This is a genomic window from Dictyobacter formicarum (assembly GCF_016587435.1).
This window is the reverse complement of sequence record NZ_BNJJ01000012.1, coordinates 115,343-173,013: the sequence shown is the minus strand read 5'-3', so window position 1 is coordinate 173,013 and position 57,671 is coordinate 115,343. Positions and strand designations below refer to the sequence as shown.

Below are 57,671 nucleotides of genomic sequence, written 5' to 3'. Positions count from 1 at the left end.
TTCTGGCAAGCGGGGATGCAAGGGGCGGCCAGCCCTTGACTGGGGGACCGGGCGAGCATGCCGGGGGCATGACGAGCATGACGAGCATGCCGGGGGCATGATCTCCTCGCTGTGCCCCCGGCTTTCTTTCCCTCCAGTGCCGCCGTCAGGCGGCACTGGAAAATCTGGCTTTTGTTCTGTAGGATACGGTGAGGTGGAAGGAGTATTGCTAAATGTGATAGCTCTATATACGTCCTTTTATCAGAAGGAAAAAATATGGCGCTGGTGAGCAATTCTTAGGTGTACTGATGCTTTTTATTATATGGAGCGGCCTTTTTATGGCTGCTGAAGCGAGCAGTATAGGCAGAGAATAGATACATAAGTATCCTGAAATGCTGGCTATAGTTCTGATTACGAACGACATGGGTGTATACTGAGTGTGTTGTAATATGAAGGATGAAATATGTTGTGCATAGGGTGCCAGATTAGCGAGAATTTGTGATGGCGTACAGAGAAGAGATGACAGCACGCTACAAGGGGATCACCATCTGGGTGGAAAAAATATCTGAGGCTGAATACGATGGTGTCTTCAAATGGAATGAGCGTATTATCAAAACTGATCCTGCCTACGAATATTCTGCAACGCCTTTAGAGGCCATCGAGAGTGCCAAAGGGGTGATCGATATTCTGATAGAGTTGCGCCGGGGGGGCATCAATGTGGCTGAGGAGGATGAAGCAGAAGAGTAGTTTGTTGTATAGATGTGTGTCGATTTATGACGGGCGCATGCGCGCCCGAACTGCTTTTGTTTTAAGATGTGGTGCTGAAAATTTTTCTGGCAAATTTTCAGCACCACATCTTAAAACTTTTTTGAGCATCGCAGGTGCGAAAACACATACGCAGAGATTACGTGGAGACGAGGGGTTCCAGGGGTAAAGTGAACCAGAAGGTCGAACCCTGTCCCGGTGCGCTTTTGACCCCCACCTCTCCATGATGGCGCTGAATGATCGTCTGGCAAATATAGAGTCCCAGGCCCAGTCCCTGTTTGCTTTCGGAAGATGTTGACGACTCTTTTAGCTGATAGAAGCGGCGCCAGATGTGTTTCTGTGCCTCTGGCGTTAATCCTTTCCCTTCATCCTGCACCCAGACATATACCTGCTGTTCAGTATGCTCCAGGCCAACACGAATAGGATGACCCGGCTCCGAATATTTAATTGCATTCGTCACATAATTATTAATGACCTGTCCGATGCGATCTGGATCTATCTGTACATAGATCTCTTCGTCTGGCGGTATCAACACCTGCAAAGAGTGTCCGGGAGTGGTCGCCTGTAGATCCTCAATAGTCTCCTGAAGGATCTTGATTAAATTGCAGCGCTGCAAATTTAACTCTAATTTATCCACAGCGATGCGAGACACATCGAGCAGATCATTGACCAGACGCGCCTGCACGTCGATCTGGCGGAGCGCATTGTCCAGGTCCTCCTCAATTTTGCGCTGTATCGTCTCTAATTCAGCAGTAGAGGCGTTCGGAGAGGACGCCATGCGTTTCATGCGGCGCTGAATAAGTTGGAGTGTGCCTTTGAGGATGGTGAGAGGGGTGCGCAATTCATGACTGGCAATACTTAAGAAAACATCTTTTTGCTTTTCTACTTCTTTGCGAGCGCTGATATCCAGCACAATGGCCACTCCAAGTGTAGAGGAACTCTTTAGTTGGGCAATGGCCATCATAATCGGGACCTGATAGCCATTTTTGTTGCGAATGGCTATCTCAAAGGGTTTGCTGATGCCGGTAGAAAGAAACTCCTCGATTGCCTGGGCCTGGCGTGGTAAATATTCCTGGGTGGTCATCGTGGTCCATTGTAGATTCCGCTCATGTATCTCTTCTTCGCTATAACCAGTGATGGCCAGATATGCTTGATTGGTTTCATAAATATTGCCATAAATATCGGCGACCAGCACACCAATAATATTGGATTCCACAAAGCGGCGGAACTTGAGCTCGCTTTCACGTAGCGCGCGCTCGATGCGCTTACGCTCAGTGATGTCCTGGTAATAAACTGATAGACCCTCGGGCGTAGGATAGGCATGCACCTCAAACCACTTTTTCTGTGGTAGCGAAAAAGCTTCAAAGTGGTTGGCCTGCTGGGTCGCAACGGCCTGCCGGAACTTGCGTGTAAAGAAAGGATCGGCAAAAGCAGGGGTTACATCTGCAATCGGCTGGCCTAGCAGATCGGCTAATTTTTTGCCCAGTAGTTTTTCGGCATGAGGATTTACATACGTATAGCGCCACTCGCTATCGATGGTAAAGAAAGCGTCGCTGATACTTTCAAGGATGGAGGTCATCTTGTTGGCGGCCGCTATCTGTTGCTCTTCAACATGTTTCAGTGTTGTGATATCCATTACTGCCGCAATCATGCGCAGTGGTACGCCTTGCTCATCGTACAGCCAGCGCCCCCTGAGCGTCAGCCAGCGGACCGAGTGATCTGGACAGATATGGCGAAACTCTACGCTATACTCTGTTTTCGCGGTCAGGGCCTCCTGGATTGCGTGATCGCGTTGATCCAGATCGTCAGGATGGATCGCGGCCATTAATTGTTCATAGCTCACGGTGAGCCAGGCAGGAAAACCAAAGAGAGCCTTACACTGATCGTTCAGTGTCAAATGATTGGTGCGTGTATCCCAATCCCACAAACCAATCTTAGCGGCACTCACCGCCAGACGCATCTGTTCCTCGCTCATTTGCTGATAATACTTCTGCTCGGTAATATCTTTACCATAAGCAATGATCTGATAGAGTTGACCGCTAACATCCTGAACGGGCACAAAGTGAAGCCGGATTAAGCGGTAAAGCCCATCGCTTCTACGCATTCGACATTCAGTTTCAGTCGCTTGCTGAGACTGAACCGCTTGCATAAAGGTAAACTGTGCACAGTCATTATCTAAAGGATGCACACAACTCAGCCAGTTTTGATTCTGCGCCTCCTGGCTGGCGCCAGCAAAAACCTTCCAGTTAGAGGAATCCAGGGAGTCAAAATCGCCATATGGGGTCATCAACCAGAAAACGTCCGCACTATCCCGGGCTAAAGCCAGAAAGAGGTTGGCATTAGCCTGTTGAATATACGTCGATTGCTCCGGTGGCGTAGACTCCTGTGTCTTAGACGCACGTTGGTCAGATTCCATTGACTGAACCTCCACACAAAAAACGTTTCCTCTTTGTATATACTATATATACCTCGTTATAGATGCTTTAGAGGGAAACCGCGGGCGGGTTGTATCAGTATAGATTGGCTTTTGAAGCGGTGTCAATCAAATATTTGTCGATAAAGAATTTCCAGCCAGGGAGCCCTGGCTGGAAATTCTTTATCGACGTGCGTGAGCTTCAGGATTTGACCTTGTAGATGGTAACATCCTGGGTATGGTAGACGATTTGCATGAATGATGCAAAGCGTGCCAGATTGGCGCTGCTATAGGTGCTGCGCTCTAACGCGCCAACATAGATATATTGGGCGTGGTAGCGCGCCATGATAGTCAATACATTTTTAGGATTGGGATCGGAATAGATCTGACTAACCTCATCTTTGCGGCTGTTAAAATCAGCGGCATTGGCATCGCTGCGATTAAACCATTGCACGCGCCACTGATATTCATGGCCTACCCAACCCATGATTGTTGGCAGGCCAGTTAACGCCGAGATACGGGCGTAGCCAGTATAATCGTCGCCTACCGCTTCTACAATCACTGGTGAGCCGCTGATGTTGGCGTTCAGCCAGCGAATCGCATTGTAGTCCCCGGCGGAGGCGGGATCGTTTTGCAGGTAGTTCAACCCATCCAGACTGTTGGTGCGGAACACGCCGGTCTGGCGCGTGACTGGATCAAAGCGTACAAAGCGATAGTATGGTGCGACAATGGGATAGATGGAACTGGCCAGTACCAGTACCAGCAAGATTGCACTCCAAAGAATTTTGCCGCCTACCATAACGTAGCGCAGCGAGCTTTGTATGCGTTCTTTGACCTGGAAATTTTCCAGGATGTAGTAGAAGCCAGCTCCGCATGCAATCGAGAGCAAGATCCAGGCCTGGAAGTAGAATTTAAAGACGCTATTCATGCGTGGATTGTTATCGACAAAGACATCGCGCAGGAAAAAGATTTCACAACCAGCAATCAAGGCAAACGCCACTGCTCCCAACAACAGTGCAAAAGCATGGGCTCGATCATCTATCTTTTGCAGGATTGCTACAATGGCTGTAATTGTGATGCCTAGTGTGATGAACAGCGTCACATTGGGTGGATTGATGAACTGGCAGGCTAACCCGATGATAATGAAGCCCAGCCCCGTCATTGTGCCGATAAAGGGCCAGGAGAGATAGCCTTCCTGCTGATCAGTGGCGGCTGCGCTAACCTCATCTGCTTTTGAGGAGATGGCGTCCTCTGGAGTAGGGCTAGCCGCCGGCCTGAAGGTGCGCGTGATAATATCGCTAAAGAGCAGAGAGAGGAAGACAAAGGCCAGCAGCGTATAGATTAATAGTTCATTACGTAAAGATGTGCGTTCTTGTAGTGAAGCGATACCGATGCCCTGTGAAGGAGAAATGAAGGTGAGGTGGAAAGGTAGGAACAGCAGAAGCGCCAGTACTACCAATATCAGCGAGGCTGCAGCAATATCAATTACCAGTTTCCAGCTCCAACGGCGTTTATTCAGGAGCCATTGCTGGAGTCCGATACACACAATAGCCAGGCCCATATACGTTGGCAGATCCCAGCCGTTCATCACAAAGAGTCCACCCAGAGATAAGGCAGTAGCACCCAGCGTCAACAGCAGACGCCAACCACGACCAAAGAGGAAGATACCCTTGCCTTCCTGTTCCAGCAGCAGGTTGAATGCCATGCCGATGGCCATGATGGTAAATGCCAGTGAGAGCACATGGGCATGGAAATCCGAGAGCAGGAAGCTAAAAGCCGGAAACTCGTTAATGGTACGCGGAATAATGCGTGTCGGATTAAACCAGTCATAGCCAGTCGCGCTGCCCCGATCATGGAACCACTGAAATGCCGAAGCTATATTGCCGAGCATCAGGGCCATAATTACGGTGATCAAACCAAATGGAATCCCAATTTTGAGTGCACCAGGGGTGGCATGCGGAGGCTTACCTTGTACCTCCTGGACTACCTGTTGCCGTTGCCGGCGCAGATGATGAGACCAGGAGATCACATTGCTGGTTACGCCAAACAAGCTAACCGCCGTCAGACCGTATAACATACTGATGCCGGTGTTGAAGGCCACCGAAGGAATCTGGCCTAGCAGTTTGGCCAGGAAGCCAACGATAAAGTGGGCGTAGTAGTAATAATTGATCGCATAGCCCGCATACCACATGTCAGGAGGCGGAAAATGCTGACTACGCATAATTGAGGCGAGAAAGCCTTCATCCATGAACATTTCAAAGGAATGGATATCAGGACCAAAAGAACGTAACCAGCCTAGCAGGAAGACCATAACCAGGAAGACCGCTTCAGTAGCAACGATATACAGACCATTAGAACGCACTATGTGTAAGATGGTCTGGCGTGTACGCAAGAAGCCAACAATATTCAATGCCAGGAGCACCAGGACCACCGCGAGGATAAAGATCCTGCTGAATGGTAGCGCTTGAATGACCATCAATGGCCACCAGACACAAAAGGAGGTCACAAAGACCGCCAGCGCCTTGCTCCAGGCCCAGCCTCGATCGGGAATATTGTGGAAAACTGTTACGGTGAGTGGTAGAAAGATGATCCCAAGAACCTCTACCAGTGCCCACATCTGCAATAACTCAAACATATATACTCATCTCTACAAAGAATATCTGTCCTGATTACGGACATTGCTGTTCTATGACCTGTAAACCTTATTATATTTTGCTTCAGGATGTTCTCTGCTTTGTTGTAAACTTTATCATATTCTACAGTTATTTGGATGAGGTGGGACCTGTAATAGGGCTTTTGGTTAGCGTACTACAGGCAGCCAAAAAAGTCTACTGTATTCTTCACCTCTTCTTTTCCAGGGTTACTATTGAGGGCCTTACTGCGTGAGGTATTTAGAAAAGACGTCGTCAACCGCTCTGGTTGCCAGCCTTAAGATCCACATTGATATGTATCAGGTCAACTTTATGGAAAATATACTGCGACGAAAGGAGCAATGCAATGAAAGCGGTTCGTATTCATGGTCGTGGTGGTCCAGAGCATCTTGTTTATGAAGATATCCCCCAACCACAGCCGGGACCGGGTGAAGTATTGGTACGGGTTTATGCGGCAGGAGTTATCGCGCCAGAATTAACATGGGATGAGACCTATGTAACCAGCAAAGGTGTCAGCCGTCCGTTGCCGATCCCGGGACACGACGTGACGGGTGTGGTGGAGGCAGTTGGTGCTGGGGTCAGTGAACCCAACGTAGGGACTGCAGTCTATGGCCTTACGGCCTTTGATCGCGACGGTTCCGCGGCGGAATATATGCTCGCTTTACCTGATGAGCTGACTCAAAAGCCGCTTTTGCTGGATTATGTTCAGGCGGCGGCAGTGCCCCTGACGGCATTGACGGTCTGGCAGGCCCTATTTGAACACGGATCTCTGATGGCGGGCCAGAAGTTGTTGATCCATGGAGCCGCTGGTGGCGTCGGCGTGTTTGCGGTGCAGCTGGCGCATTGGACAGGAGCATATGTGATCGGGACAAGTTCGGAGCGCAATGAGAACTTTTTATACGACCTGGGCGTTAATGAGGTTATCGACTATACCCGCATACGCTTTGAAGATGCTATACAGGAGGTAGATATGGTGCTCGATATGGTCGGTGGCGATACGCTGGATCGTTCCTGGCAGGTCCTTAAAAAAGGCGGTGTGCTTATTTCTGTGGCCAATCCTCCCTCGGTTGAAGAAGCGAAGGCGCATGGTGTGCGCTCCGTCTGGTTTATCGTTGAGCCCAATCGCCTGCAATTACATCAGATTGGTGAATTGATCGACGCAGGAAAGATCAGGCCGGTTATAGATACGGTATTTCCTCTCTCCCAGGCTCGCCAGGCTTATGAGCAAGGAGCAAAAGGACACACACGTGGTAAAATTGTCCTGCGCGTAAAAGATTAATGTTGTGATTATGATGTGCAGAAAATGTGTGATATATCACACATTTTCTGCACATCATAATCACAACGCATCTTTGTTTAAACCCGTGCCAGCTTTTCCGGGTTGGCAATAATGCGGACGGCTCGAATGTGTCTATCCTCCACCTCAATGGTTAAAACGGAGAATACACGGTCTCCAGAGTATATTAGCAGCGCTGGCTGCCCGTTGATTTCAGCCTTCTCGGTATAGTAGTTTTGCGGCCGGAAGCGCCTCGTGCCTATGCTAAAACGTGCGACTGCATCTCGTCCATTAATCGGACGAAACGCGGCTGTCTTGAGTTTTCCACCACTATCCGTCCACAGGACCACGTCCTCTGAGAGTAAGCTCATCAGGGTATCCATCTCCCCGGTCTCAACCGCCTGGACATAGCTATCCAGCAGTTGTTGCTGCGTCTGACGCGAGGCGGTGAAGCGTGGCCGATGCTTACGCAGATGGGGCTTTGCCCGGCTGAACGAGCGGCGACAGGCTGCTTCGCTCTTCCCGAGCATGGTGGCAATTTCGGCAAACTCGTAATCGAAGACTTCGCGCAAGAGGAAAACTGCCCGCTCGAATGGCTGGAGCTGCTCTAACAGGACCAGAAACGCCAGCGAGATCGATTCTTCTATCTCGACGTGCTTTTCTGGATCGGCTTCTTCAGCGGTTGTGTCGGTGAGGATCGGTTCTGGTAGCCAGGGCCCTACGTATAGCTCACGCTTCCTGCGCGCTAGATCGAGCTGATCCATACATAGGCGCGTGATAATGGTGGTGAGATAAGCTTTGAGCGAGTGAATGGTTTGCGGCGACGCGCTCTGATAACGTATATACGTCTCCTGCACCATATCCTCGGCATCCATCGCACTGCCGAGCATACGGTAGGCAATAGAAAACAGGTAGGAACGGTAGGTTTCAAATGTCTCTTCCATTCATTTCCTCGTTGGCTCTATTTGCTTTCGCCATATCATCAATCCTTTTTCTTTGAAATTTATTATCATGACTATTCCCTATGATTACTACAAAGAAAGAGGGTTGAATTATCCTTTTTGGGACAGATTCCCAGCGAATGCACCCGAACCACAAAAAGGCAATAAAGTTTTTTCTGTGTTTTTGCCTTTATATGTTTTCTATATCAGCGACGGCATCAGGTACGTTGGTTGCTGTAGGATTGGAAGCGGTATCAATCTTCTCTTCTAGCAATACAACGCTGCCAGCCGAACCATCCACCTGGATTAGTTGTCCATTCTGGATGTGTTCGGTTGCTCCTGCGACTCCGACCACTGCTGGTATGCCATACTCACGCGCGACCACTGCGCCATGAGAGATAGATCCTCCCATCTCCATTACCAGGCCGCCCGCCGTCAGGAAGAGTGGAGTCCATCCGGGATCGGTCGAAGGGGCGACCAGGATCTCGCCCGGCTCCAGGTGAGCACCAACAGGATCAAAGATTACACGAGCCTTTGCTTTGATCCTGCCAGCGGAGGCAGGCGTGCCACGCAAGGTGCTGGCCGTTTCTTCTTCCCCCGCTAGAACTGTTGGCTCGGAGCCATCGGAGAGTAGAATTCGTGGGATAGAGCGACGGCGCATCTCCTGCTCGTAGGTGGTGCGCCGCGACTGCACCAGGGCACGCATATCCGTTCCAGCCAGGGCGCTACGCACCTCGGCAAAAGTGAGGAAGAAGATGTCATCTCTTTGTTCCAGACGCCTGGTGGCGGCCAGTTCTTCTCCAATTGGACGCAGCAGGTTACGCATGCGAGCCAGAATCCAGACGAGGTAGAACTTGGGCATCTCGCGCATTCCTAACAGGGCCCGTGTGCGTTGTAGACAGATGTTCACCAGCCAGCCACGCCACCAACCCTGTTTTCCGGCACGCCTGGCTAACGTATGTATCATTGCTTCGGCCTGTTGTGCTCCACGTGCAAATTGGACATCTGGAGCCATGCTGGCATCTTTCAAGCGTAGATAGTTGTTCAGCACTCCCAGGATATGGGTGGGATCATCTGACCAGCGGGGCAGCCCCATATCGATCTCCGCTACCCCACGATGCCCATAGGATTGTAAAAAGCTGGTCAGGTTGTCCTGTACAATACGTGGCAGGCTGCGCTGCTGATATGCTTGCGCTAACTCTGCAGGGGAGTGTTCAATCATATAGGTTGCGGCTTCTCGATCCGCTGCTATCTTTTGCGCAATGCTCCAGAGGGCCAGATCCATTTCAGTAGTTGGATTAAATGGCAGGCTGCGCAGCACGGTCTGTCGCTCGTCTGCGCTGGCCAGGGAGCCCAGGAGTTTCGCCGCGAGCGCCAGGCAGAGAAAACCAGCAGCCAGGACCGGGACCACTGATCCAACGGTGCGAAAGGCCTGAGTTCTGCCAAAGCGCTCAATCAGGTCCAGGCGTTCGTGTAAACTGGCATGAGGAGGAAGCGTTAGCTGTTGTTCGATTCGACTTTTTATTCCAAGCACGCGTTTGTGTGTGGCCTGGGGGCGAAAGATAGCCTGGAGCAGGTAGCGGGGGAGCTGGAGACGCGTAATAAAAGAGGCGGCCCTCCATACAAATCCCCAGCGTCCAGCAGCTTTGACCTGCAAGCGGTGATCCGACTCCAGTGCCTGCACCATGACGGCCGAGCGTGCCTCACCAAATGGCAGCGCTTTTCCAATCACGCGGCGCCCCAAAGGATTACGGATAGCCTCTGTTATATCTAAGAAGAGGCGCATGCCCGCTTCAATGAGGAAGCCTGGTCCGCTCTCTCCTGGATTGAAGCCTGCCAGTTTTGCTATCGAGGAGGCAAACAGTCGAAAGACAGACATACCCATCGGGGTCAGGGGCTGATAGACTCCTTGAGCCACATTTAGTGACAGGTAGATCCGCAAGACCTCATCTGATACTGGAGCACTGACGGGCAGAGGATAGAGGGTGGTAATCGGTCGTGCCTGGGTCAGCCAGCATTTCCCCGACGTATCGATGGCCCATTCTGTATCTTGCGGCGCGTGATAGTGGGCTTCTACCTGTGCTCCTAAGCGGGCCAGCGTCCGTATCTGTTCATCTGTCAGGCAGGCATACTTGCTCTGATCTTCACGCTCAATGCGTTGCGTGCCCCCATCTGGCAGGGCTTGAATAACAACGCGCTTGTTTCCCAGTCGCCGCTCGACGATCTCTCCACTTTGCGTATTGACCACAAAGTGATCTGGATTGACCGCTCCTGATACTACCGCCTCACCCAGTCCAGGGCTGGCATCGATGACTGCCTGGCGTCGCTTGCCTGTCAGGGGATTGGCGGTAAAGAGCACCCCTGCCACTTCTACTTCGATCATCCGTTGTACGACAACGGATAAACTAACACTGGCGGGATCAATCTGATTCTTTATGCGATAATTTACCGCGCGTTCGGTCCACAGGGATGCCCAGCACCGCCGTATAGCATCAAGCAACGCTTCTTCACCGACAATGTTGAGGTAGGTATCCTGTTGTCCCGCGAAGCTGGCGAAGGGGAGATCCTCCGCTGTGGCCGAGGAGCGCACCGCAACAGGAGTGGGTCGACCATTCCCGAGAGCAAGATATGCAGTACGCACGGCATCAGCGAGTTCTAGTGGTAAAGCCACCCCGTGCAAACGCTCTCGGATAGTAGCAGCAATCTCTGTGGAACGCGCCTGCCCTGCTGTACCGGCCAGTTCTGCCAGCAGTGCAGCTACATTAGCACGTTCGGCTGCATGGATATAAGCTTCAGTCGTGATACAAAAACCAGGAGGGACCGGCAAGCCAGCATGCGTAAGTTCTCCTAAATTGGCTCCCTTACCACCAACTTGTGGCAGTTGCGCGGAACCAATCTCTTCAAAAAAGAGAACCGCTGATGCATTCCCTCGACTCTGAGGTGATGGTGGTTGATATGAACTCATAATCATCCTTCTTCCTGGCCTATAATTAATTATTCAGTCAATTAATTATAGGCGCAGCAATAGAAAAAATCAAGGCCCTGGTTTGAATTTCTTTACTTTTTTCGTTTGATAATATAAATATTGACTTTTATGCACAAAGAAGATACACTCGTTATGTCTTTATTCTCCTATTTTAAATTCGCGCAAATGTGTAATCTGTTTTAGTTCAATGAGAAAGGGCAAATCTTAGTATATGGCGTTTGCACCAGGTGAGCCACCTTCGGTTGATTCTGCTAAAGTTTTGAAAAAAGCACGTGAACACGTTCTTTTAATCATAGATTCAGACGAGGTTCGTTCCCAATATCTGGCTCGCCTTCTTACTTTGGCAGGTCTACGAGCGATTGTTACCTCCACCCCCTATCAGGCTTTCGGTCGTTTTTTGAAAGAGCGTTTCGTTCCGCGACTAATCTTGCTAGGTCAACAGGAGGAGACGACAAGTCCTATTTTCTCACGTTTTCTACAACGTTTGACTATGGAGTTACAGCAAGAGATTCCTGTTATGCCGCTGGCCTCTATTTATCTTCCCGATGGCCTGGTTTTGTCGGCTGAGGACACGATTTCAAGTACTATGCATTGTATTTCGCCGCCGAATAGTCTGATTCTAAAGCGCATCTGGCAGTTTCTGCCGTCAGCACAGATACCGTTGAAGACAGCGGAGCATACAATGGTTCTAGAGTTGTTGCCGAAGCTTGGTTTTAAAATACGCGTGGCCCGTTCTAAACGATCGTTTTCTTCGCATTTGCATCTGGAGTTGAAGGCGGCGAAGCAGGTGATACCTCCCGAGCAATGGAATTATTTGTTGACCGATGTTGGTCTGGCGCAATTTTGTAAAGAAGAACAGTGGCCGCCTGCTGTCGATCAATCTACGATTCCTCCGCAATATTTTGCATTGCTGATGCGGGCGGTGATGTTTTCAGCACCCATGCAGCCTCTGCAACAGGTGTATCGCTGGGCCGGGCAAGTTGAAGCTGATACCTTGCAAAAAGCCATCTTTCTCTTTCTTATGCAGCAGATTCCTAAGGTTATTGGCGCCGATCGCACTATGCGTACCCTGCTTACTATCTTGACGAACGAAATTGATAACAGGCGCGGCGAAAAGCTGACTGAATGGAAGCGCTTTGGCAATGGCTCCTTTATCTTTGTGTTCTATAGCAACATTTTTGTTTATAGCGTGATGGGTGCTGAGCAGCCTTTGTGTATGCCATGGCAATATTCGTTTGACCTTATGCTGCGTCTGGTGAAACAAGAGCAGCAGTGGGATATCCGTGAGGTTGAATGTAGCGCTCAAACGCATACCGGGCACTGCGTCTTTCTTATTTCGCCCAGAACAAATTAGCCGATGTTCCGGATTGTCCTGAGAGGTTAGCTGTTATAGTCTTTGCTTGCTGCTTGTCGACCAAGGGTGCTGGTGCGCGCGTGCAGGCGAAATGGTACATAGATTGATTCTGGCGGTTGTGTGCGCTGGCCCTTAATACGCTCAATCAGCATCTGTACGGCAATGCGGGCCATCTCTTGTTTGTCTGGCTCGATCGTGCTGAGTGCTGGATTGGCATAGCGGCCATCTTCGATGTCATCGATACCGATGATGGCGATATCCTCTGGGATGCGGTACCCGGCGGCTCCTAGCACGGAGATTGCTCCCAGGGCCATCAGGTCGTTGAAGCAGAAGATGGCATCAGGCCAATCTTCGCGCTTGCGCTTGAGCAATTCTTGCATGGCAGAGGCACCATCGGCCCGGTGCCAGAGTCCGCCGTCCATTAAAAGTGAGCTATCTATTGGCAGATTAGCTTCTGTCAGGGCCTGCATAAAACCCTGTAAACGTAGCGATGGAGCTTCACTGCGTGCTTTCTGTACACCGATGGCGGCGATTTTACGTTTACCTGCCTCGATCAGATGCCTGGTCGCGCTATAAGCGGCAGCTGTATTGTCGATGAGCACATGATCAAATGGGGCGCCGAAGAGCCTTTCCCCTAGCAGCACAATTGGGCCGCTGGATTTGATCTGGCGTATGTCTTCTACATCCAGTGCGTGTGAATCCAGGATTAATCCATCGATGAGATGTGGGCTCATGCCTGTCAGTATATTGAGCTCTTTGTCGCGTTCAGAAAAAGTATAATCCAGGAGAACAGTATAGTTGAGCCTGGCGGCTTCGGTGGCGATGGCGTTACCGATATCGGCGAAGTAAGGGTTGGTAAGATCGGGGAATGCGTAGGCTAGTACGCTAACCTGCGCTTTACGCAGATGGCGGGCTGCGCTATTCGGCTTATAATTCATTTTTTTGATGGCATCCAATACCAGCGCCCGTGTCTCCGGTCCCACGTGCTCATAGTTGCCGTTTACGACATTGGAGACGGTCTTAATAGAAACACCAGTATAAGCCGCAATGTCTTTCAAATGTACTGTCACGGTTGCTTCTTTATTCTTTCTCTTACTCTACTATAGCTTTGTTATAATGATAGTAGCATTTTCATTTCCTCTATGTCAACTTGCTTGCTTTTTTGTTTTAAGCGTTCTGTGCTTTATTGAGTACCTCTATTCTGTCGATAAATTTGCCACTTTAGATCCTTGACAGATGCGTTTTTTGGATGTTATACTAAGTTCAACGTTGAACGAACTCAGCTGGAACTGTGTCGAATCGTATTGTTTTATAACCCTTATTTGTCTTGCTATGGTTCGTTGTCTAAAAATGTTATCATGACAACATTTTTAGTGCATGTCCGGACATAGGTATGAGTTTGTCTTTTATTTAGACACGTCATTTTTATTTATGCATTGTCGCATGCAACTTTCCAACGTTTCTCGTGTTGAGGAAAGGAATGAACACGGATGTCAAAACAACTGGATGCCCTTAAACAATTTGATACCTTCTCATCTCAGTATGCGATCTCTCGTCGCTCTTTTATTAAGTCCTCTGCTGCTGTTGGCGCGTTTGCTGCTGCTGGTGGTCTGCTGGCGGCTTGCGGTTCTCCTTCCACTGCTAGCGTGGCTACTGGTAATGCGACCGCGACCGAAGGTACCGTCACTATTTGGGATCGCTCGGGTGATCTGTTCCAGGTCTTTGATGCAACCATTGAGAGCTTCAACAAAAAGTATCCTAAGATTAAGGTGAAGCATGTATCAGTGGATGTTGATGCAAAGTTGCCTACCACCCTCAATACCGGTGTCAATGTACCGGATGGCTCCTTCTATGAGGATAACAATCTTCCAACTCTGGCTTCCCATTACTATGATATTACGGACTGGATTCAGCCGTATGTCAAAGATATTGTGCCGTTTAAGTTGCGTGTTAATACCCATAATAATCGTATTGTTGGTATCCCCTGGGATCTAGATCCTGGTCTGTTGTACTATCGTGAGGATATGTTGCAGGAAGCCGGGGTAGACCCTGCATCGATCCAGACCTATGATGATTTGATTGCGGCTGCCAAAAAGGTGCAGGGGAAATTTGGCCCTTCTTGTAAGCCGATTCATCTGGAACAGGATCCTGGCCTGACCCAACTCTGGGTTGAGATGTTTGCTAATCAGCAGGGTACCAGCATGGTTGATGCTAATGGCAAACTGCAGATTAATTCACCTGCTTACCTCAATATTATGAATTTCTTGAAGAGTGTGCGCGATCAGAACCTGGGAACACGTGCCCTATATTATGGCCCTGGCGACGTTGCGGCGATCGAGAATAATCAGGTCGCATTCTATCCCTGGGCCGTCTGGGCCGTGTATGGTCCAGATCTACTCTTCAAGAAGACCAAAGGGAAATGGCGCGCGATGCCTCTACCTGCCTGGACCAAAGGTGGGACTCGGGCCGCTGTCATGGGTGGTAGCTCGTTTATTATCCCGAAAAAGGCTAAGAGTCCTCATCTGGCCTGGCTCTTCTATGAGCACCTGGTCTTTAGTAAAGAAGGCTATACCTCTGTCTATGGCCCCAATAAGATCTATCCTGGTGGTATCAATACCTCGATTCCATCTTATCTGCCTGCGCTTGGCACACAATTGTATAAGAATTCTGAAGGTCTGGGCGGCCAGAATCTATGGCAAACCGTTACCAGTACTGTCAAAGATATTCCAGGTAATTTCTATATTGCCCCCTGGTACAATCAAGCTGTACCTTACTTTGGCACCAATGTTCAGCGTTTGTTGGATGGGCAGTTGACGCCGCAGCAGGTGCTTCAGAAATCCTCGGATGATATTCAGAACAAGCTGATTGCTCGCCAGTAATCATTGGCTGCTTTGTCCGTAGGTGGTTAGTGGGGAAGACCCATCACACGATGGGTCTTCTTTACTCTCAGAGAGGAGTTCTGTGATGGCTGTTGCTACATCCCGGCCAGGCTCTGCTACCCCTTCTCCTATGCCTTCTCGTTCGCTGCTGGAACGGTTGCGTCGCTGGCTAGGCGGTAGCTTCTCGCCGTATCTATTTATCGCACCTTTTGTGATTTTCTTTTGCGCCTTTTCGCTCTTTCCGTTTCTCTATTCGCTCTTTTTGAGCTTTACCCACTGGCATGGGGATGCTGATCCACGCTTCATCGGCCTGGCGAACTATACCTTTCTGCTGACGGATAGTTCGTTCTGGCAATCGCTGGGAAATTCGGCCGTGTTGTGGTTTTTGATTGTGCCGGTGCGCGTGCTGGTGGCGGTGGTAGTGGCGGCCCTGCTGTCCTTGCCCGGACTACGTCTGCGCGGTTTTTTCCGTACCTCTATGCTGCTGCCATATGTGGTGCCGCTGGTGGCGATTGTCCAGGTCTGGTTGGTGCTGTTCGACCAGGATTTCGGGGCAATCAATACGCTCTTGCATATAGTACATCTACCCTCGATCGGCTGGCTGACGACCAGTGAGTGGGCCAAGCCCACTCTGGCCCTGCTGGTTCTGTGGGGTGGGAGCGCTTTTGCGGTGTTGACAATGCTGGCCGCGATCCAGGCGATCCCGGCTGAATATTACGAGGCCGCCTCGATCGATGGCGCTGGTGCGGTGCGGCAGTTCTTTTCGCTTACGCTGCCTCTGTTGCGTCGCACCGTTGGCTTCCTGATTGTCTTTAGTACGCTGGGCGTGGTGCAGATGTTTGCTGAGCCAAAGGTGTTGACGAATGGTGGCCCCTATAATTCAACCACAACCGCCGGTTATCTGCTCAATTCCTATATCGCCAATTCCGACTTTGGTACCGGCGCCGCCAATTCGTTTCTGCTGACAATTTTACTGGTCCTGCTTTCGCTGTTTATGCTGCGCTTCTTGCAGGCTGGAGAGGAGAGGTAGGATGGCTGTTACAACTTCACAGTCCTATGAAAAGGCGGCTAGCCAGGTGCTCAAGGGCTCATCGGATATACGCCGCCGTCACTTTCGGTTCAGTAGCCTGCTGGCCTATATAGTTCTGGTGATTGCCGCATTGGTGACGATCTTCCCGCTGGCTTGGATGTTTGTTTCATCCTTGAAGCCGGGTAGCGAGATCGCGACGACCCCTCTGGGGCTGGATCTGCATACGCTCTCTTTCCACAACTATACTGCTTTGCTTGCTGCCGTGCCGATGTGGGTCGGGTTTCAAAATACCTTTATTGTGCTGGTGCTGCAGGGCGGAGCCACCATGCTCTTTTGTCCGCTGGCCGGCTTTGCCTTTGCCAAGTTTCAATTCCGAGGCAAGAAATTCCTGTTCGCCTTTGTGCTCTCGACCATGATGGTGCCCGCGATCGCGATGATCCTTCCACTCTTGCTGGAGATGGGAGCCCTCAACTGGGTGGATACCTACCAGGGCCTGGTTGCGCCCGGACTGGTCAATGCCTTCGCGATTTTCTGGACGCGGCAGCAGATCGCGGATGTGCCAGATGAGCTGTTGGAGGCGGCCAGGGTTGATGGCTGTACCCCATTCGGCATGTACTGGCGCATCGTGCTGCCTCTGATGCGGCCTGCGCTGGCCGCGCTGGCGATTATGACTTTCCTGGGTATCTACAACGATTTTGTGTGGCCGGTGATTATTACAGGTTCCGATTCTATGCAAACCTTGCAGGTGATGTTGTCTAACCTGGCGACCCAGATTAATAATTCGAGTCCGGGTACAACGGGACACGATGCCTGGGGTATGATTATGGCCGCCAGCACGGTGGCGACGTTTCCGGTGATGGTTCTGTTTATCGCGCTTCAGCGTCAATTTATCAGCGGCATGCTGGCTGGGAGTGTCAAAGGATAGATTATGGGTATATATTCTGAACAAGAAAACAGGTCTCGACTAGCGTATGGGCAGCGTTCGGCCTATCCTCGTCCGGATTTTGATCGTTCGCATCGCTGGCTGTGCTTAAATGGCGCCTGGGATTTTTCGCCTGATCCTGAACAGCAGGGGCTGGCTGAGCGCTGGGAAGAGCCTGGCAATGGCAATTGGACGCAGCAGATTCAGGTTCCCTTTGCCTGGGAGACCGCGGCTTCGGGGATTGGACAGGAATGGCTGCCGGTTGGCTGGTATCGTCTGCGTCTACAGTGTCCTGCGGAATGGGCGCGTGAGCGGACCATCCTGCACTTTGGCGCGGTGCATTATCTGTGCCAGGTGTGGGTGAATGGTCTGTGGATCGGCGAGCATCGTGGCGGCTACCTGCCCTTCTGCTTTGATATTACCGATGCTTTGCGCGATGGATGTGGTGAGCTGATTGTGCGGGTTGAGGCGCCGTTAGATAAGCTATCTATCCCACATGGTAAGCAGCGTAGCCGTCCCAACGATGACTACTATGAATGTCAGTTTACGGCCAGCAGTGGTATCTGGCAGACGGTCTGGTTGGAGGGGCGTCCAGAGACGTTTATCCAGCATGTGCGCCTGTCACCATCCCAGGGGTTGACGGCCATTGAAGCTTGCGTAGAACTCCGGGGTAAGTCTCTGGCTGATACCACTCTTTCCGTTCAGATTGACGGTATGCCGGAGCAACAGGTGCCTGTTCATGATAGTGTTGTGCGGTTGACTTTGCCTGTTGAACAGCCTCGTTGCTGGACACCGCAGGACCCGTATCTCTATTATGTGACGGTCAAACTGGTAAGCAGTGCTGGTGTTGATCAAGTGAAGTGTTATACCGGTTTGCGTTCGATTGAGGCGCAGGGCGACAGATTATTGTTGAATGGTGAGCCACTATATGTGCGCGGCGCATTGGAGCAGGGCTATTGGCCGGAAAGCGGCTATAGTGCGCCCAATGATGATGCTCTGCGCCTGGATGTTGAGATCGCTCTCCAGGCAGGCTTTAATCTGATGCGCAAGCATATCAAGTTAGAAGATCCTCTCTGGCTCTATTGGGCTGATCGCCTGGGCCTGCTGGTCTGGGCTGAACCCCCCTGTTATGGACGTTTCTCTCAGGAGGCGGCTGCTATATTTGAAGCGCAGTTGCCGTTAATGGTGGCGCGCGATCATAATCATCCTTCTATTATTCTCTGGGGTATTTATAACGAAGAGTGGGGCCTGGATTGGCGCAGCGGCCAGGATGTGGATAAGCAGCAAGCGGTGATTCGAGCTTATGATCTGCTGGCCGCCCATGATCATAGTCGTCCCATTATCGATGACTCCGGCTGGAATCATGTCAAGACCGATGTGCTGGATTGGCATTATTATGATAATGATAATCAGCGCTGGCGTGATGTGACGGCGGCTCTGGCTAGCGACAATACTACCTGGTTTGGCCATCAGCTGGGCGTGGATCATTGGTATGAAACGCAGCTGTGCGTAACCGGCCATGAGCAGCAAGATCTTCCTTTGTTGAATGGGGAGTATGGTGCAGGCAGTACTGACGAAGAACGTGGCTGGTATTTTCGCTGGCAAACGCAGGAGCTTCGGCGTCATGCTGCTATCAGTGGTTATATTTATACCGAGCTCTACGATGTTGAATATGAGTTATGTGGCCTCTATAACGCCTGGCGCCAGCTCAAGCCACTGGGCTACGATCCCAAACTGGTAAATGCCGATACGGTCATTATTTTTGACCTGGTACCGCATAAGCCTGGCCTGGATTATATTGTGGATCAGGCTGAACTGGCAATCCCTTACCAGATCTCGCACCAGGGATCTCTACCCATTCGTGGCCAGTTGCTCTGGTGGTGGGAAAGCGATAGTGCTCATGCGAGTCACCTGGATTTAGATGATGTGGTAGAGCCATACACGATTACTGCTCCGCAGTTATTGCGCTTTACATTGCCATCTGCACAGGTAAGTGGACGCCTGCACGTGCAGTTGCTGGATGGGCATGGGCATAGTTGTGCCTATGCTTTTCTAGACATTGCGCCAGCTAGCGAGGCGCAAGCTGAGCAGCAGCCTGGCCGAGAGGGCTATGCCTTCTCTGAGAAAGATCTCCCGCAGGTAAACAACGAATAAACTCTTCTAAGGACCAACACATAGATAGTCCTTCTATCTAACCTGGTTTGGAGAGAAGTGTGCTTTGCTACGTTTGCGCTTCTCTCTACACCCTATTTCATGAAAGGAAAAGATGCATATGGCTTCTGGCAGACAGAAAAGCTGGCGGCGCGTCTTTCAGCTCCTTGCGCCGTGGATGCTGTGCTTTTTCGTGACCGCCTGTGCATCGTCGACTGCATCTATGTCAAAATCGGTTGCCTCTCTACACAATCCATTAGCCCCTGTGGCTGATCCTTTTATTGTCTATCACAATAACAGCTACTATTTAACTGGCACACATACAGGTAATTCACTGGAAATCTGGCATGCGCCGCATCTGGAAGATGTGGGCCAGGACTCAAAGACCATCTGGAGTCCGGCTCCTGGTGAGCCTGCTTTCCAGGTCTGGTCGCCTTCAATGTTTTTGTTAGATTATCAAGGAAGCAGTCATTGGTTCGTTTATTTTACTGCGGCCCTTACCGATAAGAACGAAGATCACCGTATTTATGTATTGCAGAGCCAGGGGTCAGATCCGCTGGGACCTTACACATATAAAGGCCAGCTGACCGGTACCGACAATACAACTGCCATTGATGCTTCAATTTTACAGTTGCATGGCCAACTCTATTTGATGTATGTGCTGGAGAAAGGTACAAATGCTACCTACCTGGCCCCGATGCATGATCCACTGACCGTCAACGGGGCGCCGCGTTTAATTATTGATCCCGATCAGCCCTGGGAGCAGGGCTACCAGGCTCGCTCCGACTATCCGGTGGCTGAAGGTCCCGAAGCCTTGTATCATGATGGCAAAACATTTATTGTCTATTCAGCCAGTGATACAGGCAATTATAATTATTGCCTGGGTCTGATGACCTACCAGGGTGGGGACCCGCTTGAGCGTAGTTCCTGGCAGAAAAAGGGGCCGGTCTTTGAATATAATAGCGATAACGGTGTCTTTGGTCCTGGTCGTGCCCACTTTACTACTTCACCTGATGGGAAGCAATCCTGGATGGTGTATCACGCTAAAACAACTGCGGACTTCACCTATGCTGGACGTGAGGTACGTGCTCAGCCTTTCACCTGGAATGCTGATGGTACTCCCAATTTTGGCACTCCTGTCAGTGTAAAGACTCCTCTGGAGCCACCTTCCGGTGAATAATCTATAGCAATTTTATTGTCTCTCTTTGATAACGATGTGGGTATCCCTTCTCATTGTGTAAGAAGGGATACCCACATCGTTATTTTTTTGCTCCTCAATGTGTTGGGGAGCACTTGTGTTCAATTTGAGAGTGGTTTATAATCATCCATAAAATAGTTGGGTAGCAAAAAGAAAGACTGATCTGCTGATGCCAAAGAGTGCACGCTATAAAGTGAGCTGGTCGGAGGAGAGAACTGCCTATGTTTTGACTGGGCCAGCGGCGGATGACGCTCTGCCTTCTTTAACTGGTGATGGGCAGCAGTGGTTGGCATGGTTGGAGGGGCAGCGTGCGTTCGCTTTTTATGGTCGCCATGGACAGTTAAATCTGCTGAAGGAGAAACGTACTCGCGGTAGAGATGGTTACTGGTATGCGTATCAACGTCATGGCGCGAAGATGGTTAAACGCTATGTTGGGGCCAGCACTCAGTTGAGCATGGAGCGGATGGAAACGATTGCTGAATTGCTGACGCATGGGGAGCAAGAGACTACGCTGGCACGTGCGCCTCAGCTAGAGTCGTTGTTATTGCCAAAGTTGCAGCTACCGCTGCTCCCAAAATCACTGATTGCTCGCCCACAGCTGCTGGCCTTGCTCGACAAGAGTCTGGATTACAAGTTAACCTTTATCTCGGGTTCGGCAGGTTATGGCAAAACGACCACAGTTGGCCAGTGGATCGCGCATCACACGCATACGCATCCTGCTCCTTTTGGCCTGACCAGCCTCGTGCTGGATGAGAGCGATAATGATCCGGTTCGTTTTTGGCATTATATCATTGCAGCCTGTCAGAAGTTGCGCGCTGATGTTGGTCGCGAGGCCCTGGAGTTGCTGCAGGCACATCGCTTGCCGCCGTTTAAACCGCTGGAAATGATGCTGACCACCTTGCTTAATGAGTTAAGCCAGCTTGAGCAACCATGCACCCTGGTGCTGGATGACTTTCATGTTATCCATTCCGCGCAGGTGATCGCCAGCTTAAATTTTTTCCTGGATCATCTGCCGACTTCATTTCACCTCATTATCCTGATGCGTGGCGATCTCCCTTTTAACGCGGCCCGCTTACGGGCGCGTAACGAATTGCTAGATATCTATCCACCTGATTTAAATTTTTCCTTGGAGGAAACCAAAGCTTTTTTTGAGCAGGAACTGCCTTTTGTGCTTTCGCCAAAGCTGTTGCGCCAGATTTACGCACGGATTGAAGGATGGCCGACCGGCTTGCGTCTGTTGACTAGAGCTTTGCGCCGGTCCGAGTACCATCAGGAGGAAGCGGAGCAGTTGCTTGCGCACGTTGCTGGTAGCTATTGGAATGTGCAGGAGTATTTTCTTAACGAAATTTTGCATACCTTATCGCCTGAGCTACAGACCTTTTTGCTGCAAACATGTATCTTGCCACGCGTTACCGCTACACTGTGCGATGTTATCACGGAGCGCCAGGACAGTGCACGCCTGCTAGAAACCTTGCGTGCGGGCGATCTTTTTTTGATTCCCCTCGATGGGATAGGCGAATGGGCGCGCTATCTCCCCCTTTTTGCTGAGGCTATGCAACAAGAGGCCCGGCGCCGCCTGGGTGATGAGCAGTTGCGCCAATTGATGGCGCGGGCCAGCTTATGGTATGAAGAACATGCTTTTGTTGTTGAAGCGATTGATATGGCACTTAATGCTGAGATCCCTATCCGTGCAGCCAGGCTGATTGAGCGTTTTCTGGAAGAGAAGCGACAGGCCAACATTCCAACTATCCCTGACTATTATCGCCTGTGCCACTGGTTGGGACGCTTGCCCGCTAGCGAGCTGGAAAGCCATCCCGAGTTGTGTTTAAATTATGCGCTAGCCTTGCTCTTTATTTCCTATGAGGAGGCTATAGCCCCTGATCGTCAGGAGTATATACATCAGCTGCTTCGTCTGGCTGAGCAGTATTGGCGCGATGTGAATGATACGGCTAAACTGGCCGAGGTGTTTGCTTTACGGGCGCTGCAGGCGCGGAAAGAGGGAAAGCTGCTGCAGGCTGTGACCTGGGCGAAGCAGTCTTTGGCCTGGTTGCCGCAGGAGGATCAGCTATGGCGCAATTTGAGCCTGACAGTGGTAGGGATGGGTGAGGCCTTTGATGGTCATCTCGAGCGTGCCTACGATTTTTTGTTTGAGGCTCAGTTGCTGAGTGAGCAGCAGCATAATCTTACCTATGTTCGGGCGGCGATCGGGATGCTGAGTTGGGTGGTTTTTGAGCAGGGTAAGCTCTTGCTGGCATCGGAACAATACCTGCAGATGCAGCGCCAGGCCAGGCTTTATGAGGATTATGATGATATTGCTCATACTCAGTTGGCGCTGGCGCAGATCGCTTATCAATGGAATAGATTAGATGAGGCCGAGCAGGCGGTTGACGAGGTGTTGGAGATTGGTGAACGCATGCATGTGGAAGAGTTTGAGGCACGAGCCGTTTTGAGTCTGGCCCTGATTGAGCAGGCCCGTGGCCAGTATAGCCAGGCCCAGCAACGGCTTACTGCGTGGCTGGCGCGTAGGCCAGTTTTCTCGTCACCTTTTAGCTATCAGCTTACACGCCTGGTTCAGGCTGTCCAGGCCCGCATCCAGCTGGCTGCCGGTGATCTAGCTGCGGTTAAACATTGGTTGAATAGCATTGAACGACGCTCAGCGAACATTCCCCTTTTGCAGCGCCAGCGTGAGCAACTGCTCCAGTTGCGCCTCCAACTGGCTGAAGGAGAAGTGACGGCAGCGATCGGGCAGCTAGAATATCTGGCTGCCAGTGCGCAGGAAACGGGCCATACCTACTTCTGGCTAGAGGTTCAGGTGGTATTAGTGCTGGCTTATGCACGGCAAGGAGCATACGCCAGGGCGCACGAGCAGCTCCACCAGGTACTGCGAAGCACCTATACCGAAAGCTATGTACGCCTCTTTCTTGATGAAGGTGAAGAACTGGCCCATCTTTTACGCCATTGCGCCTCTCATCTCCATGAAAAAGGACTCCACGCTTATGTGTTACGTCTCCTCAACGCCTTTGCGCAGGAAAGTGAATCCGAAATGGCGGTCAACGCGCTGGCTCCACAAGAAATTTTGAGTTCACAGGAGCAAAAAGTGCTGCGTCTGCTGGCTGCTGGCAATTCTAATGCTGAAATTGCCAGTGAGTTGGTGGTTTCGGTCAATACTATACGCAGTCAGGTGCAGAGTATTTATCGCAAGTTGAATGTTAATAACCGTGTTGAGGCCAGTAGCGTTGCCAGTCAGCTGAATTTCTTATAGTTGCGCGCATCTCCAGATTGATATGTAATCATCCAGCATTTCATCCTCCTGGAGGATGTGGGCTCATCCATCTGCTAGCTAAAGTTGGGGTAGTTACAGAACACAACACAAGAGTATGAGCAGATTGGAGTAAATCTTTCTTATGAGCACACACAAAGTTTTGACGCCTCAACAGGAGTCTGTGGATGATATGACTCCCACGCCTGGCCGTAAAGCTATCTTTTTTCTGTTTGTCGTGGCCTTTTTTAACACCATGGGGATGACGATTATCAATCCGGTGGTTCCGTTTATGACGCAGCAGCATCTGGGCAATGCCAGTAACCTGGCGGTTATTGTTGGCTGGATGATTTCAATCTATGGTATCTGCCAGCTTATCGCGGCTCCTGGCCTGGGTTTGCTGAGCGATCGCTTTGGTCGGCGCCCTGTCCTGTTTATCTGCCTGTTGGGTTCGGCTATTGGTTATCTGTTCTTTGGACTGGGAGGCGCGCTCTGGCTCCTCTTCCTGGGTCGTATTATCGATGGTCTGACCGGTGGCAACTTTAGCGTTCTTTTTGCTTATATTGCCGATATTACGAAGCCTGAGGAGCGCGGCAAATACTTTGGCATGGCCGGAGGTATCGCGGGCGTTGGTTTCATCCTTGGTCCCAGTATTGGCGGCTTGCTGGCTAACATCAACTATAGCGCTCCTTTTATCGTGGCCGCTGCCATTATTCTGTTAAACATCGTCTGGGGCTTCTTTTTTCTGCCTGAGAGTTTACACAAAGAGCAACGTATCACTACCATTCACTGGCATGATTTAAATCCACTCAAACAAATGGTAAATGTCTTTAGCATGGTTAATCTGCGCTGGCTGTTGCTGGCTGGTTTCCTCTATGCTTTCCCGTTTGCGATCTTGCAATCCAACCTGACCATTTTGTTGAAGGATAGTCTGGGTTGGAATGCCAGTGGCGCTGGACTTGTCCTGACGGTCGTTGGTGTGGTCGATATCCTGGTGCAGGGTGTATTGTTTGGTAAGTTGCTGCCGGTCTTTGGCGATATCAAGTTGGGTATTGGCTCGCTGGCGCTGGTGGCCATCAGTTATCTGCTGATGGGCACGGTTGCTTTTATTGCTTCGCCTCTCTTGCTGCTGGCAGGTGTGATTCTTTTCGCTGGTGCTGGTGGCCTGGTCGAAAATGCTTTGCGCGGCCTGTCCTCGCGTTTGGCCGGGCCTAGTCAACAGGGCTTGATTGGTGGGGCCAACCAATCCATGCAGTCGCTGGCGATGATCATTGGGCCTCTCTGCGGCGGCGTCCTTTATGAGCAGTTTGGGCATGCGATACCATATTGGTTCGGTGTGCTGATTATTGCTCTAGCTATAGTTTCCGTTATCCCTGTCGTCTCTGTTATGCGCACCCATGAGCACCTGGGCGAAGAAGCGCCAGCAGAAAAGTGATTGCCTGGACCACAACGGCGTGGGCTTTTTGGCTGTCGATGATGTTCTGGTTGCTGCTAATGTATTGTTGTTACTTCAGCTTCAAGATTCGTTCAGCGTTCAGGTGACTGATTTTTTCTTTGTCTGAGGGACTGATGGCTGCGTGATCTAAAAAGGCGCGCCCCTGTTCATTGCTGCTGTATGGGTAGTCCACAGAGAAGATGATGCGATCTGCCCCTACCGTCTGCAGGGCGAGCAATAGTGGTGGATCTGAAAAGAATCCGCTGGTAGTGATGGTGAAGTTGTGTAGGAAGTATTCCGGAACTGGTCGCTTGAGGTGCCTGGCCAGCGGTGTGACGACGTTGTTGATGCGATCCAGCATAAATGGAAGCATTTCTCCCATATGTCCAATAATGATTTGTAGCCCGGGGAAGCGATCAAATACACCCGCCAGGATCAAGCGCAGGGCGTGGAGACCTACTTCTGAGTGCCAGCCCCAGCCCGCCGTGGCTAATGAGAATGCGATGGCTGGATCGAAGCCGCTATAATAGGCTTCTCTTACTGCTGCGGGCGGTTCGCCTGGATGAATATAGATCGGTACCTCCAGGGCGGTGGCTCGTTCCAGAATCGGTAGAAATCGAGGATCTTCTAGGAAGCGTCCCTGGGTCGTGCCGTTAATCATGGCAGCTTTAAAACCGGGCAGCTGTAGTGCGCGTTCCAATTCATCTGCGGCGGCGGCCGGACTTCTCATTGGTAGGGTAGCAAAGCCCGCAAAGCGCTTTGGATATGCGGTGGTGGCAGCCGCCAGCTGATTATTGGCCTTTTGCACCAGCTCGATTTCCTGGTCGTTGGAAATGGACAACTCGCCCATGGCTGTATGCGAGATAACCTGTAGATCAATGCCATTGGCGTCCATATCCTTTAGACGTGTTGTGCCAAGATCACTTAGCTTATCCTGTATCCTGGGTATCATGGTTGGCGTTGGATTGGCACCTTGCCTGGTGGGGGTACGATGCATAGCCACTTTAAAGCCAATCGATAGAAAATGTTCTTCAATCGCAATTGTACGCATAAGCAGCTCTCGAGGTATTGCGCGCCAGCCTTTAGCTTCTCTGAAGTTCCGGGCGCAGCCTGGTAATCGATGCTGCATGCGGAAAATAAATCTGCTGGAGCGCGGCATCTTATTAATAAACTTCTGCATCTATCAGGAACGCTATGTGTAATTTATCTACTGCGAGATCTTTGCTTTATAAGCATTCCATTGCTGCTCACTGAGTCCTAATTCGCGCTTAAGCACGCTTAACTCTTCACAATCGAGGAATTCTTCAGCCAGAAAGCAACAGCGGCCAATATGCTCCTCTTTCACTATACGCGACATAGGGAGCACAAACCATCCGCGTCTTCGTAGTTGTTGTAATGCTTGTAGGTCCTGGGAAAAGAGGGTTTGTAGTGTATCGAAGGTATTATTCATCTTCATCTTCCTCGCCTTTCCTTCTCAACAGTGAGCAGGTAAAAGATGCCGGTGCATTATGTTTCTGCCTCTACTATATCACATAGAAGTTTACCAGTGAATAGTAAAAGAGGCGAAGTTCCCAGATAGCATATAGACAAAATATCCATATATATTCCCCCCTATAATGATGAGGCTATATATGGATATTTTGTTTGCTAACTACACTTTCTACGATGGACTGCCAGAATGATTGCTTATTGTACCGTCAGAGCAGCATCATCCACATAGAAGCTAGAAGTGAGCGAGGCATCGGTGGTGCCTAAAAAGGCGACCTGAACCTGCTGACCCTTATAGCTTGACAGTGCCGATGTTACATCAAACGTATATTGTGTCCAACCTTGCGCGTCGAGATTACAGCGCGTCTGTACCGTTGAGATCGTTGATCCACTGGTTGTACGCAGACGTGAACGGAAGTAATCGTAGCAGGTTGTAGTACTTGTCTCATTGGTACTGATATAGATCCAGTAGCTCAGGGTGATCTTCGTGGCACTGGATGGAATCGTGACCGTTTGATAGATCGTATCGGTACAATTGTTGTACCCACAAAGGTAGGCACTATTGACACCAGTATGGGGATTGCTGTTATCGACGATCTCATAGCCGCCAGAAGAGCTCTCCGTCCACGAACTTGAACCACTCTCAAAACCACCATTGGTCAGGATATTGCTGCCACCAGGAATTGGCGTTGGCGTTGGTGTTGGTGTCGCGGCTGGTGTTGGTGTGGGCGTTGGCGTCGTGGCCGGTGTTGGTGTGGGCGTTGGGTTCCCGCCGGTCCCAAACTGAATATCGAGTACTGCGTGTAGCTCGATGCCGTTGGGTGCAACGCCTGCCTGGCCGTGCAGGAAGTCGAAAAATCCTACACCCCTCACTGTTACAGGCACGTTTGCGGTCTGAAAAGAGCTAGTAGGCGTGTAGCGGGCATCAAATTCTGAGCGCGCTGTCTGGATACTTGATAGCAATGGGCTGGAGGAACCTACGCAAGCTGGATCAGGAATCTCGACAATCATGGTTTTGCCAGAGCTGTCGGAAAGGATCAGGTGATAGTCGGAATCAGTCTCAAGCTTGTATTGAGTCAGGGTGTCTTGCAGTTGAAATACAGTGGTCTCGGTCGGCTGAATACGATTGTTGGATGGTAAGGTGCTGGGTGCGGTTAACGCAGATAAGGCGGCAATTGTGGTCGGGGTCGTAGACTGGAGATTGATCTTACTAACATCGGCATCCGTGCCGGTCTTGACTGACCATCGTTCTACTCCACAAGATCCGGTGCTGCTGAGCGCATTCGGGTGGAGTGATTCCTGGTCTGTATCTGTGTCTTTAATCGGTGCCGGATGCTGGTTTGTGTGGATAATCGGTTGTGTGGCATACGCAGAACCAATACCGACCAGTGCCAATAAGATCACAGCTACAAGGGCCAGAAGAACGCGTCTTTGCATGTTAAGCTCCTTTTAACTAAACAAAAACTGTCCATGACTTAATGGGTGGAAATCTTCCTGGCAGCAAAGGAAAGAATTAAAAATATAAATATATTTTGCTGCTCCAGATAATTATACACCAAAAACATTATCTACGTATTATCTATATGTTATCTACATATTATTGTTAGGGGCTGGTATCGATGTGATCACTCATAATTGTTGGTTCACCCGATTTAATCGTAGATGCGCCCCTTGCGGGGCTTGTTTGTTTCCCATTCGCAAACGCATCCGAAAAACGATGTGGAGCAATTTAAATCGAGCACAACATCATTATTGATCATTCTTCGAGCGAATAAGGAAAAAGCGCCCGCAAGGGGCGCACCTACGATCTTCGCCTTTATTGTGGCTTTATCTTATTATTTTCGTGTAATTAGAGATATTGTCTCTTACGGCCGATTTTTTTCATCCTCGTCCTGCCTGATCGGATTTAACAGGCCAGGACAGAGGTGGAGATGGCTAGCGAGAGAGTGATGGTTGTCTGGAAGGAAGGGTGGCCTGGACGGGCTCGTCCCAGTCTACTTTGTATGCGTAGCCCCAGTCGAGCGTTTTGGGGTTGGCGGCGTATTTGAGGAAGAAGGGCATCATCTGGTCGCGGAACCATACTTGAACCGGATTGGTCATGATTTTCCCTTGACCCAGTCTGCGTGCGTATTGGACCATGCGCTCGACGCGCGCTCGACGTAGATGCTCATAGGTCGCGAATGCCTGTGTGAGGTCTGGAATGTCTCGCAGGCACTTTGCCAGGACTATCGCGTCCTCCATTGCTAGCGAGGCACCCTGTCCAGCATTTGGTGAAACTGCGTGGATCGCGTCGCCGATCAACACGACCGGTCCTCTATGCCAGATGGGTTGCGTGAAGATATCATAGATGGGGTAGCCGATGATTTTGCTATCGGTGGCCCGGATGATATCGGAGATGAGAGGCAGATCATCGCTGAAGAGATCCAGCATGCGTTCTTGCCACTTGTCGCTCTCAATCATCTCTATATCTCCCCGCGCAGGGGCTGCTTTTTGGGGAAAATTGACAAACCAGTAGATCTCGCTGGCTGAGCCAACATGATAGCCGAAGAAGGCTCGCTTGCCAAAAATGAAGTGCTGGGTGTCAGGTGTGGGGGAGAAGGTGGAGCGTTGGGCGAAGCCTCCTGTACTGATCAGGCCGATGTATTGCGGTGTGGCAGCGTTGGGATTGATGATCCGGCTGGTGCGAGAGTGAACGCCATCACAGCCAATCAGGAAATCGCCGGAGGCTGTGCTGCCGTCCGTGAAGGTGGCGACTACTCCTTGCTTGTCCGGCTGCAAGTCCTGGAGCTTCTTGCCAAATGTAATCTTGATTCCCTGGCGCATGGCTTCTTCACGTAGAGCTTTTTGTAAGGTAGCTCGTTTGATGACTACGCTTGGTGCTCCCACCTCTGCTCTGGCGCCATTGTGTACCTCGCCAAGGCGCTTGCCTTGCCCGTTCCACATGATCATGCGAGGAATGGGAGAACCTTGTCGGGAAATCAAATCCTCAAGTTTGAGCGGCTTGAGCACGTTAAGCCCATTACAGGCCATGTTCAGGAAACTGCCCGCATGGTCAGCAGGCTCGTTTCTGGCCTCATAAATTTCTGCCTCGATACCTGCTTGTTGCAGGAACATAGCGACGACTGGTCCAGCGATCCCACAGCCAATAATCAGAGCTTTTCTGTTCTGCACGGTCATAATGCTCCTTCTTTATGATCTTTATATTCGCTTTGACACATTATTTCGGGTAATCAGCATACTTATGCTGGCATATTGTTGATGCTCTCAAGACCTCTGCTATGCGCGATAAATGTTTACTGCTCTTCCATTTCTGCCTCACTATATGTGAGCGCGAATTCTGGATGGAGCACCTTCCACCCGAGTTGTCCATCTTTGAACACTGTCAGTGTTCCATCCTGGATCTCGCGAATAAGTCGTTGCACCCACGCGAGTTCGGCTTCCTGCAGCATCAAGGCATATTCGTCCTCAACCAGGAAGATCCGGTCTAATCCGTGCTGTAATTGTTCATCGATGGCGGCGCGTTTGGCGCGGATCTTCTCCAGGAGACGCTGCGTGCGTTCTTCGAGTAGTCCGGTTGCTTCCGTGGGAGAGAAGTGCACCAGGAAAGACAGGCCTGCTGCGAACTGGAGGTATTCTGTAGCGGGCGTGTTAATTAGTGAGCGCAGCCAGCGGAAAAACTCAGTACGTCCCGCCTCGGTTGTGGTGTAAACAGTGCGCTCAGGATGTCGCCCCTCGCGCTGTGTTTCTTGCGGCACAATCAGTTCCTCGCGCAGCAGCATGTCGATGACAGAATATAGCGAGCCATAGTTGAGCTTGATACTATCGGCCAGCCCGCGTTGTCGCATCACTGCCGAAACTTCGTAAGGATGCATGGGCCGCTCGGTGAGCAAAGACAACACGGCCAGCGCCAGCAGGTTAGATAACTTACGTTTTGTCATACCTGGTATTCTTTCTATGATATCCGATATCGTATATACTAATTAGTATATACGATATCGGATATAGTTTTGTCAAGGGAAGCGAGAGTAATAGCGCAATGAATAACCTTGACGTTAACGTTAATCTTGTTGTATACTTAAAGCGTGGTGGAAAACTTTGCCTCAATTCATCACGATCATTTTGAAATTCAAAGCTGTAGACGGCACTCATGTCGTTATTAATTCGCGCTATTCTTTTAAGAATAGAAAAGGATGGTTCGTATAGCGGAAATTATATTCAAACAAAAAAAATCTATAGATCGGAAAACCTCTTTAATGCAAACTACCAAGCAAGATAATATTCAAATCTCTGGTTCTTTATTAGAACCGCAAACCGGGAAATTCTTACGCATGTTTCCCGCCTTACGTCAGCGTAACTTCAGATTATTCTGGTTTGGGCAGTTTATCTCATTGATCGGCACATGGATGCAAACCACCGGGCAAGCCTGGCTGGTGTTGCAACTAACCAATAACTCCCTGGCCCTGGGGACGGTTGGCGCTCTACAATTTTTGCCGGTGTTGTTATTTACTTTGTTCGGCGGAGTAATCGCCGATAGACTACCCAAGCGTAGGGTGCTCTTAGGTACACAAACGTTTGCATGTTTACTGGCGTCTACTTTATTCACTCTCTATATCACTCATACAATACAAATATGGCACATCTATGTGTTGGCTTTTCTGTTAGGCATCAATAATTCTCTGGATATGCCGACGCGCCAATCTTTTGTGGTGGAGATGGTTGGACGTGATTCACTGGCCAATGCAGTGGCACTTAACTCATCAGTCTTTAATATGGCCAAGATTGTGGGACCTGGCGTTGCCGGGTTGATTATTGCGCGCTTTGGAGAAGGACCTCTGTTCCTGGGCAATGCAATTAGCTTTATTCCAGTCCTGGCCAGTTTGCTGTTACTTGATCCAACCAAACTCTTTGCTGTGCAGCGTAAGGCTTCTGCAACTCCTATCGGGCCACTCCAGAGCCTGAATAATGGTCTGAAATATGTCTGGCGGACACCGGCGATTTTCTTGATTATCGCTGTGGTGGGTGTCGTTTCACTGTTTGGCATTAATTTTAATGTGGTTGAGCCGCTGGTCAGCACTGAACTGTTGCATCAAGGCGCGCAGGGATTTGGTTTGATCTCGTCATCCTTCGGCATCGGTGCCCTGATTGGTGCACTCTTGCTGGCTACTGGCAATAAAGCTCCCAGTTTTAAGAAAATGCTGACGCGAGCAGCCATGTTCTGTATCGGCCTCGGCCTGGTTGGTCTCTCGCATAACTACCTGTTATCGCTGGGCCTGTCTATGTTTACCGGTTTTTGCATGATTACCTTTGCCGCGACCGCCAATACGACCTTGCAAACGATCGCTCCCGACCACCTGCGTGGCCGTGTGATGAGCGTCTATATGCTGGTCTTCAACGGCACCACGCCGATCGGCAATCTCTTTACCGGCTGGCTGGCTGGTGTGGCTGGCATCTCAATAACCCTGGTCGTCAATGCATCGATCAGCTTGATTGCTGCACTGATCGGATGGATCAAGCGTGGGCCCGCTGAAGACAACCTCAAGCAGTCCCTCTCTCCCGAAAAATTATAATAATTATGTCTAACGCGGCCGCTCCCCGATAAAAGGGAGCGGCCACCTTTTTATACACGCTGACAGCTAGCGTAATACAAACCACACCTTTACTTCGTATTTTTTTCCCGCTGAGACCAGGCGTTTACTATCAGGCGCCCAGGCGACGCTGTAGACTGGTGCGCTATGACCTCTATAGGTAAAGTAAGTCTTGTTCTGATCAAATTTCCAGATGTGTACTGTCGTATCGTCGGAGGCCGAGGCAATATATTGACCATCGCGAGACCATGCTACCCATCTAACGGCCCCAGCATGCTGTGTATATCTGACCAGTAGCTGACCAGATTGAGAATCCCATACATGGATCGTTCCATCGTCTGATCCCGAAGCTATCCATTTATTGTCTGGCGACCAATCCACGCTATTTACAACGTTCGTATGTCCCTTATAAGTAAAGGGCGTCGCGCCTGTATCGGCATTCCATACCTGTGCTGTTTTATCTGCGGAGCCCGAAGCAACATACTTGCCATTGGGAGACCATGCTATCCCCCACGCGGCTTTGTGATGTCCGTTATATTCCAGCAGTGGCGTTTTTTGTGTGATATCGAAAATATTCACTGCGCCAGTGCTAAATGAGGCCGCTACCCTTTTGCTATCAGGCGCAAAAGCTATATATTGCGATGGTGCTGAGATGTCAAATGCTTGAATAGGACTTTGTAATTTAGTGGTACCAAATATGTATACACCACTCAATATGTCATTCAGGGCAATTAGTTTTCCATTAGGAGACCAGCTAACTCTGTTGACTCCATAATTGCTAAATATTGGAAAGAGTAAGTCTCCATGTGTCGCATCCCATATCTGAGCAGAGCGATCCCAGCCGCCCGAGGCTATCTTTTTACCATCAGGGGACCAGGCTACCGCATTGACTCTATCAAAAAGGATTATTTTCGCGGCTGCGAACTGCGCAAAAAGGATTATTTTCGCGGCTGCGAACTGCGCATCATTTTTCTCGCTCGCTGTGTCCCCTGCCAGAATCTTATGGTGATGCCACTCAGTAATATAGCCCTGTTTTTGTAACAAATTGAGGTGTTTTTCAAGGGATCTGAGTAAATCCTCGTCCACATCAGCATACGAATAGAAGAGAGGCAGCGGCGCAATCCTTTGCGACTGTAGCTTATCCATGCGTACGTTTTCTGCTCCTTGCCTGTAATGTTTCTTATTATATCGATGGATGCATATGTTTACAAGCAAATCGTACATTTGTTTGCTTGTAATGACTCAATATATATTATTAATAGAATCAGTTACAGTGGGATAGGTAGGTGCTGACGCTGTTGGGCAAATGTTATTACCCACGCACGTTGCTCTTCAGTTTCGGGAACCGTATATCCTCTGGCCTTGCTCAGTTGCTCAAATGCCTGCTCTGGAGAAATGCCATTAAGTACTAGCAGGCTGGCGGCAATCAGCACGGCCCGGCCAAGCCCCTGACGACAGTGCACGGCGATATGTTTTCCCTGCTTAAATTGCATATGTAGTTCTGTGAGAAAGGCGAATGTCGAAGCAGAAAAAGGTGGCACACAGCGATCCTCGATTGGAAAAGTACAATAGCTGATGTCTTGTTCTCGACAATATGCTGCTTCCTCATGCAACTTAAAGTGGTTGACCTCATCTTCGGTTAGTAACGAAACCAGCGTATCTACTCCGGCCTCGCGCAAGTTTTTGATTTCATCAATCAACCAATCGCCACCGCGTGGACGAGCAGCAATGCTTATATGACCGGTAGATAACCCTTGAATAGAATATAATTGTGCTTGCATAAATAGGGAGCCTCCTTGTACTAATGAATACTGCGATCAATGTGAGTTGTTTGGAGATAAAGGAGGTATCAGCTGAAGATTTATCTAAGGAGATGAATGAAGTATAACATCACCTGCTCATTTCTGGCAAGGATTTTTTTATTTAGCGCTCGTGTAGTTATCCATATCCCCCCAATTGTACCTATGTTGACGCTATTTATGGCTGTGCTCCATATTACAAAAGGATAGAGTCTGTATACGATTTTTTTTCTCTTGATAAGCTGAGTTTATAAAGGATATCTGACTTGAAAGGTTAATTCATTCATGCAAGCAGCCAAAGTTTCATTGCAGCAAGCGGCAGATCTTTTGGTGCATAAGAAAACTCATTTCGCGTTATGGCGTCCAGCCGTGACCGATCCAGTTCCTAAACTGGTAATTGGGAGCTTTGTACCGGGTGATCCGCCGACGTTTGCGCATGCACAAACATTTCCATTGTCTCCTTCGGCAAAGGGGCCTGATTTGTGGGATATTGCAGCCAAAGAATGCCTGCTTGAGAATGGTAAAGTATATCACTACTGGTTTGAGGTAACGGATAGCAATCTGTATAAAAATAGTCATCCGCGCATTCTCTGTACCGATCCTTTTGCTATGAGTGTCGATTGGCGCTTGCTGGCTCCTCGTCCCGATGATCCTGAGTTTGGAGAGGAGGATCGCTATCCTGCCAGTGTCGCGCTGTATAAGGATGGTGAACTGCTGCCGTGCGATCCTGAGGGACAGCAGCCTGATTGGCGCCATGATACGCCGTTGGCGCAGCTACCAGTCAATACACAGCTCGTTATTTATGAGTTACCAACGTCCTGGGCTCGTACGCGTAAAGAAGGTGGCGTCATGGTAGCGGCCGGTACCTTCCGTGATGTGCTGGCTCTGGTAGATCCGGCGGCAGTTCCTTTTAGCTTCTTTGGCCTTGCTGTTCTGCAGGAGGGACGAGCGCACCTGCGCGATCTGGGTATTACAGCCCTGGAATTGTTGCCACCGGCAGACAGTTTTGTCAGAGGTGGCTGGGGGTACGCGACCTCCAATTATCTGGCCGCTGATCATGACCTTGGTATCTATGGCAAAGATCGCAAATCCGCGCCCATGACTGAACTGGTGCGTTTGATTCGCGCCTGTCACCAGATGGGTATTCGCTTCTTTGCCGATGTGGTAATGGCTTTTTCGGCCCGCAATCCCTATCGTTCAATCAATTTTCCTGATTTCTTTGTTAAGGCCAACTCCGGAGATCCAGAGGAATATGCGGATGGTGTGCGGCGCGATGGTTTTGGGAGCGACCTCTTCAAATATCATCATGAAGTTGAAACGTATGATCCGTTCTCGGGCGAAAAGCAGAAGCTGGTGCCGGCCAGCGCATTTATGGTTACTTACCTCGACCATTGGATGCGCTTCTATCGTATCGATGGTGTGCGCGTTGATAGTATCGTGAATATTGCCAGCTGGGATTTTGTTCAGCATTTTAAAAATATTGGCCATCGTATTTATCAGGGGCGCTGGAGTGAGCAGGGCCACAATCCTGAGCATGCGGGCGCACGCTTCCTGGCCACGGGCGAAGAGCTGGCTATGCCCCTGGACTTGATTCATCAGCAGCGCATCGATAGCCTGTGGAATGAATACTTCAAGCGCTATGTGCGGGCCGCCATCATGGGTCATAATCATCCCAATGAGCAGAATTTTGAGTATACCGTCAAGAAGATGGTTGACTGCCGCTTACTTGGTTATGGCGATGGCTCACAAGCGATTAATTACGTGACCTCGCACGATGTGGAAGGTTATGGTAATGAACGTCTCTACGATTTTCTGGAGAATAATGGGATTACCGAGAAGGAGCAACGTATCAAACTGGCCTTTAGCTGCCTGATTACTTCCGTGGGTGTGCCGATGATCTTTGCCGGTGAAGAGTTTGCCGACCAGCACGATGTGCCTGCTGAGGGGCCCGATAAGCAGCTGGATGCTGTAAACTTTGAGCGCCGCGACGATCCCTGGCGGGCGCGGATCGTGGACCATGTGACGCGACTGGTGCACCTGCGCACCTATTACGAGGCATTATGGACCAACGATACAACCTTCATCCACAGTGATTTTTCTGAAGGAAAGCGCGTCATGGCCTGGGTGCGAGGTCAGGTTGATAGTCGAGATATGGTGGTGATCGTGGCCAACTTTAGCGATTATATGACTCCCAATGCCCAGGACAAACGTTCCGAGTACGTTATCAATAACTGGCCGCAATTACCAAAAGGGATGCGCTGGTATGAAGTTACGCAGGATCGTACAGTTCCCCGCCAAAAAGCTGGCCGCGAGCCCATCTCCCCCTGGGAAGCCAAAGTCTATGCCGCTGTCTGATCTTTGAGTGACAGACTCCTGTTACACTGAGTCTCTTGCTGCGAGCCAGCCTGGGGCGCTGACGTCCCCAATCTCTTTTTTGTGTTGTTTTGCAATTCATGCGCCGCGGCGCATGAATTGCAGAACAACAGGAATTCTATTGAGCTCATTCAGTGATGAAAGTGCGCACAGTGCACTTTCATCACTGAATAATAAAAAAGGCTCGGGCGTATGCGCCCGAACCGCTAAAGAGACTATCTTTGACTTCTTTTAAGAACGTTGAAGCCCTAAGGCGGCCGCAATTTCATTAAGGAACGCATTTTCAGTTGCAGATATCTGCTCGCCCCCAAAGAGACCCAGGAAGCCGCCTTCACGTGCGGCCGCTGCAACGTTATAAGCAAAGGAATAGACAAATTGCTTATACGATATGGCATCTTGCGGTGAGGCCCTTTCAAGGATGGCCGCGCTGCGTTGGCAGGATGCTAGCGCAGTGTTGCGCGCCATTTCAGAATTCTGGGACATCTGCCGTATGTCGCCAAATGGACTTGGCCTGCCAGCACGCATATCCTCTAGCCCCTTGGTCAATTGTTGGCCTATTTGTGCCAGCATCTGACTGATATTGCCCTGGGCTTGCAAGGCTTGAACGCTCTTTCCGATTGCCATGGCTTCCTGCATCATGCCAATTAAGCCTGAAGGCGAAACTGACATCATGGCCAGGCTGACTTGTATCGGTGTCGTTACAAGCGCCTGCCACTCTTGCTGATTGAATGGCAAGCCAGTAGGGACAGTGTAATCGGTGACTGTAACTTTCCCAGGCTGACCCATGGTGCCACCACCCATGACGGTTCCTTGCTCGGGAGGATTCACGTCAGCACCGCGATATTGTTCCTGTTCGGGCATATTCATAGCTTCGCGACGATAGGGCTCCTGGGCGGGTTGGCCCCAGGAGGGTTGTGGTGTGCCCTGTTGTTGAGGCTCCTGCTCAGGCATAGGAGCGGCCTCCCGTCTAAATGGCTCCTGGCCAGGTTGGTTTGGTTGGTAAGGATTTTGATTGGGAGGGTTCATGTCACTCTGCCGATAAGGACCTTGATCCGGATTACCTGGCCCACCGCCTGTGTATGGATTCTGATTAGGATTGTCCATCCCTTGATTAGGATTATGCATGTCATGCTCCCAGGACAGTCCTTGCCCGCGATTAGATCCAATTGTACGTAATTGATGCTGTTCGTTTAATACATGTACTATCCTACATGTGAACGTACTCTAGAGCCGGGTTTGGTCTTCTTTATTATAGTCGGTCTATGCAAACTCTTGCATCTGCCGGGTCATCTACAGCGACAGAAAAGGGTCAACGGGCAGACTGTCCCTGGAATCCTGCATTGCTTATGATGGATGATTTATTGATTTTTTTGTGTTCAAGTAATTAGAATAATATAAATTTATATCTAGTTAAGATGGTCTGGAGTCCAATGAATGCCTCATCTTCACATGAACCCGAAAATTTCTGTTAGTGTCGTATTTGTTGCTGCTATGTTTATGAGCATTATGGACGGAACGATTGTTACCGTCGCTCTGCCTTCGTTGGGGCGGCAATTTGGTGTGTCTGGTACTGGCATCGATGCGGTTGTGGTTGGCTATCTGGTCAGCCTGGCGGTTGTTATTCCAGCTTCGGGTTGGCTGGGTGATCGCTTTGGCACCAAGCGTATCTTCTTGAGTGCCCTGGCGCTATTTAGTATTACTTCTGCGATGTGTGGTCTGGCTACAAGTTTGCCGATGCTTATCCTCTTTCGTGTATTGCAAGGACTTGCTGGTGGTGCGCTAACCCCTGTTGGGACGGCCCTTCTCTATCGTACTTTTCCTCCTGCCGAGCGTGTACAGGTGTCGCGTATTTTGAATATCCCTACCGTCTTTGCGCCAGCGATGGGGCCAGTTTTGGGTGGCGTGTTGATTACACAGTTCTCATGGCGCTGGGTCTTCTTTGTGAATGTGCCAATTGGTATTCTGGCCGGGCTGTTTGGCCTTATTTTCCTTCAGGAGTATTATGAAGAGTCAGTGGGAAGCTTTGACCTGTTGGGTTTCTTGCTTGCCGGTATTGGACTGGCGCTGGCTATGTATGCTTTGAGTGAGGGGCCAAACTATGGGTGGACCTCGATTGGTATTCTCAGCAGCGGCATTGTGGGGGTAATTATTCTGGTGGCTTTTGTCTTTGTTGAACTGCGTTCCTCTCATCCAATGCTGGATCTGCGTCTGCTGAGCAATCGTGCCTTCCGCACCTGCAACTTGCTCTCGCTTTTTTCGGGCGCGGGCTTCCTGGGATTGCTGTATGCTGCACCTCTGTTTTTGCAGGAGGGACGCGGTGTGTCGGCGCTCACTTCGGGCCTGACAACTTTTCCCGAGGCAATTGGTGTGCTGGTTATGACTCAGATCGCCGCTCGTCTCTATCCACGTGTTGGACCCCGGCGCTTGATTGTGAGTGGTCTGACTGGCGTGACCATTTTCATGTTGTTGATGAGCTTGATGGGCAATGATACAAGTTTGTGGTTGATGCGCGGCTTGATGTTTTTGATTGGAGCGGGCATGGCCAATGCATTCTTGCCGGTGCAGGCAGCTGCTTTTGCTACCATCTCACCAGCTGCTACCGGTCAGGCATCAGCGCTTAATAATGCCCAACGGCAGATAGGCTCATCGCTTGGTGTCGCCATCATCAGCACAGTTATCAGCTTTGTTGGCATCACCCAGCTGAATGCTGGCGGTGTTGTAGTTCCTAATCTGAACGCTTACCATGCCGCCTTTATTACCTCGGCCGTCCTGGTCCTGATTGCTGTCTTGATTGGACTCAAAGTTCGCGATAGCGACGCGGCCTCCACTATGCAGCGTACTGGATCTACAGCCAAACAGGAAGCTGTATTGGAAGCAACACTGAGCGCGGAAGCTGGTATGTAAATAAATAATGTATAATTCCCCTTCTCACTTGCGCTGTGAGAGGGGGGATTTTTTATGCTTGCTTCTTTAGCCGTTTACGCAGAAATGGCATCTGATGATAGCCTTCTGAGACAATTTGATAGCCGCAGTAGCTGGTAATTGGTCAGGCTGTCATCGTTAGAAATGAGGTGATTTCGTAGCTTGATGAGTTAAAGCGAGGGGCTGCTTGATTGAGGAGTAGAAGAGTATAGATGCTTCGCTGATGTTAAAGCGAAGCATCTATATTATTTTGATGGGTTATATCGTGGATGGCCGCGCATAAGAAGTGGCGATTGCTCATACTTCCCATGGGGCGCCAGGATTTGCGAATATGGCTACACTTAGCAAATGCCGCAGCCGTCGGTCTCCCACCATACATGATGGTGGCGATGATGAAAATGGAAATGGCGATGGAAACCACCATAGCAGCAATCATCGAGATCTACCAGTCCGCAGCACTCACCCCAGTGACCAAAGGCGCCATTTACTTCTGCGAGCTCCTGATCATTTAGTTCGATTAATGCTGTCTGTTCGTTATTAGTCTGAATTGAATTGTTCATATGAAATTCCTTTCCTTATACATGTCAACAGTAAGGATAGCTGCTGGCTATCCTGTAAGAACGTGTCTGCACGACAACGTTTCTTATGGGGCTATTTTATGCGAGAGGGGTTTTGATGATCCATGAAGTGCGTCACAAATTTACGGTGTTCTATGTTATAGCGTTATATTGATTACTATGCTATAATAGCACATGTCACGATAAATATAAGTATATGGATATAAAAATGTAAATGGAGGGATAGGGTAACCCCGGGCTGTTAGATGCGGTAAAGCTCAAATGGAACGGCTAATCATGGCGTGTCCTGAGTAGATAGTTGTGTTTTAGAAAATGGGCAAAGCTAAGCATCTCCGCTTGATAGAGTTTCAGGTTGCGGGCCTGGATTTCTGGTGTGTACTGAGGCTGGTAGTCTATACCATGTGGCTGCAGGCGACTGTAGCCAAAGCTATCATTATGCAGGTAGAGCTGTTGATCGTAGGGAACATGATGATGCTCATAAAAGGCCATCAGGGCCTGGTGTACCAGCCGTGAGCCGCGATAGTAGGCGATATTCTCTTCCCGGGCCAGCCTAAACATTTCTTCGTTCAGCCGGTTTATCACTTCCGGTGCCGCCTGCTGTTCTTCGGCCTCCTGCAAACGCCTGGTAGCTTCACGCGCCTGCTTGCGTATCGTCTCGGTACCTACCGCGTGAAAATCAACCCAGGGAGCGGCGTAGCCACGGTCCAGATGCCCCTCGCATGAGGCGTTGGTTTCAACTCCCAGGACATTAAGCGCGATCACCATCTCCATAATACCTGGATCAATGGGTGTGCCGGTTGGATCAGTGGCGTCGGCCAGATTGTGAACCATTTCGAGCCAGCCTATGGGCAGTGCCGCTGGTTGATCTGGCATGCTTTATCCTTCTTTCCCACAAAATTTCTGTTGATATCTATTTACGGCTATTGTGGACTAATCTTTACACCTCTGTCAACTGCGTACTGCGATTATGGAGAAGCAAAGCGCCCCCATACGGGCGGGTGCATGCGCACCCGCACCGTTTTTTATGTGTTGTTGCAAAAGGTACGCAAAGCGCACCTTTTGCAACAACACATAAACATTTTGAGCGCCGCAGGCGCGAACCGTCAGGGGCCGAAGGCACTAAAAGCATGGCAGTCAGACGCTTTGCTTAGCAGTGCACTGCTAAGCAAAATCCCTCTTAGATTCTTGGATTGTTGGTGCAGAGATAGATTTCACCTTCTGTTTGCACCGACGAGGGAGAGATGGAGATGCTGCTGATTTGAAGCATCAACAAAGCTGGTCAGGGCAATACTAGTTGGCGTTGTCCAGGTATTGAAGAAGCCTGAATCGACATACCAGTTGGCGCCATTATCTGTTGAACTGAGCAAAAGAATTTCTGATTCTGTGCACGATACTAGCTGGTAATTTTTTCTTCGGTCGGGCGTTCTTGATTTAAGCTATTGTTGCTTTTTGCCACTAACTTTTCTTTGTCTAGCTGACCTGTTGGTAGCTATGTTTAGAGTTATATTGACCTTGCTTCCACATGAATTATAATTATGATGCGAAAAGAAGAATTATAAGCATTCAGCTATGCATGACTTAATTGAGAAGAATTGCGAATAGGAAAATTGATCTTGGATAGCGGTGAAAGGAGAAATTTGTAAGGCAGATCAGGTGATCATAGCGGATTCTGTTAAGACCTGACCTGCCTTTATGGATTAAGTTGGGATATGTGGATGGATTAATCGACTGCGATCAGAAAATCCCGGATCTCATATCCGGTAACCAGGTCACTCCAGCTTATTTTTGGCTTTTGCTTGATGTGCAGGGTTGGGAGCGCCAACAGGCGGCTCAGGAAGATATCGGTTTCCTGGATGGCTACATAAGCACCGGGACAGCGGTGGACGCCATCTCCAAAGCTCATCAGCATGTCCGGGATATGGTCTCCTTGTAGCTCGCGTCCAGGGTAGATGACGCGTGGATAGTCGCCGACGACCTTTTCGTCGCTATTGGATCCATGGATATGAATATTGATCAGCGCATTATTGGGGATGATGATCTCTTCACCGTTGCTCTTCAATGTGATGTCTGCCGTGGCGCGCCGTTGCAGGTTGCCTACGATTGGTTCCAGGCGCAGAATCTCGTGCAGGATCATATAGCGCTCTTCTTGCGATGCGGCCAGGTAGCGCTTGCGCAGTTCTGGTTGTTCCAATAAGTGCCAGGTGGCCACGCTGATGAATTCACGCGTGGTGATCATGCCCGCGGCTCCATAGGTGACGCACTCGGTCAGTATCTCTACTTCACTATACTTCTGTTCAAGTAGATGCGAGATCACATCTTGCTTTGGATTGCGCCTGCGAGCTTCAATGGCTGGCTTGACATCCAGATAAAAGAAGTTAAGCATTTTTCGTTGTGACCAGATGGCGCGCAGTTTTTTGCTCAGCTTGCCGGTGCCTTGTTCAATGCGGCCATCGAAAAAAGCCTCGATGCGGCGATCCAGACCAGGCATACGACTATTGGTTAAGCCGACGATTTCACCAGCCACGCGCACAGCCAGCTTCATGCTCAGACGACTGAGATCGATCTCTTTTTTGCCCTTTAGCTTTCTTATCAACTCGTCGCTCAAATTCTCCATCAACTGGCGATAGTTGTCGCTCACCGCTTTGGGGGTAAAGAAGCGCGCCGTCTGTTTGCGCTGCTGCTGGTGAACCTTGCCTTCCTGATAGAGAATGGGGGTATTTTTCTGATTGGGAATACGAGTTATTAGTTCGGCATTGAAGCCGGCCTGTTTGGTATTGGGACTGCGCAAAATTGTGCGAGCAGCCTCGAAGCTACGAATATGCCAGACGTTTGCAGCCTCATCATATTCAATTGCTGCACCGACCGGCTCAATAAATTTGGGGGTCTTCTGTTGTGAGATAGCACTATGGTCAATTGGACAACGAGCTGGCATGCTGTTGTTTGTGTCCTGCTCTGCTGTTCCTTCATACGCCTGCTGCATTATAATTGCTCCAATTTATACGTACTCAGTTTTCATAAAATATCCTTACACGCCTAAAATTTATGGTATAATATGTATCATATGATATACAGTAGCTCATAAAATAGAGCACGTCAAGGGGTAAGACCATAAATAATATGATTCAATGAATTTTATCGGTTTGCGTGGCTTATTGTAAATATGTATGATATTTATGCCGCTTCTTTGGTAGGTGCGTGTATACATGCCTATATACAAGCTGGCCACGAGATCCTCAAGAGAGGGGAAGGATGCCCGCTCATGAAGATAAACAAATGGCGTTGATGGCGTTAAGTTCCAGAGGACTGAACTCAAGGTTTTGCAGGGCGGCCACGTTTTCTTCAATCTGTTCGACGCGGGAAGCGCCGATCAGGACGCTGGTGACGGCTGGATGGTAGAGGCTCCAGGCAATGGCCATCTGGGCCAGGGTCTGCCCACGCTGTTGTGCCAGCAGGTTGAGTTGCTGGACTTTGTCGAGTTTGGCCCGGCTGCTGACCTCGTGAAGACTTTTCTTGCCCCAAATGTTGACCGCGCGCGAATCCTCGGGCAACTGGTTTCCCAGGTATTTATTTGAGAGGACGCCTTTTGAGAGCGGGCTAAAAGCGATGACGCCGATGCCATTGCGCTCTGTGTGTCCAAAGAGGTCCTGCTCACAGTGGCGTTCGAGCAGATTATAGCGCTGTTGGTCAACCGTGATTGGACTCAGGTTCATGCGCTGCCTGACTTGAATCGCCTGCTCTAGTTGTACTCCCGAGAAATTACTGACACCGATATACAGGGCCTTACCCTGGCGCACAATTAAGTCCAGAGCCTCCATGGTTTCTTCTAAGGGCGTCTGTGGATCCGGCCGATGGGCATAGAAAATATCCACATACTCAAGTTTCAGACGACGGAGCGATTGATCCAGGCTAGCTACCAGGGATTTCTTTGAGAGCCATTCTCCGTATGGTCCTTCCCACATATGGTAGCCGGCTTTGGAAGAGATGATCAGCTCATCGCGTGGCATGCTTTTGAGGATTTTCCCCACGATCAGCTCGGCTGTTCCTGGTGGGCGCCCATAATTGTTGGCCAGGTCAAAGTGGGTAATGCCCAGATCAAACGCGCGATACAGGCAGGCTCGCGTCGTATCTTCATCTCGATAGCTGCCAAAGGTTTCATGGGCTCCCAGCGAAATGGCGGGCAGTAAAAGACCTGAGTTTCCACACCTGTTATAAAGCATCTTTTCATAGCGGTCATCCATAAAAGACATTTGATGTTCATTCATGGTTTTTTTCGCTCCTCTTCAATCACTATACTCATCAAGGATGTCGTAACACTGATGTGATCTCTTCTTATAGCTTACACCGCCGTAAAAATATCTTTATGAAAGTGTTTTATCCCCAGGATACTCTTCGTGCCTTCAGCTTTTGACGGTTTGCGCCTTCGGCGCTCAAAACATTTTAGAATGTGTCTGAAGCCCATCCCCATGGGAAGCAAAGCGCCCCCGTACGGGCGGGCGCATACGCGCCCGCACTCATTAAAACGGTTTTGAGCTCCGAAGGAGCGTAGTGTCAGGGGCCGAAGGCGCGAAACGTATGGCTTTCAGACTTGGGAATTCCACTTGCGATCTCCAACTTTTGGTTGAAGGCGTATCTTCTTTTATCAGCTATATTCAAGTAGTAGTGAATATTGTGCGTTGAAGAATGTAGTTATTGAAGGAGGACGTAGATGTCTACAAAGCCTGATAAGAATAATATGCTGGTGGTAGGCGTATTCGAGGATGTGACGAAGGCAAAGCAGGCACAGAAAGATATTGAGCTCTGGGATGAGTCTCAGCCTGATATTAAGCTAGGCGGCAGCACTGTCCTTTATAAGGATGAGCATGGCAAAATTAGAGATGAGCGCAGCAGTAAATTCGATTGGAAAAAGGGCGCCCTGATCGGACTTCTGCTGGTACCTCTGACTGGCGGCCTCTTGCTTCCCGTGTATGGCGCGCTAGCTGGATTGGCTGCGACCTGGTTGAAGGGGATTAAACGTGAGGAAGCTGATCAGGTGGCCTCTGCAATCAAACAGGGCAATGCGGTCGTGGCGGTTTTATGCGATGAGTATGAGATCAAGCCTGTGTCCGAAGAGCTGAAGCGGCTGGGCTGTAAGAATGTGATCGGTTATGTCGTACCTGAGTCGACCACCGCTCAGGTGGAAAATGCTGTGAACGATGCGGCAGCCAGGGGTGATATTACGTCCCAGCATCAGGTGAGCTAAGACAAAATGTGATTCCTTTTTTACGTGTTGGTGCATTTGTGCGAAGCACAAATGCACCAACACGTAAAAAATCTCTACATTTTTTGCCCTTTGATGAGATTGTTTTTATACAGTAACCAGAGGAAGGGTTCTTCTACACGGCGTGGGCTGACACTGGAAACGTGTCCCAGGGTGTCGGGCGGCTGGCCCAGTGAGGAAATGCCAAAATATTGGTAGTTGGCGAAGTGCTCATGGACATACTTGCAAAAGTTGGGAGAGAGCCAATCGTAGAGACGGTGTTGAATGTCTGTGTGCAGTGATTGGATCTCGTTTAGATTTAAGTTGCCGCTATGGGTGCTCGACTGCAGGAGCGGCGAGCCTGGATCGTCCAGGATGGCTGCCAGCATGTCGATTTTTGAGAGCGTGAAGGCAATGGGCGTCTTGATTTTCTGGGTGGCGCCGATGTTGTTGACGCGCTCGAAGAGTTCACGCAATGCACGCACAATGTTGTCGGGCGCGGCCGCCAGGTCCAGTTCCGGCAGGGTCTGGTTGCTGATTTTCTGACGCACCCCCGACATCTGGAGTGGATCGAGCAAGAAGATGATGCCGTCCGCATCGCAGATATAGTGACTATACGTTGAGAGGGTGGCGTGGCTGGTCATATCTTCGCCAGCGGTATCGAAAAAACTCAAGTTGAGCGCTCTTCGTTGCCTGCCGTTGCCACCGCCAAAGAGTAGGCGAAAGATAATCGGCGCGAGCACCTGCGCATCCAGGGCCGATGGCAAGGTTGGATTGAGTATGCGCCGTTGCTCAAACAGCGGCGTGTAGAAGTCACGCGTCCAGCGTGCCTGCGAGTCATCGCCCAGGATGCTCACGCTAACATCAAAGCCTTGTCCCACCGAATGTGTCAGGCGGTGGATGAGAGAGGCGATATAGTGGGATTTGCCGGTGGCGCGGCCTCCGATGATAGCAATAACCTTTTGCTCTGTCTGCGCAATATTTGAGGGCAATTCAAAGTGACAGGTGGGGCAGATGCGCGTCGTGCTGTACTCTTTGCAGGTGTTGCAGAATAACTCATCCGGAGCCTTCAGGGCCAGCACCCCTTTTCTCTTTTCTGGCAGCAGTACACGGCCCATTTTGATGCGTCCCAGTCCTCGGCGCAAGGCATATTCGTTGTCCGGTCCCATATCTGGACAACCAGGATTAATGCAGCGAAACTGTGCCTCCTGCAAAGAGAAGTGAGCAAAGCAGAATGGGCAAGTGATTTTATGATACGCTGGAGTAAATGCCATGCTAACTCTATCCTTCATGTATATAAATAATAGCATTATGAGTGGTCAAAAATTTTCGAGCATAAGAAAGAAACATGGTTTGATATGTCAAAAGAATAAGAAACCTACCGGGTGGTAATTTCACGTGCGATGGTGCTAAAGGTCTCACCAAGGCGGCTCAGATCGGTAAAAAAGCTTTGTTCGTTGGAAGAGGCAATCGCGCGCAGGAAGCTATGATCTGCATTTCCAAACCCGATGGCAATAATCTGAATATCCGCCTGGTGACAACGCTGAGCAGCTTTTATGGCTCCCCCCGATTCGTCCAGGCTCCATCTGTCAATACTACAGCGTAGCGCGTGCCAGCTATATCACGCAGTAACTCATGAACTTTATTTAGTGAACCTCCTGAGGTACCACCGCCCGGTGTGAGCGCATCGATGGCATGCGCGATCTTTCTGGCATTCTGTGTGGCATGCAAGTGTACATGCACAAAGGTGGAAAAAGAAATCAGCCCGACGGCGATTCTGGAGAGGTCACACTGCTGTACAAATTGATGGGCGGCCTTCTTAGCCTCTTTCAAGGGCCTGCCAGACATACTGCCGGAAGTATCGATATCAAGGTAAACGGTGGTGAACTCTTCTTTTGTGGTTTGCTGCTCCAGGGGACTGACTAAGAAGCGCCCGGGTATATCGGCCGGCACCGGCTGAATCTCGAGGTCTAGTAGCTGGCCTGTTGTTTGCTCGATGGCTGAGATAGTGACGGTACCATTTTTGTCATAGGCGTAAGTAATATTGAGGATAGCTGTCTTACTATTTAGGCGTGGAAAGTGGCGGAAAATATAGCGACCCAGGTATGAACATTGCTGAGGATCTTCGGTCTCGCCCTGGGTGAGAAATACTTCTAGCTCTGTGTTGCCATCGCGCCTCAGTGTCATCTCGAAGGGACGCGTCTGCTGAGTGGGAATCGGGGCATTTTTGGGAATAATAAAACTATTGATATAGCGATTGCGATCAAAGCTCTCGGCGATCAGACCCAGGCTATGCGCGATCACATCTACTGTACGGCGTGGGTTGCGCAATATGAAGTGGCTCTCGTTCTCTGTATGGCGTGCGCTGCGCAGTACGAAGTGGCTCTCGGGCTGGCTGTCCTGGATGCTCATGACGGCCTGGATGGCTGCTCCCAGGGCGACCGCTTCATCAGGATGGATACCGCTCATGGGAGGCTTGCCCGACATCCGTTTGATGTAGTCGGTGACCATCGGCATGCGGGTTGATCCACCCACGGGCAATACGCCTGTGATCTGGGACCAACTCTTGCCAGCGGTTCGCAGTACACGCTCGGTTAAGAGCTGGGTGCGCTCCATCAATCCCTGTGTCATCTGCTCGAATTGTTGGCGCGAGACATTGTAATTGCCCACACAGCCAGCAGCCTGCACGCGTATAGTGGCCTGCTGACGTGCGCTGAGCTTGCGCTTTAGCTCCTCTGTCTGCACACGCAGTGCATTAACATCATCGCCAAATAATTCACGCCCAAACTCCTGCTCAAACTGGGCCTCTAAGTGGCTTAGCAGGCTATCATCCCAGTCTTTACCTCCCAGATTATCGTCTCCATCAGTACCGATCACCTGTAGATCCGTGGGGGTGATCGCGACTAGCGAAACGTCGAAGGTACCACCACCCAGGTCATAGACCAGGAAGAGCTGTTCCTGGGTATTTGAACCTGGTCTCTGACCATAGGCGAGTGCGGCCGCTGTTGGCTCACTGATGATCTGCAATACATTCAAGCCAGCTTTTTTCCCCGCTTCAATAGTAGCGGTACGCTGGACATGTTTGAAATAAGCGGGTACCGTAATCACAGCATCAGTGACTTCTTCGCCTAAATAGTTTTCAGCACACAGCTTCAAATAGCGCAAAATAATCGCTGACAGATCAGTCGCATTGTAGTCATTGTCGCCAAAGGCCAGCAAAAAATCTGGATCGCCCATATAGCGCTTAAAGAGTAATGCCACTTCAGTGGCGCCAGCCGCCATCTGTTCGCGTGCCTGTTCACCGACAACGGGTACGCCATTGTCAAATGAAATAACCGAAGGTGTCACCACATTGTCATCGCTGTTCTTGATTATCTCTGCTTTGCCTTCGCTATTGATAAAGGCAATAGCTGAATATGTAGTTCCCAGGTCAATACCGACAAATCTACCCATGGATGATACTCCTGATTTTACTGCATACAAATAGTATCGATACTATAAGCGGATAGTCCCGTTTCAATAGGAATTTTTTATATTTTACTTGACATATTTGTGCATCAGCATTCTTTAATGTTATTATTATTCCGTGAACATTGCAACAGATTGAGCAGCCAAAAACGCTGGCGGAGTTTAAAGTATCTTCGCAGGCCAATAGTGCATTATATCAATCTATCTTATTTTGTTTAAGAGGATATTTCTATGGCATTTATTGCTCCCTGGCGTAAGGTGACATGCCCGAGTTGTGGGACAGAATTTTATCCCGGGTCTGCTGATATCGTTTCGGGTTTGAATCCAAATCTCGTGATGCAGAAGGCTCCTACCGATGACCTCTTGAAGCTTTTGTCTCATTTCTGGATTACTGCTACTCGAGGGAAAAAATATACCCGGCAGTTAGCTGGACGTCAGTGCCCGAATATAAACTGTAAACGTGTTTTGCCTTATAATATAGAATATTCAAAAAATTATACGATTGCTATTATTGGTGACGGCTCTGCAGGTAAAAGTCATTATATCGCTTCTTGTATTCATTTGTTGAAGCAACGACAGGCACTTCAGTTGATCGGGTGCAGCAGAATTGTAGGCTGGGGTAAGACCGATGCGATCTATCAATCAAAATTTTATCAGCCCGTGTTTGGTAATTTACAGCCTATCCCTTTGACACCGAGAGCGCACTCAGAAATCAATGAGCCTTTGATCTATGAGCTGATCTTCAAGAAAGAGACCTGGTGGAAGCCGGCTAAAAGCATCAATCTCTTTTTCTATGACTCTTCCGGCGAAGATCTGGCTGAGCAGGATCGCATGGTGCAGTATAGCTCTTATGTGCTGAATGCCTCGGCAATTATTTTTCTGGCTGATCCGCTGACGATGCCCAATATTGTGAAGGCGTTGCCAATTGACCTCAAGCCCGGCGCCATCCGTGAGCGCAGTTCTTCGGAAGTATTGAATCGTATTTCCGAGACGTTCAGAATGGGACAGGGTTTAGCTGCGGGTTCCCCAATTGATATTCCGGTGGCGATTGCGCTGTCTAAAGCGGACCTCTTGAAATATGTTGTGCGCTCGCAGGAGGCAACAACGCAGTTCCTGCGCGAGACAACGTCTACCAACCGCTTGAATACGGCAGATTTCGCGGCCATCAATGAGGAGGTCCAGAAGCTTATTCTGCGCGTTGGTGACAAGGTATTGGTGCAGTCAAGCGAATTATTTACCACCGTCTCCTTCTTCGCTATTTCGTCCACAGGTTGGGCGCCAGAAAAAGGCAAATATCCTGCCATCGAACCATTACGTTGTCTCGATCCCCTGCTCTGGATTTTGTGGAAATTAAATGTAATTGAGGCTGAATGATATTTACTCTAGCCCCCAAGCGGGGCCAGCCTCGCACCTATGGGTGGGCATGTTTATGAATAGATAGGAGCGACGTGCGATGGATCAACTCTGGTATACCTGGTCAACTTTTGGTCTGGGTAGTGTGACTGGGCATCGAGTGCGTGCGGCCTCACATGAATTGATGGATTTGCAGGGCGATTGGCACCGGGAAATTGAGCGGCACCTGCATTATGAATTGCCTGAGGGCGTTAATCCTTATGATATAAACACTACATCTTCTCCCTATAGCCTGGCTTATATCAAGACGGAGAAGGGACCCATTATCCTCCATCGTGCCTATGCAGGCAAGGATGATTATGGGCGCGCGGGCGTCTTTTTTGTGCATGTGCTGGCCAATCTCAAAGATATGTTGGCCCTGGATGCGATCAAGCTGTGGGGCTCTCCTTTTTGGAAGATGCAGGACGATCTGCCGTCCGCTCAGCTTGAGTTACCGGAAGTTGCCGATGTGCCAGTGGGGAGCTTGAATGTTTCGACGGTGCCCAATCAGCCAACCAGCCAGCAACTCTACACGCAGAATTTAACCTTCCTGATTGAATCCTATTTGTCGTTGGGCGATTGGCAAAATATCTATATTGAAACCTACGCTGAGGAAGGTATTCACGCCGCCTCTGAACATAATGCAGAGCTCATCTGGGGCCTGCTGCATTGTCTTCCTCCTTATCTGACGGATGTGGCTACGTTCAGTACCTATGAGGCCCGTATAGAGCAATCGCCCGCGCGCATCAGCTCGACCTGTTTTGCCTCGCTGGATGCGCTGCAGCGCTCCCGGCCCCATGATGGTCCGACCCTCAAATGCGCCTATGGACGGGATGGTGGCTCCCTGTTTTTAGAGGCAACTGTCCCACCCCAGGCAGATGTTGACGAAGCAACTACGGCTAGCACATCCCAATCGAGTACTGAACAACAGCAGTTGCGCCACAATTATGCTCGCTATGTGGTAGCTAAATTGTTGGGTGGTAGCGAAAAAGACCTCAAAGAGCTAGAGGCCCTGTTCAACTTGAGCGTTGACTGGCATATCAAAGATAGCGCGACCTTTCTGCTGGCCTACAAACTGTTTACCTCCGATAAATTAACCGAAGAAGACATGCGTATTGTCCTCATGCCTGAGCGGGCTACCGCCCTGCTAATGCCGGAAACGGTACGCGATGCTGTGCTCCAATTCATATTTGCTCACCCTCAGTGGTGGTCAGAGGGTGGCCAGGAGGCCTGGCAACAACTCTATCAGCGCACCGCCGATACCCCCGGACTCGCGCGCACCCTGAACGACTTTGCCACCTACATTAAAGATAAAACTATTGTTGATCTCATTGGTGGCAATCCCGGGCGCGCCAACATGTATCTGTCATTGCTGAGTACTATCGCACCCCCTAAGCATCAGCAGCGGCTATGGCGATCTCTATTAGAAGGATTGACGCCGCGCCTGGATGAGAACCGGCAGCAGTATCCCTACGAATTGTTGGATCCCACTTTTTATGCTTGCCTGCTAGAAAATTGTTCGTATATCAGCGATCTGCCTGATGACATCCTCCATCCCTGGCTCCGCGTGCCCTGGGACAAGATTCGTATCTTATGCCAGCAAAATATCACGCCAGCCTGGAAAGCCAGAGCAATTGCCTGGCTCATTCTTTTAGACCCAAATCCATTACCTGAGAATATTGTGGCAATTGTAACATCTGTGCAAGAAGATTATGAAGCGGCCCTCAAGTATATAGTATGCTTTGAAGAGGCAAATCCGGCTATTTCTAATCTTATTATGATGATCAAAGATTTTGGCTATCAGTATGGAGCATCAGCCGTTTCACAACTTTTGTTCACTCATCTCTTAGATGCCTCAGATATCGAGCGCCTTTTAAAAGAGACAAGATTAAAATGGTCTGAAGGAGATGCACTTTTCTTGCAACATTGGGAATTTCTATTGTTGGCGGCTCCAGATGTGCCAATCGTGATTAAGTGTGTAGAACGGTTTTTTAACAAATTGTCAGATGCATCTCTTTTGACGCAGCCTGGAACCGTATCTTTGTTAAAAATGGTTTCCGAGCGAATGACACACTCTCCATCTTTGATGGAAGCTGTGGAAGATTGGACTTCGATAAAACAGACAGTGCACATAAGCCCGAATACAGGTGCTAGTTGGCTTGTGCGCAGCGAAAAAGAATTAGACCACCTGGTTTCTACAATTCAAAAACTATCTTTGCAGAAAGACAGCTATTATCGAACCAGGCTTTTCCGCTATTTAATTACCGCTATTAAAAGCAATGAAGATTTGGAACGCTGCAAGAGATATTTCCATCATACATTTTTTACTCCTCAAAATGGTCGTATGGCTTTTATACGTGAGCTAGACTTGTTGGTAGGTGAAATACATCAACCGCAGATGAAGCCTGATTTGTTGTTGCCATATATCTATCAGACTATCCTGGACGCATGGGATTATCCTAGGAAAAAGAAAGAGGAAGTATTACCAGAGTTATTAGGCTCACTCTTGCAGAATGCTGATAAAAAGACCTTTGATTTTATAGATCATAATAATAAATGGCCCGGTGATATCGAAAAAGAATGGAAGCACTATTCAGCAGATTTGCGTCCAAACTCCCTGCTTGGCTTCATTCCCATCCCATGGCGCTCTTCCAAAAAGAGCGAAACTGCAAAGCTCCCTGCTATATCCCCTAATCCAACTACTCAAGTCTCACATTCTCATGCTCCTGTACCCGCTCAAGGCCTTCAATTGTCACAGCGGCGATTGCCTGTCATGCATCAATCTACACCAAATGTTGCTAAACCTTTGACATCACAATTTGTTGCACAGCCATCATCTAAATCGCGGTCTCTGCCAACTGCTCATAATTTAATGCAAAAAGAGCAAGCACAGCCGAATGTGGCTACACCTCAAACAAACCATCCATCCTCAGGAGATTTACCGATGTTAGACAACAATATTGTTGCTCAGCTTGGAAAATATCAAGTCACTCTCGAAGAGGCAAAAGCATTTAAAGAATTAAGATTGTTATATATGATTTTTAGAGATAGACTTGATAAAATTAATGCGGGTGATGACTATAAAGTTTTAACAGCGAATGAGCTAATCAGATTTGATCAAAATACCATAAGAGAAGCTATATATGCTTTAGTGCATGACGGCTACATTAACGAAGCACTATGTAGATTGGAGTCATTTTCAAAACAACAAATAGATGAGAGAGCCAATGAAATTATTGAAAAATTGCAACGGGAGAAGGAATATATCAAGTTAGTTCGCAAAGGTAAATATTCAAATGAGGATTTGAAAGATGTAATTGGTGTTTTATTGCGAGCTCGGATGTGGGAAAGCGAGTTACTAAAACAAAAAAAAGATCTTAGAACATGGATCAGTACTAATTTCTCTAAGGATATCTGGTACAACAATGAATTGATAAATTGGGAGAAAAAAGGATTAAATATTTGATTTAAGTCGAAGCTTCTACAAAGATGAATTGAAAAAATAAAGCAGGTAATCATTAAATATGTGCCAAAATCGATTAAAGACGAAAATAAAAACGAAACCCATAGGGTCGGAGCTTGCCTCCGATTGTCGCCTATCTGCGAAGCAGGTGACCCGGTTGGCGATGCCTCCAGCATGCTCGCTAGCACCTACGATATAGGATTATTTGATGTTTTGAATAGGTATTTTGGCATGATGTTATTTTTTTGAGGGAGATATAAATATTTATGCTTAACGATAAAGATGCTGTCATTGATCAGCTGACGGATCTGGCCAATGAGGTCGATAGCAGTGATCCTAAAGGGGCGATTCGCCTGCGTGAGCTGGGCGATGCGGTGCGTGGGGGTCAGTATGCTGATGCCTGGGCTGGCAATAATCTGTACAATTTGATTAATATCGATGCGATCGTTAATCGCTATCGTGTACAGCAAAAAGTGGATGGCCGTATCGCCCTGATCGAGACGACTCGCAATATTTTTATTTTCCTGCCGCTCTTCTTTACCTGGCTGGGTATCGCGCGCGCTATTCCCGCCTACTATAACCTGGTGACGCAGTATCCAAAGTTTAGCACAACCCCATTTTTGCAGCTCTGGCAGGGGGGCTTTAACGGGACGGCGCCCTGGGGCATAATTGATACCCTGGGTGGCGTGGCGACTATCGACTGCATCCTGATTTCTGTAATCATTGTACTTACTTTCTCTTCATCTATTCTGACGCATAAGTCACAGATGAAGCGTGATCGTAAGGCCGAGGATCTGCGGGACAATCTGGCACATGCGCTGGCTGGCGCGACCCTTTTCCTGTCCACCAGGCACTGGACGCAGCCAACCAATTTTGTGGATCGCTTCAATACGGTGGTTAACAACTTTAACTCTGTCATCTCGGGCCTGGAAGAGCAGATCAAAATTGAACGTGAGGAATTGGCCCAGCTAGCCGAGCGACAGCGCCAGGAATTCGCTCTCTTCAATTCTTTTAAATCTTCTCTGGTGACCAGTATGGATAATGTGGCGACCACGATTCGCGATCTCATGGATTCTCAGAAGGTACTGGATACCACGATTAATCGCCTGGTGGCTCCGACCGAGCAGACGGCCGCGCAGCAGAAGACGTTGCTGGTGAACTCGCAGAATACATTGGATCAGTTGACCCGCCATGCGGTGGCTCAGGAAGAGGTGGTGGCGCAGCAGAAGCTGTGGGGCGAGAAGCTCAATGGCGTATTGTTTACCCTGGATGGAACCGTCACTCAAGCTAAAACGCTGGCGGCCCAGATTGCGCAGTTTACGGAAGAGCAGAAGGGACTGGTTAAACTGCTGCAGATCGAGCATGACGATCAGGCCCAGCTGGTGAAGGATATTATTACCAACACTAACGCGATGAATAGAATTATTAAGCAGATCGATGAGAGCGCGACAAATATCAACGGCGTCACAGTCAATATGGGTGAGGTTGCGCGGCGCATCGCAGCTAAAGTGCCTGTGTGATAGCTGTGATGCAGGTTTAGCAAGAGAGGAAGAGAAATGCTGCGCTCTGTACAAAATAATACGGTTCTGCTGGCAGGCTGGCTGTTTGCCGATTTACTGCTTGGCCTGATGGTCATTTTCATGGCCGCTATTCCAGGTGTGCCGCCGCCAACGCCGCCCGCTCCACCCAGGTTGATTGTCAGCCCCAAGACGGTGGTGCCGCGCAATCCTGACTGCGCGATCGGCAATGTTGATAAGCCACGCTGTGAGGCCGTCGTCACGCTCAAAGAGAGCGATGACTCAAAAGTTAACGTAACCTGGTCTGTGCATAGCGATATCAGTGATAGCATTGGTTTTTCGCCTGATGGAGGTACGCTTACACCTGGACAAGAGGTGCAGATCAAGTTATCGAAGGTGCCGTGTCAGAATGGTTCGTTTACCTTCGACGGCACCGCCAGCGCGGCCTCCCAGACCGTTGCCTGGCAGTGTAAAGCTAAACCCGATCGCCTGGAATCTAATTATGTGCCATTGCGTTTTACAGGCGAGGATACCGATGGCATCCTGAATAATAATCGTGATGCTATCAATCGTCTGAAGCGTGACATTAAGGCTCGACCCGAGCTACACAATCGCCGCGTTGGCCTTGTAATCATCGAAGGCGGCGACCCCAACGATACCGGACACGGTATCGCGGTAGCCGAGAAGGTTTATACTATCCTGGATCAATTGTCATCTGAAGGTTTTGCACCCTTCGCCGATGCCTCACACTATAAGCCGCTTTTTGCGCTCCAGGAAAATACAGATGTGATTTTGATCGATGTCTATCTCTTCAAAATTACGCAATGAGCTTGTTTGATTACCATGACCATTGAGGATGGAATAGCTCGCCAGCCTGGGGACGCTGACGCCCCCATTCCTTTTATCTGTTGTGAAGTGCAGAAAAATGCGCATACACGCATTTTTCTGCACTTCACAACAGATAATCTTTTTGAGCACCGCAGGCGCGAAGCGTCAGGGGCCGTAGGCACAAACAGTATGCTTTTCAAACACGCTCAATCGCTACATTTTTTTCGACACTACCTTTGTTCGACGAGGCAGTCCAGGTGTTGGTTGATGCGTGCTGTGTTTTGCAGGCTGTCCGCGTGGTTTTCGAACAGTGGCAGCAGGTGCTCCTCATATTGTTCTTCGTTGGTAATGGTGGAGATGAAGCTGGCATAGGCAGAGGGTGCGCTCTGGCTGACTTCGCCTCTGATGGGATTGAGTATGAAGTAGTTCCGATAGTCATTGGCGCCGGGTTGAAAAAGTGTTGCCGGTGGGGCGCCGGTGATCATGAACTGGCTCTGAAATGGATCGTGCTGATAGGTGGAGAAGGTGAGCAAGGGGCGCCACGTCGGTGGCAGCATACAGCTGACGGCGGCGATCCAGAGAGCGATCTGCTGGCTGTCGGCGACCAGGATAATGTTGCGCTGGCTGCTCTCTAGTTGGGTGACTGCGCCGATCAGTGCTGCCAGATACTGTCTGTTCTGCTCGCTCTGCAGGAGGGACCAGACCTGCTCTATGTCCAGTGCTGGTTCTAGCTCCAGATCAGATAGTACAGGCAACTCACCGCTGTCTGTGTTGTCCTGCGCTTGCCAGAAAGAACTTTGCCAGAAGAAGATAGGCGGTATGTTGCTAAAGAGTTCGGTTGGCATGATCAGTGAGTGGGCAAAAAAGTTACCGGGGCGTCCATTGTCGTCCTTGCCTGTGGATTGACTGTGTATGAGAAAGCTGCTGGCTTCATTTTGATAGTAATAGCGCAGGGCTACGGGATGTTCAGCTGTCGCGCTTGCCTCCACGCTGGCCGGCAGGCGATAGACCAGCAGCCGTAACAGCTGCGCCTGGTCCTCGGGAGTGATGCCAGGTGACATGGCCTTGGCTTGAAAGCCGCTGCGCCCGGTGCTGTAATCTCTGAAAGAGGTATAATAATGCTGTAATATGGCCATATCTCAATCCAGCCTCAATTTAGTGTCGTTGGGATGTTGAATGGTGACGAAATTATAAGCGTTGCTATCTTCCAGGTATAATTTACCGAATGTGCGCGGCTGATATTTCTGCTCTGGCAGGGGCAGATTGAGTTCTTTCTCAATGTGGGTGGGCCCCTGATGCCAGAGGCGTTCGCCCTCGCTTTTCTGTAGCGGCAGGCGCTCGCGTCGACAGATCAATACTAGCGCGGGCAGCAGGCCAGGAGTATGAGTGTGGATATATAGTGTACGCTTTTTGCTGAAGCGGGCCTTGCGAATCTCGTACGTCAGCGTGATTTTGGGAGCCAATCGGGCCTGCAGACGTATGCCTGGCGCCTGAATACGTTGCTTCCCCTGACGAATCAAGGTTGCCACCCTGATATAGCATTCCTGCGGCCGATCTTCGCGCAGATCAAAATAGCCAGTGTGCTCGTATTCCGCTTTGGTGAGGTAGTGGGTTTTGACGGGTGGATACTGCCAGCCATCATGATTATAGCTGATCGCGACCTCCCAACAACTTGCTGGCCAGGTCCACTGCAAGCGGATTGTATTGCCCAGATTTTCGCTGCGCAGGTTGGTAACCTCATCAATACAGGCGCAGGGTATTTCGGTGCCAATATAGGCTATAC

At 49.8% G+C, this 57,671-nt stretch carries 41 protein-coding genes (1 of these 41 cut by a window edge); 18 read left to right on the top strand and 23 right to left on the bottom strand.

Annotated elements, in window-relative coordinates:
* The first annotated feature begins 480 nt into the window (after window positions 1-480).
* On the top strand, window positions 481-726 hold the full coding sequence (locus JMI88_RS21475; RefSeq protein ID WP_201364020.1) for a hypothetical protein: 246 nt from the start codon (window positions 481-483) through the stop codon (window positions 724-726).
* A gap of 157 nt (window positions 727-883) precedes the next feature.
* Here JMI88_RS21475 and JMI88_RS21470 read toward each other — a convergent pair whose 3' ends face one another.
* Both JMI88_RS21470 and JMI88_RS21465 read right to left on the bottom strand, forming a co-directional pair.
* The gene (locus JMI88_RS21470; protein WP_201364019.1) at window positions 884-3,160 is read right to left on the bottom strand and encodes a PAS domain-containing sensor histidine kinase; all 2,277 of its coding nucleotides are present in this window, start codon (window positions 3,158-3,160) and stop codon (window positions 884-886) included.
* Window positions 3,161-3,359: 199 nt separating this feature from the next.
* Window positions 3,360-5,792 carry a DUF2298 domain-containing protein gene (locus JMI88_RS21465; protein WP_201364018.1) on the bottom strand — a complete coding sequence of 811 codons (2,433 nt, stop codon included), beginning with the start codon at window positions 5,790-5,792 and terminating at the stop codon, window positions 3,360-3,362.
* A gap of 362 nt (window positions 5,793-6,154) precedes the next feature.
* Here JMI88_RS21465 and JMI88_RS21460 point away from each other — a divergent pair, with 362 nt between their 5' ends.
* The gene (locus JMI88_RS21460) at window positions 6,155-7,087 is read left to right on the top strand and encodes an NADP-dependent oxidoreductase (RefSeq protein WP_201364017.1); all 933 of its coding nucleotides are present in this window, start codon (window positions 6,155-6,157) and stop codon (window positions 7,085-7,087) included.
* A 77-nt stretch (window positions 7,088-7,164) separates the two neighbouring features.
* Here JMI88_RS21460 and JMI88_RS21455 read toward each other — a convergent pair whose 3' ends face one another.
* Both JMI88_RS21455 and JMI88_RS21450 read right to left on the bottom strand, forming a co-directional pair.
* Window positions 7,165-8,028 carry an RNA polymerase sigma-70 factor gene (locus JMI88_RS21455; RefSeq protein ID WP_201364016.1) on the bottom strand — a complete coding sequence of 288 codons (864 nt, stop codon included), beginning with the start codon at window positions 8,026-8,028 and terminating at the stop codon, window positions 7,165-7,167.
* 187 nt (window positions 8,029-8,215) lie between these two features.
* On the bottom strand, window positions 8,216-10,990 hold the full coding sequence (locus JMI88_RS21450; protein ID WP_201364015.1) for a PEP/pyruvate-binding domain-containing protein: 2,775 nt from the start codon (window positions 10,988-10,990) through the stop codon (window positions 8,216-8,218).
* Window positions 10,991-11,222: 232 nt separating this feature from the next.
* Here JMI88_RS21450 and JMI88_RS21445 point away from each other — a divergent pair, with 232 nt between their 5' ends.
* Window positions 11,223-12,365 carry a hypothetical protein gene (locus tag JMI88_RS21445; RefSeq protein ID WP_201364014.1) on the top strand — a complete coding sequence of 381 codons (1,143 nt, stop codon included), beginning with the start codon at window positions 11,223-11,225 and terminating at the stop codon, window positions 12,363-12,365.
* A 26-nt stretch (window positions 12,366-12,391) separates the two neighbouring features.
* On the opposite strand, the gene JMI88_RS21440 is transcribed toward JMI88_RS21445, so the two are convergent.
* Window positions 12,392-13,435, bottom strand: a complete 1,044-nt coding sequence (locus tag JMI88_RS21440) for a LacI family DNA-binding transcriptional regulator (RefSeq protein ID WP_201364013.1) — start codon at window positions 13,433-13,435, stop codon at window positions 12,392-12,394.
* Window positions 13,436-13,855: 420 nt separating this feature from the next.
* Here JMI88_RS21440 and JMI88_RS21435 point away from each other — a divergent pair, with 420 nt between their 5' ends.
* From JMI88_RS21435 to JMI88_RS21405, 7 genes are all read left to right on the top strand, one after another.
* The gene (locus JMI88_RS21435; RefSeq protein WP_201364012.1) at window positions 13,856-15,244 is read left to right on the top strand and encodes an ABC transporter substrate-binding protein; all 1,389 of its coding nucleotides are present in this window, start codon (window positions 13,856-13,858) and stop codon (window positions 15,242-15,244) included.
* A gap of 85 nt (window positions 15,245-15,329) precedes the next feature.
* A complete protein-coding gene (locus tag JMI88_RS21430) occupies window positions 15,330-16,274 on the top strand; it encodes a carbohydrate ABC transporter permease (RefSeq protein WP_201364011.1) in 945 nt (314 codons plus the stop codon).
* Between the two features lies 1 nt (window position 16,275).
* Window positions 16,276-17,199, top strand: coding sequence for a carbohydrate ABC transporter permease (locus JMI88_RS21425; protein ID WP_201364010.1), 924 nt, complete (start codon window positions 16,276-16,278; stop codon window positions 17,197-17,199).
* A gap of 3 nt (window positions 17,200-17,202) precedes the next feature.
* Window positions 17,203-19,350 (top strand): glycoside hydrolase family 2 protein, encoded by a 2,148-nt coding sequence (locus tag JMI88_RS21420; RefSeq protein WP_201364009.1) that lies wholly within the window; start codon window positions 17,203-17,205, stop codon window positions 19,348-19,350.
* A gap of 118 nt (window positions 19,351-19,468) precedes the next feature.
* Complete coding sequence (locus tag JMI88_RS21415) at window positions 19,469-20,527, top strand: glycoside hydrolase family 43 protein (RefSeq protein WP_201364008.1); 1,059 nt, start codon at window positions 19,469-19,471, stop codon at window positions 20,525-20,527.
* Window positions 20,528-20,714: 187 nt separating this feature from the next.
* Complete coding sequence (locus tag JMI88_RS21410) at window positions 20,715-23,807, top strand: winged helix-turn-helix domain-containing protein (RefSeq protein WP_201364007.1); 3,093 nt, start codon at window positions 20,715-20,717, stop codon at window positions 23,805-23,807.
* A 142-nt stretch (window positions 23,808-23,949) separates the two neighbouring features.
* Window positions 23,950-25,239, top strand: coding sequence for an MFS transporter (locus JMI88_RS21405; protein WP_201364006.1), 1,290 nt, complete (start codon window positions 23,950-23,952; stop codon window positions 25,237-25,239).
* 70 nt (window positions 25,240-25,309) lie between these two features.
* Here JMI88_RS21405 and JMI88_RS21400 read toward each other — a convergent pair whose 3' ends face one another.
* From JMI88_RS21400 to JMI88_RS21380, 5 genes are all read right to left on the bottom strand, one after another.
* Window positions 25,310-26,290: an amidohydrolase family protein gene (locus tag JMI88_RS21400; protein ID WP_201364005.1), complete on the bottom strand. Its 981-nt coding sequence runs from the start codon at window positions 26,288-26,290 to the stop codon at window positions 25,310-25,312.
* A 156-nt stretch (window positions 26,291-26,446) separates the two neighbouring features.
* On the bottom strand, window positions 26,447-26,695 hold the full coding sequence (locus JMI88_RS21395) for a hypothetical protein (RefSeq protein WP_201364004.1): 249 nt from the start codon (window positions 26,693-26,695) through the stop codon (window positions 26,447-26,449).
* Window positions 26,696-26,925: 230 nt separating this feature from the next.
* Window positions 26,926-28,164, bottom strand: a complete 1,239-nt coding sequence (locus tag JMI88_RS21390) for a hypothetical protein (RefSeq protein WP_201364003.1) — start codon at window positions 28,162-28,164, stop codon at window positions 26,926-26,928.
* Between the two features lie 498 nt (window positions 28,165-28,662).
* Window positions 28,663-29,904: an FAD-dependent oxidoreductase gene (locus JMI88_RS21385; RefSeq protein ID WP_201364002.1), complete on the bottom strand. Its 1,242-nt coding sequence runs from the start codon at window positions 29,902-29,904 to the stop codon at window positions 28,663-28,665.
* 116 nt (window positions 29,905-30,020) lie between these two features.
* On the bottom strand, window positions 30,021-30,665 hold the full coding sequence (locus tag JMI88_RS21380; RefSeq protein WP_201364001.1) for a PadR family transcriptional regulator: 645 nt from the start codon (window positions 30,663-30,665) through the stop codon (window positions 30,021-30,023).
* Between the two features lie 315 nt (window positions 30,666-30,980).
* On the opposite strand from JMI88_RS21380, the gene JMI88_RS21375 reads away from it, so the two are divergent.
* Window positions 30,981-32,294, top strand: coding sequence for an MFS transporter (locus JMI88_RS21375; protein ID WP_201364000.1), 1,314 nt, complete (start codon window positions 30,981-30,983; stop codon window positions 32,292-32,294).
* A 66-nt stretch (window positions 32,295-32,360) separates the two neighbouring features.
* On the opposite strand, the gene JMI88_RS21370 is transcribed toward JMI88_RS21375, so the two are convergent.
* The gene (locus JMI88_RS21370; protein WP_201363999.1) at window positions 32,361-33,458 is read right to left on the bottom strand and encodes a WD40 repeat domain-containing protein; all 1,098 of its coding nucleotides are present in this window, start codon (window positions 33,456-33,458) and stop codon (window positions 32,361-32,363) included.
* 122 nt (window positions 33,459-33,580) lie between these two features.
* Window positions 33,581-34,093, bottom strand: coding sequence for a protein-tyrosine phosphatase family protein (locus tag JMI88_RS21365; protein ID WP_201363998.1), 513 nt, complete (start codon window positions 34,091-34,093; stop codon window positions 33,581-33,583).
* Between the two features lie 303 nt (window positions 34,094-34,396).
* On the opposite strand from JMI88_RS21365, the gene JMI88_RS21360 reads away from it, so the two are divergent.
* A complete protein-coding gene (locus tag JMI88_RS21360) occupies window positions 34,397-36,466 on the top strand; it encodes an alpha-amylase family glycosyl hydrolase (RefSeq protein ID WP_201363997.1) in 2,070 nt (689 codons plus the stop codon).
* A 249-nt stretch (window positions 36,467-36,715) separates the two neighbouring features.
* Here JMI88_RS21360 and JMI88_RS21355 read toward each other — a convergent pair whose 3' ends face one another.
* Complete coding sequence (locus JMI88_RS21355) at window positions 36,716-37,609, bottom strand: hypothetical protein (RefSeq protein WP_201363996.1); 894 nt, start codon at window positions 37,607-37,609, stop codon at window positions 36,716-36,718.
* 309 nt (window positions 37,610-37,918) lie between these two features.
* On the opposite strand from JMI88_RS21355, the gene JMI88_RS21350 reads away from it, so the two are divergent.
* On the top strand, window positions 37,919-39,388 hold the full coding sequence (locus JMI88_RS21350; RefSeq protein WP_201363995.1) for an MDR family MFS transporter: 1,470 nt from the start codon (window positions 37,919-37,921) through the stop codon (window positions 39,386-39,388).
* A gap of 359 nt (window positions 39,389-39,747) precedes the next feature.
* Here the strand turns inward: JMI88_RS21350 and JMI88_RS21345 are convergent, their stop codons facing one another.
* The 5 genes from JMI88_RS21345 to JMI88_RS21325 form a co-directional block, all read right to left on the bottom strand.
* Window positions 39,748-39,966 (bottom strand): hypothetical protein, encoded by a 219-nt coding sequence (locus JMI88_RS21345; protein ID WP_201363994.1) that lies wholly within the window; start codon window positions 39,964-39,966, stop codon window positions 39,748-39,750.
* Window positions 39,967-40,254: 288 nt separating this feature from the next.
* Window positions 40,255-40,857 carry a hypothetical protein gene (locus JMI88_RS21340; protein WP_201363993.1) on the bottom strand — a complete coding sequence of 201 codons (603 nt, stop codon included), beginning with the start codon at window positions 40,855-40,857 and terminating at the stop codon, window positions 40,255-40,257.
* 338 nt (window positions 40,858-41,195) lie between these two features.
* Window positions 41,196-41,351, bottom strand: a complete 156-nt coding sequence (locus tag JMI88_RS21335) for a hypothetical protein (RefSeq protein WP_201363992.1) — start codon at window positions 41,349-41,351, stop codon at window positions 41,196-41,198.
* 353 nt (window positions 41,352-41,704) lie between these two features.
* The gene (locus JMI88_RS21330) at window positions 41,705-42,964 is read right to left on the bottom strand and encodes a cytochrome P450 (RefSeq protein WP_201363991.1); all 1,260 of its coding nucleotides are present in this window, start codon (window positions 42,962-42,964) and stop codon (window positions 41,705-41,707) included.
* Between the two features lie 277 nt (window positions 42,965-43,241).
* Window positions 43,242-44,246 (bottom strand): aldo/keto reductase, encoded by a 1,005-nt coding sequence (locus JMI88_RS21325; protein ID WP_236022998.1) that lies wholly within the window; start codon window positions 44,244-44,246, stop codon window positions 43,242-43,244.
* Window positions 44,247-44,689: 443 nt separating this feature from the next.
* On the opposite strand from JMI88_RS21325, the gene JMI88_RS21320 reads away from it, so the two are divergent.
* Window positions 44,690-45,223, top strand: a complete 534-nt coding sequence (locus JMI88_RS21320) for a DUF1269 domain-containing protein (RefSeq protein ID WP_201363990.1) — start codon at window positions 44,690-44,692, stop codon at window positions 45,221-45,223.
* Between the two features lie 74 nt (window positions 45,224-45,297).
* Here the strand turns inward: JMI88_RS21320 and JMI88_RS21315 are convergent, their stop codons facing one another.
* The 3 genes from JMI88_RS21315 to JMI88_RS21305 form a co-directional block, all read right to left on the bottom strand.
* Complete coding sequence (locus JMI88_RS21315; protein ID WP_201363989.1) at window positions 45,298-46,494, bottom strand: TRAFAC clade GTPase domain-containing protein; 1,197 nt, start codon at window positions 46,492-46,494, stop codon at window positions 45,298-45,300.
* Between the two features lie 104 nt (window positions 46,495-46,598).
* Complete coding sequence (locus JMI88_RS40755; protein WP_373323934.1) at window positions 46,599-46,730, bottom strand: hypothetical protein; 132 nt, start codon at window positions 46,728-46,730, stop codon at window positions 46,599-46,601.
* Window positions 46,731-46,774: 44 nt separating this feature from the next.
* Entirely contained in the window at window positions 46,775-48,673 is a 1,899-nt protein-coding gene (locus JMI88_RS21305; protein ID WP_201363988.1) for an Hsp70 family protein, read from the bottom strand.
* Between the two features lie 246 nt (window positions 48,674-48,919).
* Between JMI88_RS21305 and JMI88_RS21300 the strand changes: the two genes are divergently transcribed.
* The 4 genes from JMI88_RS21300 (at window position 48,920) to JMI88_RS21285 (ending at window position 55,888) form a co-directional block, all read left to right on the top strand.
* The gene (locus JMI88_RS21300; RefSeq protein ID WP_201363987.1) at window positions 48,920-50,062 is read left to right on the top strand and encodes a TRAFAC clade GTPase domain-containing protein; all 1,143 of its coding nucleotides are present in this window, start codon (window positions 48,920-48,922) and stop codon (window positions 50,060-50,062) included.
* 79 nt (window positions 50,063-50,141) lie between these two features.
* Window positions 50,142-53,546 carry a GAP1-N2 domain-containing protein gene (locus tag JMI88_RS21295; protein ID WP_236022997.1) on the top strand — a complete coding sequence of 1,135 codons (3,405 nt, stop codon included), beginning with the start codon at window positions 50,142-50,144 and terminating at the stop codon, window positions 53,544-53,546.
* Window positions 53,547-53,809: 263 nt separating this feature from the next.
* Window positions 53,810-55,063 (top strand): hypothetical protein, encoded by a 1,254-nt coding sequence (locus JMI88_RS21290; RefSeq protein ID WP_201363985.1) that lies wholly within the window; start codon window positions 53,810-53,812, stop codon window positions 55,061-55,063.
* A 36-nt stretch (window positions 55,064-55,099) separates the two neighbouring features.
* Complete coding sequence (locus tag JMI88_RS21285) at window positions 55,100-55,888, top strand: hypothetical protein (RefSeq protein ID WP_201363984.1); 789 nt, start codon at window positions 55,100-55,102, stop codon at window positions 55,886-55,888.
* A gap of 230 nt (window positions 55,889-56,118) precedes the next feature.
* Here JMI88_RS21285 and JMI88_RS21280 read toward each other — a convergent pair whose 3' ends face one another.
* Both JMI88_RS21280 and JMI88_RS21275 read right to left on the bottom strand, forming a co-directional pair.
* The gene (locus JMI88_RS21280) at window positions 56,119-57,024 is read right to left on the bottom strand and encodes a GAP1-N2 domain-containing protein (RefSeq protein ID WP_201363983.1); all 906 of its coding nucleotides are present in this window, start codon (window positions 57,022-57,024) and stop codon (window positions 56,119-56,121) included.
* 3 nt (window positions 57,025-57,027) lie between these two features.
* Window positions 57,028-57,671 carry the 3' portion of a zinc ribbon domain-containing protein gene (locus JMI88_RS21275; RefSeq protein ID WP_201363982.1) on the bottom strand. It continues 2,341 nt past the right edge of the window, so 644 of the gene's 2,985 nt are visible here — the last part of the coding sequence; its start codon lies off the right edge, out of view; it ends in the stop codon at window positions 57,028-57,030.

Coding starts and splice junctions, on each gene's coding strand:
- JMI88_RS21290 (WP_201363985.1), top strand. CDS start 53,810: ATGCTTAACGATAAAGATGCTGTCATTGATCAGCTGACGGATCTGGCC.
- JMI88_RS21430 (WP_201364011.1), top strand. CDS start 15,330: ATGGCTGTTGCTACATCCCGGCCAGGCTCTGCTACCCCTTCTCCTATG.
- JMI88_RS21295 (WP_236022997.1), top strand. CDS start 50,142: ATGGATCAACTCTGGTATACCTGGTCAACTTTTGGTCTGGGTAGTGTG.
- JMI88_RS21330 (WP_201363991.1), bottom strand. CDS start 42,964: ATGCAGCAGGCGTATGAAGGAACAGCAGAGCAGGACACAAACAACAGC.
- JMI88_RS21360 (WP_201363997.1), top strand. CDS start 34,397: ATGCAAGCAGCCAAAGTTTCATTGCAGCAAGCGGCAGATCTTTTGGTG.
- JMI88_RS21435 (WP_201364012.1), top strand. CDS start 13,856: ATGTCAAAACAACTGGATGCCCTTAAACAATTTGATACCTTCTCATCT.
- JMI88_RS21300 (WP_201363987.1), top strand. CDS start 48,920: ATGGCATTTATTGCTCCCTGGCGTAAGGTGACATGCCCGAGTTGTGGG.
- JMI88_RS21325 (WP_236022998.1), bottom strand. CDS start 44,246: ATGAATGAACATCAAATGTCTTTTATGGATGACCGCTATGAAAAGATG.
- JMI88_RS21465 (WP_201364018.1), bottom strand. CDS start 5,792: ATGTTTGAGTTATTGCAGATGTGGGCACTGGTAGAGGTTCTTGGGATC.
- JMI88_RS21380 (WP_201364001.1), bottom strand. CDS start 30,665: ATGACAAAACGTAAGTTATCTAACCTGCTGGCGCTGGCCGTGTTGTCT.
- JMI88_RS21460 (WP_201364017.1), top strand. CDS start 6,155: ATGAAAGCGGTTCGTATTCATGGTCGTGGTGGTCCAGAGCATCTTGTT.
- JMI88_RS21345 (WP_201363994.1), bottom strand. CDS start 39,966: ATGAACAATTCAATTCAGACTAATAACGAACAGACAGCATTAATCGAA.
- JMI88_RS21390 (WP_201364003.1), bottom strand. CDS start 28,164: ATGCAAAGACGCGTTCTTCTGGCCCTTGTAGCTGTGATCTTATTGGCA.
- JMI88_RS21425 (WP_201364010.1), top strand. CDS start 16,276: ATGGCTGTTACAACTTCACAGTCCTATGAAAAGGCGGCTAGCCAGGTG.
- JMI88_RS21470 (WP_201364019.1), bottom strand. CDS start 3,160: ATGGAATCTGACCAACGTGCGTCTAAGACACAGGAGTCTACGCCACCG.
- JMI88_RS21405 (WP_201364006.1), top strand. CDS start 23,950: ATGAGCACACACAAAGTTTTGACGCCTCAACAGGAGTCTGTGGATGAT.
- JMI88_RS21455 (WP_201364016.1), bottom strand. CDS start 8,028: ATGGAAGAGACATTTGAAACCTACCGTTCCTACCTGTTTTCTATTGCC.
- JMI88_RS21445 (WP_201364014.1), top strand. CDS start 11,223: ATGGCGTTTGCACCAGGTGAGCCACCTTCGGTTGATTCTGCTAAAGTT.
- JMI88_RS21320 (WP_201363990.1), top strand. CDS start 44,690: ATGTCTACAAAGCCTGATAAGAATAATATGCTGGTGGTAGGCGTATTC.
- JMI88_RS21450 (WP_201364015.1), bottom strand. CDS start 10,990: ATGAGTTCATATCAACCACCATCACCTCAGAGTCGAGGGAATGCATCA.
- JMI88_RS21400 (WP_201364005.1), bottom strand. CDS start 26,290: ATGCGTACAATTGCGATTGAAGAACATTTTCTATCGATTGGCTTTAAA.
- JMI88_RS21340 (WP_201363993.1), bottom strand. CDS start 40,857: ATGCCAGATCAACCAGCGGCACTGCCCATAGGCTGGCTCGAAATGGTT.
- JMI88_RS21350 (WP_201363995.1), top strand. CDS start 37,919: ATGCCTCATCTTCACATGAACCCGAAAATTTCTGTTAGTGTCGTATTT.
- JMI88_RS21420 (WP_201364009.1), top strand. CDS start 17,203: ATGGGTATATATTCTGAACAAGAAAACAGGTCTCGACTAGCGTATGGG.
- JMI88_RS21475 (WP_201364020.1), top strand. CDS start 481: ATGGCGTACAGAGAAGAGATGACAGCACGCTACAAGGGGATCACCATC.
- JMI88_RS21305 (WP_201363988.1), bottom strand. CDS start 48,673: ATGGGTAGATTTGTCGGTATTGACCTGGGAACTACATATTCAGCTATT.
- JMI88_RS21370 (WP_201363999.1), bottom strand. CDS start 33,458: ATGGATAAGCTACAGTCGCAAAGGATTGCGCCGCTGCCTCTCTTCTAT.
- JMI88_RS21280 (WP_201363983.1), bottom strand. CDS start 57,024: ATGGCCATATTACAGCATTATTATACCTCTTTCAGAGATTACAGCACC.
- JMI88_RS21410 (WP_201364007.1), top strand. CDS start 20,715: ATGCCAAAGAGTGCACGCTATAAAGTGAGCTGGTCGGAGGAGAGAACT.
- JMI88_RS21415 (WP_201364008.1), top strand. CDS start 19,469: ATGGCTTCTGGCAGACAGAAAAGCTGGCGGCGCGTCTTTCAGCTCCTT.
- JMI88_RS21365 (WP_201363998.1), bottom strand. CDS start 34,093: ATGCAAGCACAATTATATTCTATTCAAGGGTTATCTACCGGTCATATA.
- JMI88_RS21285 (WP_201363984.1), top strand. CDS start 55,100: ATGCTGCGCTCTGTACAAAATAATACGGTTCTGCTGGCAGGCTGGCTG.
- JMI88_RS21385 (WP_201364002.1), bottom strand. CDS start 29,904: ATGACCGTGCAGAACAGAAAAGCTCTGATTATTGGCTGTGGGATCGCT.
- JMI88_RS21395 (WP_201364004.1), bottom strand. CDS start 26,695: ATGAAGATGAATAATACCTTCGATACACTACAAACCCTCTTTTCCCAG.
- JMI88_RS21375 (WP_201364000.1), top strand. CDS start 30,981: ATGCAAACTACCAAGCAAGATAATATTCAAATCTCTGGTTCTTTATTA.
- JMI88_RS21355 (WP_201363996.1), bottom strand. CDS start 37,609: ATGCATAATCCTAATCAAGGGATGGACAATCCTAATCAGAATCCATAC.
- JMI88_RS21315 (WP_201363989.1), bottom strand. CDS start 46,494: ATGGCATTTACTCCAGCGTATCATAAAATCACTTGCCCATTCTGCTTT.